Origin of the sequence: Arthrobacter sp. NPDC058288 (assembly GCF_042880995.1) — a bacterium.
In the GTDB taxonomy this organism is placed as follows: Bacteria; Actinomycetota; Actinomycetes; order Actinomycetales; family Micrococcaceae; genus Arthrobacter.
This window is the reverse complement of record NZ_JBHVYH010000001.1, coordinates 169,633-226,364: the sequence shown is the minus strand read 5'-3', so window position 1 is coordinate 226,364 and position 56,732 is coordinate 169,633. Positions and strand designations below refer to the sequence as shown.

The window sequence follows — 56,732 nt, the reverse complement described above, 5'->3', positions numbered from 1 at the left end:
GGAAATCCGCCGCCGCAACCAGGCCGAAGCGGAACGCCTGAAGAAGCTCAAGGAAGAGCTCCAGGCCAAGGAACTCAAGGCCAACGGCGGAGCCTCCGGTTCGGGCACTGCCGAGGGCAAGGGGAAGCCGAACGGCAACCACCGTGGCGGCAACCACCCCGAGGAATCACACCACCCCGAGACCGACGCGCACGGCACCGACGAGGTCAAGTAAGGCCTGGGAGCACGCCTCCGACGCCCACACTGCCGTAGCAACTCCCCGAGGCCTTCCGGCACCGGTCCTTCACACTGGAGCAGGCCCGGTCTGCAGGGCTCAGCAGGCGTCGTCTCCGAGCCCGCGACCTGCTGCAGCCGTGCAGCGGGGCACGGATTCCAGCGGCGGCTGAGGACACCCTGCTGCTCCGCACCTCAGCCCTGGGCGCGGTCACGGGGCCGTGGTGAGCCATCTTTCCGCGGCCGCCACCCGGGACCGCAAAGCGCTCTTGGATCGGGGCTGGGCACCGGAACCGGCCCGCCGTCGTCGTTGAACCAGTTCAGTTCACTGCCGTTTGCCGCTTTTGGCCGCTAACCCTGGGGCTTAGCGGCCAAAAGTGGCAAATGGTGCGTCAATCGCAGCGTACGCCAGCGCGTGACGTGGCCCGGAGCCGAGGGGGACCCCGGTCCCCGTGCCGCCTACAGGCCTGAGTAGGAGTGCAGGCCGTTGAAGAACTGGTTCACGATGGTGAAGTTGAAGATCACGCAGAGGTAGCCAACAATCGACAGCCATGCGGCGCGGGTGCCGGTCCAGCCGCGTGTGGCACGGGCGTGCAGGTAGCCTGCGTAAACCACCCAGATCACGAACGTCCAGACTTCCTTGGTGTCCCAGCCCCAGAAGCGGCCCCAGGCCTTTTCGGCCCAGATGGCGCCGAACATCAGGGTGAAGGTCCAGCCCACGAAGGCGATCGCGTTGATGCGGTAGGACAGGTTTTCCAGGCTCAGCGCGGACGGCACCAGGCGCATGAAGCCCAGCTTGTCCTCGCCGCCGGCCGCGATGGCCTTCTGCCGGTGCGCCTGCACCAGCTGCAAGGCGGACATCGCGAAGGTCAGCGTGAACAGTGCGGAGGACATCACGGCGATGGATACGTGGATGATCAGCCAGTAGCTCTGGAGAGCCGGCACCAGGTGGCCCACGGGCGTCCAGTAGGCCACGGAAGCCGCGACGAGCATGATAATGGCCAGGCCGATCACGAAGGTTCCCAGGAACCGCAGGTCGCGGCGGATCAGCACCAGCAGGAACACAGCCACGGCCACGAAGGCGCCGGTGGTGAGGAATTCGTACATGTTTCCCCACGGCACCCGGCCCGCACCGAGGGCACGCGTGACCACACCGGCAGCGTGGATCACGACCCCCAGTACCGTCAGGGCAACCGCGACGCGGGCGGGAACGCGGCGTTCGGCGGCGTAGCGCATGTCGCCGTCGGCCGTCTGCCCGGCGCCGGTACCGGAACCTTTGGACCCGCGGCCGGTAGCCGACGACGGCCGCTCGGCACGGCCGGCCGGACCGCTAACGTCCGAAGCGGCGCGGTCAACGTCGACGTCGACACGGTCGGCGTCGGCACGCTCAACGGAGCCTCCGGCCCCCACACCGGCGCCCACAGGAACCCTGGCTGTGGCGGACGCCGCCTGGGCCGCGGCCGCAGCTTTGAGGTCGACCGCGCGGAGCGCTTTGCTGCTCTTCGCCAGGTCCCAGGCGAAGGCGATAAAGGCAACCGTGTACGTGCCGGCAGCCAGCAGCATAAAGAGCTCGCTGTACTGGCCCATGGTTTCGTTGATTCCAAATGGCATTACTGGTCCTTCTTCGACTCGGCTGAGCCTGCTGTTGACTGGATGAAGTCTTCTGTACGCGATGCCGTGGAGGCTTCGCTGGTGACACCGTCTGCGGGGACGCTGCCGCCGGGGACACTGTCCGCGGGGCCATTATCCACCGGTCCGCTGGGAGATGCCTGTGAGTCAAGGCCCCATTCGTCCGTCAGAAGTCCCCGGATGGTCTCCGCTTCGGCCGCAAGGCGGTGGTCTTCGCCGCGGGCCAGGAGGCCGTACTCCACCATGGTGCGGCCGTCCGGGTGCGTTCCCGTGCGGACCCATACCCGGCGACGGTTCACATACAGGGAAGTCACCAGCCCTGCCACGGCAAGCAGCGCGAAAATCAGGGCGTACAGCTGGCCCGGGTTGTGGTGGATGTCCACGCCGATGTAGCGCTTCACGCCGTCGAAGCTGATGGAGCCCTTGCCGTTCGGGAGCGTGTAGGTGCTGCCGGGAGCCAGCGTGATGCCGCCGGCGTCGAGGTTCCGGGCGTTGAGCGGCGTGAGCTTCTTTACGTCGAGCTCGAACACGTTCTGCGGGGAGCCGGCGTCGAGGCCGAGGTCGCCGAAGTACGAGTTCAGCGTGAGCTGCGGGTTGATGAGCTCCGGATCCCCGCTGAAGGAGACCCCTTCCTCGGTGACGAATGCGGTGGGCAGGAAGAAGCCGGCGAAGCCCAGCTGGTCCGGCCTGGCATCCGGAACCTTGATCACCACGGATGAGTAGTAGTTGTCCCCCTGCAGCTTGGCCACCACCGGGCCCTGCATGGCGACGTTGCCGGCACCGTCGCGGATGGTGACCACGGGGGCGTAGCCGTTGCCGGTGAGGTAGATGCTCGTCCCGCCGAGGCTGACGGGATCGTTGACCTTCAGCACCTGCTTCTCCGCGGGCGCGTCCGGGGTTTCGCGGGTGGTCACGTCCGCCTTGAAGTCGATGGGCTGGCCGAACTTGCCCTTCGATTCACGGTCGAACGTGATCTGGAACTTGTCCAGCTGGATGGAGTAGGGCTGGAGCTGACTGCTTTGGAAGTTCGTTCCCGGGGTGAACTGGTCGTAGCCCACCAGGGTGTTCACGAAGGTGTCTCCCTCCACAAGGATCCGCTGTCCGCTGTAGCCGAACAGGCCTCCGGCGGCCACAGACACCAACACGCCGATCAACGAGGTGTGGAACACCAGGTTTCCCACTTCCTTCAGGAAGCCGCGCTCGGCCCCCAAAGAGGGCCGCGCGCCGTCGTCGTCCCTGACATCAACGCGGTAACCGCGTTTCTTCAGCTTCGCGGCAGCGTCCTTGATAGCGCGCGACGCCGGGATCCCGGCGTCCGCGGGGATCACCAGTGTGCCGTACTCAGGCAGGCGGGAGAGCCTGGCCGGAGTGCGCGGGGGCTGGGAGCGCATGGCCTTGTAGTGGGCAATCGCGCGGGGAACAACGCAGCCGATCAGCGAAATGAACAGCAGGATGTAGATGGCGGAGAACCAGGCAGAGGAGTAGACGTCGTAGAGCTGGAGGGAGTCCAGGATCTTGCCGTACTCGGGATGGTCCTTGATGTACTGCGTGACGATGGAGGGGTTCGCCGGACGTTGGGGAAACAGCGACCCCGGCACCGCGGCAACGGCCAGCAGCAGCAGCAGGAACAGCGCGGTACGCATGCTGGTCAGCTGGGTCCAGGCCCACCGGAGCATGCCTTTGAATCCCAGCGCCGGGAGGGCAGCTTCCGCTTTGGCCTTGGCCACGGGGGTCCCTGGCGCGTTGTCCGCGGCAGTCTTCTGCGGTGCAGGCTTCTTGTTGTCGTTCACTCGCTCGCTCATCAGATCGGCAATTTCACATCGGTTTGGAACCAGTACTGCAGCCCGGCAACCCAGGCACCCCACACCCCGCTGGCCATCAGAAGGCCCAGGACCACCAGGATTCCGCCGCCGATCCGCTGGATGGCGAGCCGGTGCTTGCGGAAGAAGGACATCACTCCGACCCCGCGGCGCACGGCCAGGGCAATCAGCAGGAAGGGGATGCCCAGCCCCAGGCTGTAGACGAAGGCAAGGAACGCGCCCTTGGCGGCGGAGGAGCCCCCCGACATGCTCAGCAGCTGGACGGCGGAGTACGTCGGCCCGATGCACGGCGCCCACCCCAGCCCAAAGGTGATGCCCAGCACCGGCGCGCCCCACAACCCGGCAGGAGGCTTGGCATGGATCTTCGCGTCCCGCTGCAGCCAGCCGAAGCCGCCCATGAACACCACGCCCATGATGATCACGAGAATGCCCAGCACCTGGGTGATCCACGCGTTCTGGCCGCCGCTGATCATGGATCCCAGCTGGCCAAACGCTCCGCCCAGCAGGACAAAAATCACCGAGAAACCGAGCACGAACAGGCCGATTCCGGCCAGCATCCGGCCGCGTTTCTGTTTCTCCAGGTCCACGCCCGTCAGTCCGGTGACATAGCCCAGGTAGCCCGGCACCAGCGGCAGGACGCACGGGGACAGGAAGGAAACGAGTCCGGCCAGCAGTGCCACGGGAATGGCAAGCAGCAGGGAACCGTTCAGGATGGCTTCGGCGAAGGGGCTGTTCACGGTGCGGGCGCCGCCGTTACTCTGCCACGGCGGCGGTTATGAGGGCCTTGAGCGTGCCCTTTTGGATTTCGCCGAGGACCCGGGAGGCCACGCGGCCCTGTTTATCCAGCACCAGCGTGGTGGGCACGGCGCCGGGAGGAACCAGCCCGGAGACGGCCAGGAGCACGCCGCCGTCCTTGTCGTTGAAGCTGGGGTAGGTCAGATTGAAGGTCTTGTCGAACGCCTCTGCGGCGGCCTTCTCATCGCGGAGGTTGACGCCGTAGAACTGCACGCCCTGCCCCTTGAATTCCTGGTGGAGGGCTTCGAGCGACGGCGCCTCGACGCGGCACGGCGCACAGGCAGCAAACCAGAAGTTGAGCACGGTGACCTTGCCGACGAAGTCCGCGGGCTCCACGGCGGTGCCGTCGAAAAGGGTCCCCTTGATGGTGACGGCGGATTTGCGGTCTGCAGCGGCGAATTCTGTCACGGAACCGTCTCCGGCCACGTAATTCTTGTTGTCCCCGGCTTTGGCCTGTTTGGCCAGTGCGTCCTCCTGGGCGCATGCGGAGAGCCCCAGCGTGAGGGCGGCCAGGCCCAGGCCGCCGGCGGCCAGGACACTCCGGCGCGAGGCGGAGCGCATGACGTCCTCACCTGCGGTGTTTGCCTTCTTGAAGGGGAATCCGGCCACGCTCAAGCCCCCGGAGTGTTCGAGGCGCCGGGCAGGAGCGCGGCAGCAGGCTCGCTGTAATCGACCCGGAGAAGGGTGCCGTCGTCGGCGAACACCAGTGAGGTGATGGACGTCAGGGTGCATTCGCGCTTGCGCGGATCATGCCAGAGGGGCTTGCCCTCGGCACTCAGGCGCGTGGACCAAATGGGGAGCTGATGGCTGACCAGGATAGCTTCGGCGTGGTCGCCGCCCAGCTCAATGGCACGGCGGCGGGCGTCCTGGACAGCGGCGATGACGCGGGCGGCCTGGTCCCTGTACGGCTCTCCCCAGGACGGAACAAAGGGATTCCGCAGGTACGGCCAGTGCCTGGGCTTGCGGAGCTCGGCCTTGTTGACCTTGAGGCCTTCGAAGTGGTTCTCAGCTTCGATGATGCGGGCCTCAGTGTGGATTTCGAGGTTCAGCGCTTCCGCAATGGGCAGGGCGGTTTCCTGCGCGCGGGTAAGGGGCGAGGCCACCAGGTGCACGATGTTAGCCCCGCCGGCGACGCGGTCGCTGAAGTGCACAGCGAGCGTCCTGGCCATCTGCTGCCCGAGTTCGGAGAGGTGGAATTCCGGCAGCCGTCCGTAGAGGATGCCGTCCGGATTATGGACCTCGCCGTGGCGAAGGAGATGAACAGTGGCGTGGGGCATGTGTACCAGTTTCTCAAAGATGTCGGGTGATCTGAAATCTTCTACAGGGAGTAGAACTGAGAAGTTTTGAAAAATGTTCCCCCGGGTTGGAATAAAAGATGCAAATGCATGTTTATACTTAGTGAAGCAGTTAGTTGAGACTTCAACCAAGAGGTATCAGCTGGCGATCAGATGTCCTTCCGCAAGAGACTTTCCACCACAGATCACAAGGAGCAACACCATGGCACTGCCCGCCAACGTCACCACCGGCACCTGGACCCTCGACAACTCGCACAGCGAAATCGGCTTCACCGTGCGCCACGCAGGCATCAGCAAGGTCCGCGGCCAGTTCAAGGACGCCGCAGCCACGCTGTCCGTCGCCGAGAACGTTGCCGACTCCAAGGTCAACGCCACCATCCAGACCGCCAGCTTTGATTCCGGCGACGCCAACCGCGACGGCCACGTCCGCGGCGAAGACTTCTTCGACGTCGAAAAGTTCCCGGAGATCTCCTTCGTCTCCAACGCGATCGTTCCCAAGGGCGACGCCTACGAGCTCCAGGGCGACCTGACCATCAAGGGCGTCACCCGCCCCGTGGCCCTCGAGACCGAACTCCACGGCGTGGCTGTCGATCCCTTCGGCAACACCCGCGCCGGCCTCACCGCCGAAACCACCATCAGCCGCAAGGACTTCGGCCTCACCTGGAACGCCGTCCTCGAAGCCGGCGGCGTGCTGGTCAGCGACAAGGTTGCCATCAACCTCGAGCTCGCCTTCATCGCTCCTGCCGCGTAGGTACTGCGCTTCGTAGTTACCTCAGCACCCCGCTCCGTCACCGCGACGGAGCGGGGTGCTGTGTTTAAAACGGGATGCTGTGTTTAAAGTGGCCGCTCAGGTCCGCCGGCCGGATGGCGGTCCAGAATACCTCCTTCGAATGATCCACCGTCAGGCCGGAGCGCGGTACGGTTGAACCAAACCATGCTGGGGGCAGGGAACCGTCACTGATCCCGGTACCCGTTTAGTCAGTAGTCGACCCGCAAAGGACCAACTATGAGCACGCCTCCAGCCAACCCGGCCAACCCGAACGAACCTGAGAACGGCAAGCCCGGCCCCGACGCGCCCCAGTACGGCCAGAACGCGCCGGAGTCCCCCGCAGCGCCGCAGTACGGCCAGAACGCGCCGCAGTCCCCCGCAGCGCCCCAGTACGGCCAGCAGCCCCCCGCGGCGCCCCAATACGGCCAGAACGCGCCGCAGTACGGCCAGCAGCAGTACGGCCAGAACGCGCCTCAGTACGGCCAGGCCCAGTACGGCCAGCAGCCCCCGACGGCACCCCAGTACGGCCAGAACGCGCCGCAGTACGGCCAGGCCCAGTTCGGCCAGCAGCCCTATGGCCAGGCCCCGCAGCAGTATGGCCAGTCACCATATGCCCAGTACCCGTCCGAACAGCCTCAGGGTGGCGCCGCCGGCGGCGTCCCGAAAATGGTCAATAACGCGTTCTGGATGATCATCGCAGCGGGCGTGCTCTACATCATTTCCATGCTGGTGGCCATCCCCGCCCTGGACGATCCCGCTATGCGGAGCCAGTTCGAGGATCAGATGAGGGCCAGCGGGGCGGACGTTGATTTCGAGTCCATCAAGGGCCTTGTGATCGGCATGATGGTGGTCTTCGGCCTCATTGGCGCCGGTCTCTACGCCCTGGTCGCCTTCAACGTGCGCAAGGGCAAGAACTGGGCCCGCATTCTCGGCACCGTCTTCGCAGCCCTGTCGATCTTCAGCCTGTTCCCGTTCAGCATCGGCACCATCTCGGCCTTGCTTGGCATCGCCGCCATCGTGATGCTCTACCTCCCGGCGTCCGCACCCTACTTCCGGAAGCAGCAGCCTTTTGGCAGCCCCTACTCGCAGCCGGGCAACCCTTACGGCCGCTAAACCTCCTGCACCACGGTTCCAGCCAGAGGGCGTGGACTTTGGACGGACCGGTCGACAACAGTCGCCGGTCCCCCGGAGTCTGCGCCCTCTGCGTTAGCCCGGCTGTTCCTTGAGCCGAAATTGAGCCACAAACTATGCACAGAAAGCCCCGGCACACGGTACCGTGTTAGCAAAATCACGCTGGGGGCAGGAAGACGTGGCTGATCCCGGTGGCTGATTGTCCAGTAGCCGACTCGCAAAGGATCAACCATGAGCACTCCGCCCGTCCCGCCGTCGTACCCCGGCGCTTCCTCATCCGGCGGGCAGTATGGCCAGCAACCGCTACATGGGCAGGGTCCGTCGCCCTTTGCGCAGTCACCCCAGTACGGACAGGCGCCGCAGTATGCGCAGGCGCCGCAGTACGGCCAGCCGGCTCAGTACCAACAGCCGCAGTACGCGCAGGCACCGCAGCCGCAGCAGTTCGGGAACCAGCAGTACACGGTCTACCCTTCGGAGCTGCCGCAGCGGGGAAACTCGGGGGCAAGCGCGGCTCCCCCGCTGGTGAACGTCTCCTTCTGGCTGCTGATCCTTGCATGCCTCCTGTGGGCCGGATCGGTGTTTCTCTCGCTGGGTTCAATCGATGATCCCGCCATGCGCCGGGCGTTCGAGGCCAGGCTGGCAACGAGCGGAGCTGACATGGACTTCGAGGCCCTCCAGGGCATCATCGTGGGAATGGTGGTGCTGATTGCGGCCGTCGGTGTGCTGGTGTATGCGCTGGTGGCGTTCAACATCCGGAAGGGCAGGAATTGGGCCCGGATTCTTGGCACCATCCTGGCTGCATTCTCACTGCTGGGCGTTCTTCAAATGGGGCTCGGAACACCTTCCATCCTGGCCGGGGTCGCCGCCATGGTGCTTCTCTATCTCCCTGCTGCCGCACCGTATTTCAGGAAGTACCACCCGTTCGCCAGCCCGTACGGGCAGCCGGGCTACCCGTACGGCCGCTGACGGCAGTATTCCTCGCCGTCGTTACTCGCCGTCGTCCGGGGCCTGGATGCGCTGGGCGTGGTAGGCCAGAATCTGCAGCTCGGTGGCCATGTCCACCTTGCGCAGGTTCACGCCCGGCGGCACCTGGAGCATGACCGGCGCAAAGCTGAGGATGCTCCGCACTCCGGCGGCTATGACGCGGTCGCACACTCCCTGCGCCACGGCGGCCGGCAGCGCCAGCACCACCATGTTGGCACCGGTCCGGTGGAGGACCGGTTCGAGGTCCGCAACGTCACTGACCCGGAGCCAGCCCACCTCGTTGCCCACCACCATCTGGTCAGCATCGAAAATGGCCACGACGTCGAATCCCCGCGATTCGAAGCCGCCGTACCGCGCGAGGGCCTTGCCGAGGTTGCCGGCGCCCACGATTGCCACTTTCCAGTCACGGGTGAGCCCCAGCGCGGCTGAAATGTTGCGGCTGAGGTACTGCACTTCATAGCCGACGCCGCGGGTGCCGTAGGACCCCACATGCGAGAGGTCTTTCCGGAGGGTGGACGAACTGACGCCGGAAGCTTCGGCCAGGGACTCGGAGGAGACGCGTTCGACGCCTTCGGCCAGCAAGGTGGTGAGGGCGCGCAAATAGATGGTCAGCCGTGCCACGGCCGCGGGCGGAATCTGCTTGGCCGCAGTTCCGCTGTCCCCGTGTACAGCCTCGGGGGATGAATCCAGCGAAGTCACTATCTGCTCCATTGCGTCGCGTTGTGAGTCCACTCTAGAGCCCCGTCCGCAATGCCAACAAAGCAGAAGCCGCCGCGCTTATTTGGCCACGGCCTGGCGAAGGATCCGCTCGAGGCGGGTTTCATCGATCTTCCAGAAGTCCCGCTGGATCCCGTCCACCAGGACCACGGGGATCTCTTCGGCGTATCGCTCGCGCAGCTCCGGCTGATTGTCCACCAGTTGTTCCGTCCATTCGAGTCCCAGGGCGGCAGTGACCCGCTCGACGGCGTCGCGCGCTGCTTCGCACAGGTGGCAGTCAACTTTGGTGATGAGGACGACGTCAGGTTTTGCCATGCCTCAACCGTAGCCCGGGCTGCCGTCCTGCCGCGACGGCACGGGTCGTGACGGCGTGGACCCGCCCATTGACTAGACTCAAGTCATGCCCGAGGAGAAGTACGTCGCCGTAGTCCGGCAGCCGGCCGGTGCGTTGCAGCACGGCGAGGCCGCCTTCTTCGACGTCGACAACACCCTCATGAAGGGCGCCAGCCTCTTCCACGTGGCCAGGAAAATGCATCAGCGCGGCGCGTTCACCCTGCCGCAGGCGGCCGGTATGGCCTGGAAACAGTTCAAGTTCGTCCTCCGGGGCGAGAACATGGACGACGTCCACGCCGTCCGGGACTCCGCACTGACGTTGGCCGCCGGAATCACGGTGGAGGACATCAAGGCCCTCGGCGAAGAAGTGTTCGACGAAATGATTGAGTCCAGGATCTGGCCCGGCGCCAAGGCACTCGCCCAGCAGCATCTCCGCGTGGGACGCATGGTGTGGCTGGTAACAGCTACCCCCATCGAGGTGGCAACGGTGATTTCCACCCGGCTGGGCCTGACCGGTGCCCTGGGAACAGTCGGCGAGATCGAAAACGGCGCCTACACCGGCCGGCTGGTGGGCGACATCCTGCACGGCCAGGCCAAGGCGGTGGCCGTCCAGGGCATCGCGGATGCCGAGGGGCTGGACCTCAAGCGCTGCTGGGCCTACAGCGATTCGCACAACGACATCCCCCTGCTGAGCATGGTGGGCCATCCTGTGGCCATCAACCCCGATTCCCGGCTCCGCCGCCACGCGCGCGAAAACAACTGGCCGGTGTACGACTTCCGCTCGGGACGCCGCGCCGCCACGCTTGGCCTGAAGGCCGCGACGGTTGGCGGGGCGGTGTACGGCCTCTGGAGGGGCTTGACGCGCTTCCGCGGCCCCACGGTCTAACCGTCTGCCCCGGGACGCGGAAACTGCGTCCGGGCGAAGCACCGCCGCCGGGCCCCCGACCCAAAGAAAAATGCCCGCTGCCAAAGGCAACGGGCATCTCACGCTGTAGGAAGTATCTCTACTTCTTGTTACGGCGCTGGTGGCGGGTCTTACGAAGCAACTTGCGGTGCTTCTTCTTGGCCATACGCTTGCGACGCTTCTTAATAACTGAACCCACGAAAGTTCCTTACAAACTAGATGGAGTACCTGTCTGATGGAAGAGGTCCGTGGACTAGGCAACAGACTAAACAACAAACAGATTCTTACAATAACGAAAAACGTTCCCTAACAGGGTACCGCTTATCCGGCGCACCCACTGACCGCACTCGTTTTGAGGCAGATCAGGCGGTGTCCGACTGGCCTTCCACGACAGCACCCTTGACGTACTGTTCGACGGCGGATTCCGGCACCCGGAAGGACCGGCCAAAGCGGACGGCCGGCATCTCGCCGGAATGGACAAGGCGGTACACGGTCATCTTGGAAACGCGCATGAGCTCGGCCACTTCGGCCACAGTCAAGAACTGAGCGTTCGAGAAGTTCGACTCTGCGGACATTTCCCTTATTCCTTTGTTAACAGCTGATAAAGGCAACCCCATTGAAACCCCATTGCGGTGTGCCGATGCTGAGCCATCAACCTACCCTGTGCTAGTTACTCTAGTGGCTGATGGTGCCATTGTGAAAGTCATTCCGCGGTACCAGTTTTCGGTGGATGCCGGGGGAAATCAGCCCTCCACGGCACCGCGCCGCTTGCGCGCCGATGCTGCCAGCTGGCCCAGGACCGACGCCGTGACATCCCATTCCATGCAGGCATCCGTCACGCTCTGGCCGTAGACCAGTTCGTCGGTGCCGGCCGCATGCTCGGCCACATCAAGGTTCTGGGCCCCGCCCACCAGGAAGCTCTCAAGCATGACGCCGGCAATCGCCGCGGCCGCTGCACCGCCGTCTTCGAGCTGCGCACCGATTTCCAGGGCCACCTCGGCCTGGCGGTGGTGGCTCTTTCCGCTGTTGGCATGGCTGGCGTCCACAATGAGCCTCGGGTTGAGCTGCTTGCCTGCCAGTTTGGCCGAGGCTGCTTCGACGTCGGCCGCGGAGTAGTTGGGGCCCTTGCGTCCGCCGCGGAGGATCACATGCGTGTCAGGGTTGCCGGCCGTGGCCACGAGTGCGGCGCGGCCCTCACCGTCGATTCCCAGGAATGCCTGGGGGGCCGCGGCGGCACTGCAGGCATCGACCGCAACCTGGAGGTCGCCGTCGGTCCCGTTCTTGAACCCGACGGGCATGGACAGCCCGGAAACCAGCTGGCGGTGGATCTGGCTTTCGGTGGTACGGGCGCCGATGGCGCCCCAGGAGACGAGGTCAGCCATGTACTGCGGGCTGATGGGTTCCAGGAATTCAGTGGCTGTGGGGAGGCCCAGCGACGTGACCTGCTTGAGGAACTGGCGGGCCGCGCGCAACCCGGTGGCGATGTCGTGGCTGCCGTCCAGGTGGGGATCGTTGATGAGGCCTTTCCAGCCCACCGTGGTGCGGGGCTTCTCGAAGTACGTCCGCATGACGATCAGCAGGTCTTCCTTGTGCTTCTCGGCCTGGCTCACCAGCCGGCGGGCGTATTCCAGGCCGGCCTTGGGGTCATGGATGGAGCAGGGTCCCACGATCACCAGCAGGCGGTCGTCCACTCCGTCCATGATGGCCCGGACTTCGTCCCTCCCGCGTTCGACGACGTCCGCCACCCGGGCGTCCAGCGGCAGTTCCGCGATCATGTCCTGGGGAGTCGGCAGCGCCTGGAATTCGCTGACGCGCAGGTTCGAGGTGGATTTCTGCGCAGATGCGGGGCCTTCCGGTGAACCGTTGTTTTCCGGTGAAGTGGAAGGCTGTGTTTCGGTGGCTGCTGCGGTGCTCATGTGTGCGGGTCCTGTTCCGGGTGGTGCGGAGCGGGCCCAGATCAGAACCCGCCGGAGAAATGGCGAAGGGCAGAGAATGATCTCTGCCCTGTTGGCTCTGAAGGAAAGTTGGATGCGTGTCAGTTAGACGCGGGCCCCTCCAGAGCCAACGAAAAATACGCATACCAACGGTTAGTCATAGCCAAGACCATAACCGCAGAAACCATCCGGCCGCAAACCCGGAGGCGTCACAAAACTCCACCGACGCCCTCCCCGGCTCACCGCCCTCCCCAACTGACTCGCAGTTAACGCTCCGAAATCGCGTTTTCGGAGCGTTAACTGCGAGTCAGTTGGGAGGCGTAGGCATTACCCCAGCAGCTTGCGCAGGTACTCCAACTGGCGGTTCCACTGGTGTTCCTGTCCGCCCTCATGGTTGTTGAAGCGGTACACCTCGATGTCTTTGGCCGGCGCCCCGCCACTGCCCGTTCCGTAGGCGTTGAAGCTGGCGAAGACCGTCGAAGGCGGGCAGATATCATCCGCCTGCGCGGCCGAGAACAGCGCCGGAGCCGTTGCAGCCCGGCCCAGGTTGACGCCGTCGAAGTAGTCCAGCACGGCCAGGATCGGCTCGTAGCGGTCGCGGTGGCGGGCCAGGAATGCGGCGATTTCGGGATAGGGTCCGCGCGGAGTGATGTCGATGGCGCGGGGGAAGTCCTGCAGGAACGGAACATCCGGCAGCGCGGCGATCACGCCGTCGAGCCTTCCGGCTGCGAGGCCGGCCACGGCAACCGTGATGCCGCCGCCCTGGCTGACGCCCGCCACCACAACCCTTGAGGGATCGACGGCGGGATGGGCCTGCGCCGCTTCCACCGCGCGCAAAGCGTCAACGTAGACCCGGCGGTAGTAGTAGTCCTCGCGGCTTCCGACACCGCGGGTCATCAGTCCCGCGTGCGCCACATCGCCCGCTGAAGGGTGCGGGTCCGCCGTATGGCCCAGGAGTCCGCCGTACCCCTGCCCGCGGGTATCCATGATGAAGTGCGCATAGCCAGCCTGCGCCCACTTGGTGTCCTGGTTCGACAGTCCGCGGCCGCCCGAATAGCCCACATACTGCACGACGACGGGAAGCGGCACGTCAGCCGGCCTGTTCGCCGGCAGGTGCAGCCACCCCTTCACGGGGGAACCGCCGAAGCCGGCGAACGTGACGTCGAAGGTGTCGATCACCGTCAGGTAGTTGTCCACGGGTTCGAAGACTGCGTCCAGCGGGTACTCCCGCGCTTCGCTGATAGTGCGGTCCCAGAAGGCGTCAAGGTCCGCGGGTGCGGTGACGCCGGACGTGTAGTTACGGAGCTGCTCAAGCGGTAGGTCGAAGAGGGGCATCGGGTTTCCGGTTCTTTGGAGCGGGCTGATAGGTGCGTTGTGGTGATCGTTTCAGGCAGGCGCTGCAGTATCCAGCCGCCACGACGGCAGGTTGAGGACTGTGTCCAAGTGCGGCCTCGGGTGAAGTTCCTGGACATGCGCTCAGACCAGTGCCGCCTGGTAGCTTTCCAATTGCTGCGAGCCGCGCACCAGCGCCCTCAGTTCGCCGAGCCCTCCGGACACCACGCCCGCCGCCCGCGCCTGGACCAGCACGTTGCCGAGGGCAGTGGCCTCGACCGGCCCGGCGATGACGCGCTTGCCGGTGGCGTCTGCCGTGAGCTGGCACAGGAGCCGGTTTTGCGAGCCGCCGCCTACGATGTGCACCACATCCACGGGCGCCTCCGCCAGGCGTTCGGCGTCCGCGATGGTCCGGGCGTAGCCGGCAGCCAGGCTGTCCAGGATGCAGCGGGTGATCGCGGCGGGGTTGTCGGGGAGGACAGCGCCGGTGTTGCGGACGGCAGCGCGGATGCGTTCGGGCATGTCCTCCGGGGCGATGAAGTAGGGGTCGTCGGCGTTGATCTGGGGTCCGCCGAACGGCAGCGCGGCGGCGGCTGCCAGCAGTTCGTCGAGGGTGGCGGTGTATCCCTGCTGCGCCCATGTCCGCTGGCATTCGCTGAGCAGCCAGAGCCCGCCGACATTGCGGAGGTAGCGGATGGTGCCGTCCACGCCGCGTTCGTTCGTGAAGTTGGCCTGCCGGCTCGCCTCGGTGAGCACCGGTTTCCGGAGTTCGACGCCCACCAGCGACCAGGTCCCTGACGAGATGTAGGCGAAATTCTCCGCTTGCGCTGATGCGGCCCCGGTTCCGGTTGCCGCGGCCGGGACGGCGGCGACGGCGGAGGCAGTGTCGTGCGAGCCGACGGCCACCACCTTCGTCGCCCTGTCCAGCCCGGTGCGGGCGGCGATGCCGGGCAGCAGCGTCCCCACGGTTTCGCCCGGTTGGATCAGCCGCGGGAAGAGGTCCTTCGGGAGCCCGAGGGCGGTGAGGAATTCGCCGGCCCACTCCCCCGCGACGGCGTCAAAAAGCCCCGTGGTGGAGGCATTCGTGGCCTCGGTGCGGCGCTGCCCGGTGAGCAGGAACGCGACCAGGTCCGGGATGAGCAGGGCCTGCAGCCCGGTCAGGTCCGGTTCGCTGGCCAGCTGGTAGAGGGTGTTGAACTGCAGGAACTGCAGCCCGGTGGTGCCGTAAAGCCGGGCGGGGTCCAGTTTCCGGTGCACCCGGGCGACGGCGGCGCGGCTGCGGTCATCCCGGTAGCTGAAGGGCTGCGCAACAAGCTCCCCGGCAGCGTTCACCAGCCCGTAGTCCACCGCCCAGGTGTCTATTCCGATGCTGCTGATGGTTTCGCCCCGCTCCGCGGCGACGCTGGCCGCGGCAGCGAGGCCGGTGAGCACCTCGGCGAACAGTGCGTCGAAATCCCAGCGCAGGCCGCCGTCGGACTCCACCACGCCGTTCGGAAAGCGGTGGACCGTTTCCAGCTTGGCGCTTTCCGAGCCGGCACGGCCGGAAACGCGTCCGAGGATGACCCTGCCGGAGGAGGCGCCGATGTCGACGGCGGCAAAGACACTGCCGGCGGACAGGCCGCCGTCAACACCCGGAACGTGCCCGCTCATCGCAGGAAGGCGGCGGCCACACCGGCGTCCACGGGGATGTGGAGGCCGGTGGTGTGGGACAGTTCGGCACTGGTGAGCACGGCGGCGGCGTTGGCCACGTTCTCCGGCAGGACCTCGCGCTTGAGCAGGGTGCGCTGGGCGTAGTACTTGCCCAGCTCCTGCTCGTCCACGCCGTAGACCGCGGCGCGCTTGGCACCCCAGCCGCCGGCGAAGATGCCGGAACCGCGGACCACGCCGTCGGGGTTGATGCCGTTGACGCGGATGCCGTATTCGCCAAGTTCGGCTGCGAGGAGCCGGACCTGGTGGGCCTGGTCCGCCTTGGTGGCCGAGTAAGCAATGTTGTTCGGGCCGGCGAACACGGAGTTCTTCGAGGAGATGTAGATGATGTCCCCGCCCATGTCCTGGTCAATCATGACCTTCGCCGCAGCCTTGGAGACGAGGAAAGAGCCCTTGGCCATGACGTTGTGCTGCAGGTCCCAGTCCTTCTCCGTGGTTTCCAGCAGCGGCTTGGAGATGGACAGCCCCGCGTTGTTGACCACCAGGTCCAGCCCGCCGAACGCCAGCACAGCTTCCCGGATGGCCGCGGCGACCTGGGCTTCGTCAGTGACGTCCGCTTGGACCCCGATGGCTGCGTCAGGCCCGCCGAGTTCCGCGGCCACCGCCTGCGCGTTCGCCAGGTTCAGGTCCGCGATCACCACGCAGGCGCCTTCCGCGGCGAGGCGGGTGGCAATGGCCTTGCCGATGCCCGACGCAGCACCCGTCACCAGCGCGATGCGCGTGGCATGGGATTTCGGCTTCGGCATCCGGGCCAGCTTGGCTTCCTCCAGGGACCAGTACTCGATCCGGAACTTCTCGGATTCCTCGATCGGGGCGTAGGTGGAGATCGCCTCGGCGCCGCGCATCACGTTGATGGCGTTGATATAGAACTCACCGGCCACGCGGGCGGTCTGCTTGTTCGCGCCAAAGGAGAACATGCCCACGCCCGGGACCAGCACGATGGCCGGGTCCGCGCCCCGCAGGGCCGGGCTCTCCGGAGAAGCGTGGCGGTCGTAGTACGCCTGGTAGTCCTCGCGGTAGTCCGCGTGGAGTTCCTGCAGCCGGGCGATCGAGTCCTCCACGGAGGCGTCCGCGGGCAGGTCCAGGATCAGCGGCTTGACCTTGGTGCGCAGGAAGTGGTCCGGGCAGGACGTGCCCAGGGCACCCAGGCGCGGGTGTTCGGCCGCTTCCAGGAAGTCCAGGACGACGGCGTCATCGCTGAAGTGCCCCAGCTGCGGTTTGTCCGTGGACGCCAGCCCGCGGATCACCGGCGCCAGTGCGGCAGCCTTGGCGCGGCGTTCGGCTTCGGGGAGCGCACCGTAGCCGGGCAGCTTGGCACCGAAGGGTTCCGGGCGCCCGTTTTCGGCGATGAATTTCTCGGCCTGGTCGATGATCCACAGCGAGTTTGCTTCGGCTTCTTCGCTGGTGGAGCCCCAGGCGGTGATGCCGTGGCCGCCCAGGATGGTGCCCACGGCCTGCGGGTTGGCGTCCTTGATCGCGGCGATGTCCAGGCCCAGCTGGAACCCGGGGCGGCGCCAGGGAACCCACACCACCTTGTCACCGAAGATCTTGGTGGTCAGCGCCTCCCCGTCCACGGCCGTGGCAATCGCGATGCCGGAATCCGGGTGCAGGTGGTCCACGTGCTCGGCGTCCACGAGCCCGTGCATGGCGGTGTCGATCGACGGTGCAGCGCCGCCCTTGCCGTGCAGGCAGTAATCAAAAGCAGCCACCATTTCGTCTTCGCGGTCCACCCCGGGGTAGACGTTCTTCAGTGCGTTCAGCCGATCCAGGCGGAGCACGGCAAGGTTTTCCTTCTTCAGCGTCCCCAGGTCCCCGCCGGAGCCCTTCACCCAGAGGAGCCGGACGTCCTCGCCCGTGACCGGGTCCTTCTCGGTGCCCTTGGCCGAGGTGTTGCCGCCGGCGAAGTTGGTGTTCCGCTTGTCCGCGCCCAGGCGGTTGGACCGGGCAATCAGTTCTTCAACAGTTTTGTTAGTCATGCCCTATGCGCCCCATCCGGCTTGCTGGCCGCCCACGCGGTCCTCGTTGATCTGTTTCTGGTAGCCGCTGGCCTTGAAGGCGGCCATCGGGTCCGCGGGCAGGCCGCGGGATTCACGCCAGTCGCCCAGGATGGGCCGGACGTCCGTGTAGAAGGCGTCGTTGAACACGGCGTTGGCGGCCAGGACGTCGCCGTTGCGCTGGGCCTCGGCCAGGGCCGCGGTGTCCACCATAAGGGCACGCGCCGTCATTTCCTGGACGTTGAGGACCGAGCGGATCTGGCCCGGGATCTTCTCCTCCAGGTTGTGGCACTGGTCCAGCATGAGGGCAACGCCGGACTCCTTGCCGAAGCCGCCGCCGCGGATCACCTCGTACATGATGCGGAACAGCTGGAACGGATCCGCGGCGCCGACGATCAGGTCGTCATCCGCGTAAAAGCGCGAGTTGAAGTCGAAGGAGCCGAGCTTGCCCAGGCGCAGCAGCTGCATCACGATGAATTCGATGTTGGTGCCCGGGGCGTGGTGGCCGGTGTCCAGGCAGACGAACGCCTTCTCCCCCAGCGCCAGGGTCTGGGCATAGGAAGTGCCCCAGTCCGGAATGTCCGTGTGGTAGAAAGCGGGCTCGAAGAACTTGTACTCGAGGACCAGCCGCTGGTCCGCTCCGAGGCCGGCGTAGATCTCCCGGAGGGACTCCGCCAGGCGGTCCTGCCGGCCGCGGAGGTCGTCCTGGCCTGGGTAGTTGGTGCCGTCAGCCAGCCAGATCTTAAGGTCCCGCGAGCCGGTTGCGTGCATGATGTCGATGCATTCAAGGTGGTGGTCGATCGCACGGCGGCGCACGGATTCGCTGGAGGATGTCAGGGAACCGAACTTGTACTCGTCATCCTGGAACGTGTTCGAGTTGATGGTGCCCAGGCCCACGCCCAGGCCCGCCGCGTACTCGCGCAGCGCGGCGTAGTCCTCCACCTTGTCCCACGGAATATGCAGGGCAACGGTGGGCGCCAGGCCGGTCAGTTCGTGCACCTTGGCGGCGTCCGCCAGCTTCTCCTGCACCGTCCGCGGCGTGCCCGGCGTGCCGAACACCTTGAAACGGGTGCCCGAGTTGCCGTAGGCCCAGGAGGGTACTTCAATGGCAAGCTCCTCGAGCCTGCCCAGCGCCGTTGCTACGTCATTCATGATGGTTCTTTCCAATGTCTTGTGCTGCTGCGGTATCTGGGGGTGCTGCTGCGGTATTTGGGGGTGGTGCTGCGGCCCCGCTGCCGGAGCCTGGATGATTCAGCTCGCGGTGGACTCCGCGGCCGCAAGCTGATCGTCAAGATTGAAGACTTCTTCGAGGACCTGGAATCCTTCATCGGGTGCCCGGTCCGGATTGTCCGGGTTGTCGAAAAGCGTTGCCATTTCGGCCTGCCAGCGGGCGTTGACTTCGGTGAGCGCCATCCGCGCCCTGACGGCGTCGAAGTCGTCGCATTCCACGTAGCCCACCAGCAGCCCGTCCGCGCCCAGGAAGAGCGAGTAGTTGTGCCAGCCTGCATCCTTCAGCGCACGGAGCATCTCCGGCCAGACAGCGGCGTGCCGGCGCCTGTACTCATCGATCAGTCCGGGCTGGACTGAGGAGCGAAAACACACCCTCATCTGCGACTCTCCTGAATTTCCGATTCTTTGAATCGTTTCATTGTTACGATTCAAAGTACTCTTGAAGTCGAGTAGGTGTCAAGCAATTGTCAGTGGATGAAAAGCCCTTTATCCGGCCGAATGCCGTTTCGCTGGTCAGGGAACGCCGGCCGGACAAGGACAATTGGGGCCGGGGGTGATCCAGGCGGTTGCACACGCCGCCCCGCGAGAGAGAGCTTGGAGAAACATGTCACGGTCAGCCAGCATCAAGGATGTTGCCAACCATGCCCGCGTGGCGGTGGGAACGGTGTCCAATGTCCTGAACTACCCGGACCGGGTTTCGCAACGGACCAAGGACCGCGTTCTGCAGGCCATCGACGAGCTTGGGTTCGTCCGCAACGATGCAGCACGGCAGCTCCGGGCCGGGCACAGCCGCACCATCGGCCTGATTGTGCTGGACGTGGGCAACCCCTTCTTCACCTCCGTGGTCCGGGCCGCCGAGGACGCCGCCGCACTCCAGGGGAGTGCGGTCCTGCTCGGGGACAGCGGACACGATGCGGGCCGCGAGTCGAACTACATCGACCTCTTCCAGGAACAGCGGGTCCAGGGCCTGCTGATTTCGCCGGTGGGCGACCTCACGGGACGCCTCGACCAGCTGCGCGAACGCGGCGTGCCCACCGTCCTGGTGGACCGGCTGGCCGATGAAACGAAGTACAGCTCTGTTTCCGTTGACGACGACGCCGGCGGTTACCTCGCGGCACGGCACCTGCTGGACATCGGCCGCCGTCGGCTGGCTTTCGTGGGAGGCCCGACGTCGATACGCCAGGTGGCAGACCGCCTCCAGGGGGCGCAACGCGCCGTCGCTGAAGTTCCGGACGCTTCACTGGAAATTCTGGATTCGGCCGGACAGACCGTCCTGGCCGGTCGGGGCGTAGGCGACCAGCTGGTCCGCCGCAGCCCCGGCGAGCTCCCGGACGGTGTGTTCTGCGCCAATGACCTGCTGGCCCTCGGCGTGATGCAGTCCCTCACCATGCTGCACACCATCCGGATACCGGAGGACATCGCACTGATCGGCTATGACGACATCGACTTCGCCGTGTCCGCCGTCGTGCCGCTGTCCTCCATCCGGCAGCCCACTGAAGCGCTCGGCCGGACGGCGATCGAGCTGCTGGCGGAAGAGCTGGAAACGGACAAGCCCAAGCACCGGGCCGTGATCTTCACCCCGGAGCTGGTGGTGCGCCAAAGCACTGCCGGGGCCGGGGGCTCTGCGGACCTGCCTGGCGGTCACTTCGTGGCGAGTTCGCCGTAGGAGCCTTTCACCCCGGGCGGGAGGCACTGCGAGTACCTGTATCGGTAGCCCCTTCCACCCGCGGATCATCTCCTGTTCCATGTAAAGGAATGCCGCTGATTGAAGATCCCACGAAAGGTACACCCTTATGGCTACATGGCTCATCACAGGATGCTCGACCGGACTCGGAAGGGCCCTCGCCCAGGCAGTTCTCGCGCACGGCCACAACGCCGTCGTCACGGCCCGAGACGCCTCCACGGTGGAGGACATCGCCGCTGATTACCCCGACACGGCTCTGGCCCTCCCCCTCGACGTCACCGATAAGGCACAGATCGGCGCGGCAGTGGAACAGGCGCGGACACGGTTCGGCGGCGTCGACGTGCTCGTCAACAATGCCGGCTACGGCTACCGCGCCGCCGTCGAGGAAGCGGACGACGCCGACATCCGGCAGTTGTTCGACACCAACGTTTTCGGCGCCGTCGACATGATCAAGGCAGTCCTCCCGGACATGCGCGCGAAAAAGACCGGGCACATCCTGAACATCTCGTCCATCGGAGCCCGGATCAAACCGGCAGGGTCCGGCTATTACTCGGCCACCAAGGCGGCCCTGGAGGGCCTGTCCGGGTCACTCCACAAGGAGCTGCAGCCGCTCGGCGTCAATGTGACCGTCATCGAGCCCGGAGCCTTCCGCACCGACTTCGCCGGCCGCTCACTCACGCAGTCCGCGACGGCGATCCGAGACTACGCAGAGACGGCGGGGAAACGGCGCAAGGAGAACGACACGGTCCACGGCACCCAGCCCGGCGACCCGGCCAAGGCCGCTGAAGCCATCGTGGCGATCGCCGAAAGTGGGAACCCGCCCTCCCTGGTGGTGCTGGGGACGGATGCGTTCAGCGCATTTGGTGCCGTGGCCGAGGCGGAGCGCGCGGAACTGGACCGATGGCGGGACCTGAGCCTCAGCACGGGGATCGAGGGCTGAGGAATGGAGTACACACGGCTGGGCCAGTCCGGCCTGAAAGTCAGCCGCATCGCCCTGGGCTGCATGAGTTTCGGCGACACGTCCAAAGGCTTCAATGAATGGGCACTGGGCGACGACCAGGCGGAGCCGATCTTCCGCCAGGCGGTGGAGCTGGGCATCACGTTCTGGGACACGGCCAACGTCTACGGATTCGGCAGCTCCGAAGAGATCGTCGGACGCGCCATCAGGAAATACACCCGGCGCGAAGACGTTGTGCTCGCCACCAAAGTCCATTTCAAGATGCACGACGGCCCGGGCGGAGCGGGCCTGTCCCGCAAAGCCATCATGGAACAGATCGATGCGTCGTTGTCCCGCCTGGATACGGACTACGTGGACCTGTACCAGATCCACCGCTTCGATCCGGACGTGCCGATCGAAGAAACGATGGAAGCCCTGCACGACGTCGTCAAGGCCGGGAAGGCGCGGTACATCGGGGCGTCGTCGATGTGGGCGTGGCAGTTCGCGAAGATGCAGCACACTGCAGAGCTGCACGGCTGGACCAGGTTCGTGTCGATGCAAAACCAGTACAGCCTGATGCAGCGGGAGGAGGAACGCGAGATGTTCCCACTCCTGGCGGACCAGGGCGTGGGCAGCATTCCGTGGAGCCCGCTCGCCAAGGGCCGACTCACCCGGCCCTGGGGTGAACACACCAAACGCGCGGACGCCGACCCCATGCAGCGCCGCTTCTTCAGCGACGACGACCAGCCCATCGCCGATGCAGTGCAGCAAGTCTCCCGGGACCTGGATGTGCCCATGGCCCAGGTGGCGCTGGCCTGGGTGCTGCGGAACCCCGCTGTGGCTGCCCCGATCGTTGGTGCCACCAAGACCCGCCACCTCACGGACGCGGCGGCAGCCTTGGACATCCAACTCACCGACGAGGACGTCCGCCGGCTCGAAGATCCCTATACGGTCCGGATGCCGACCGGTTACTGAGCGGCCGTCCGGTCTGTCGGCCATCCACCGACGGTCAGATCTTCTCGACGGTGAGGTTCCGGTAGGCGGCACGTAGCGGTGCCATCTGCCGGAAACCTAGATATCCTCCGCCCAGCACCGTGTTCGAGGTGTCCGTCCACTCAAAAAGGGGCAGCCCGTTGATGGAGAACGCCACGCGGGGGCCGTCCTTGAGAAGTTCCATGCGGTAGAAACCCCGGGCGTCCTCCGCGGGAGGCAACGGATCAGCGCCTTGGGCCACCAGTTCAAAGCCGGCACTTTTGCGCAGGTTGCAGGTCCGGAAGGCCCGCTCGGAGTCGTACTTGTGCCGGAAGTACGAGACATGGAGGGCGTCGATGTCCCCCGAGTGGTACTGGGGGTAATAACCGGTGCGCTGCGCGAGGCCTGCGGAAAACAGGTCCCGGCCGGCGTGGCCGGTTGCCGAAAAGAACAGCATGGCCAGTCCCGGCTCCGCGAGGGGCAGGAACTCCCAGCTGATCCGAATGCCGTCCGGGAACGCCACCGGGCACCAGAAGATCCAGTGTGCGTGGTCCCCGAACTCCTCATCGTCCGCCGAACCGAAGAGTTCGAGGGCGCCGTCGCGGTCGCCCAGGCCCAGGGGTCCTTCCGGCACCCAGTCGAACACGTCGGCCGGGCCGGACAGCGGATTGCTGTACAAGAGTTCCGTGCCGAGCCGTGCCTCGCCCACCTAGCCCCTTCCCGCCGTCGTAAGTCCCGCCGTCGTGCCCTCCCGGGAGTCCGGAAGGGCATCCCCGCCGAATCCCAACAGCGCAAGCCTGCCGGCAACTTCGTCGGCGACCAGCGACGCACCCCGCCGGGAAAAGTGTGTGTTGTCCGCCAGCCCGTCCGGCCAGTGCGCGTGCTCGCCGGCAGCGAAATGGCAGAACAGCGATTTCGAGTCCTCGACGCCCAGCTCCGTGTACAGCGCGCGGGTCCAGGCGTTGAGGTCGACGACGGCGACGTGCAGCTCGAGCGCGATCTCGCGGACCACTTCCGGATAGTCCTCCAGGCTCTCCTCGAGTACGCCGTCCAGGAAGTGCCGGCGCTCCACCGACGTGCAGAGCACCGGCACCGCACCAAGCCCCCGGACGTCCGCCGCCATGCGGCGCAGGTTCGCAGCGTACCCGGTCCTGGCCGCAAGGTGTGGGCGCTTCTGGTCGTTGTGGCCGAACTGGATGAGCACCAGGTCGCCCGCCCCGGCTGTTTCCAGGAGCCGGGCCCAGAGCCCTTCCTCGCGGAAGGACTCCGTGCTGGCCCCGCCTTTGGCGAAGTTGTGTACGGCGGCCCAGGTGTAGACATGCCGGGGCAGCCGGGCGCCCCAGCCGCTCATGGGGTACTCGTGGCTGGGACAGTTGGCAACTGTGGAATCTCCGGCGAGCAGGATTTTCATGCTGTGCTTTCTGTAGCTTGGGCGGGCATCTGAGGTTCCGGGCGCTTAGCCCTTGACGGACCCGATCAGCATGCCCTTGGCGAAGTGCTTCTGCAGGAACGGGTAGAAGATCAGGATGGGAAGAGTGGCCACCACGATCACGGCGAACTTGATGCCCTGTTCCGGCGGGATGTAGTTCGGGTCCACGTTGCCGGCACCCAGGAGGTCGGACGAGGCGGTGACCTGGCGCAGGTACATCTGCAGGGTCCATTTGGAGTTGTCGCTGAGGTACAGCAGGGGCGACATGAAGTCGTTCCAGATGCCTACGGCGTAGAACAGCGCGAAGGTGGCCAGCACGGGTTTGGACAGCGGCAGCAGGATCCGCCAGAGGATCCCGATTTCCGTGGCGCCGTCCATCTTGGCGGACTCTTCCAGCTCGGCGGGGAGTTCCTGGAAGAAGTTCTTGATGATGATCAGGCTGAAGGGGTTGATCGCGGCCGGCAGGATCAGCGCCCAGTAGCTGTTGAGCAGGCCGAGGTCCTTGACCAGCAGGAACGTGGGGATCATGCCGCCGGAGAACACCATGGCGAAGACCACCAGGGACAGGACCAACTGACGGCCGCGGAGGTTCCGTTTGGCCAGCGGGTAGGCCATGGTGACGGTCAGGATCAGCTGGACGATGGTGCCCACTGCGGTGACCAGCACGGTGGTGACCAGCGCCTTGATGAACGCCGGAGTGGAGAAGATGTATTCGTAGGACCCCAGGCTGAACTGCTCCGGCCAGACGAAGAAGGCCCGGCGGGTAATTTCCGCTTCGGTGGCGAAGGAGCCTGCGAATACGTAGATGAACGGCAGCAGCGTCAGGACACCGATCAGCACCAGGAAGACGTAGTTGGCGGCGTCAAAGATCCTGCCGCCGGTGGTGTTGTGAATCTTCATTAGAACAGTCCGCTCTGGTTGAACCGCTTGGCCAGGGCGTTAGTGCCGAAGATCAGCACGATGCCCACCAGGGATTTGAACAGGCCCACCGCGGTGGAGTAGGAGTAGGCGCCCTGGGTGATGCCGACGAAGTACACGTAGGTGTCGAAGACGTCCGCCACATCGCGGTTGAGCGCGTTGGTCATGAGGTAGATCTGTTCGAACCCGGTGTTCAGCATCTGCCCGATCGCCAGGATGAGCATCACGATGATGGTGGACCGGATGCCCGGAAGCGTAATGTGCCAGACCCGGCGGAACCTTCCCGCGCCGTCGATGATCGCCGCCTCGTACTGGTCCTGGTCCACCGTGGCCAGGGCGGCCAGGAAGATGATGGTTCCCCAGCCGGTGTTCTTCCAGATCTCCTGCAGCACGATGAGCGGCCGGAACCAGGCGGGATCGGACAGGAAGTCGATGTCGGTGCCCAGCACGGAATTGATGAACAGGAACAGCGGCCCGAAATCCAGGGCGAACAACAGGAAGCTCAGTGACGCCACGATGGTCCACGACAAAAAGTGCGGGATGTAGACCAGGGTCTGGACCGTCCGTTTCAGGATGGAGAGCCGGACCTCGTTCAGCAGCAGCGCCAGCACGATGGTCAGCGGGAACGCGATCCCCAGGTTCAGGAACGCCAGGATCAGGGTGTTGCCCAGCAGCCGGCCGAAATCAGGATTACTGAAGAAGTCCTGGAAATGCTGGAAACCCACCCACGGGCTGGCATTGACGCCAAGGAACGGGACGTAGTCCTTGAACGCGATGCTGACCCCGTACATCGGGGCATACCGGAAGACCGCAAAGTAGATGACGCCCGGCAGCAGCAAAAGATAGAGCCACTTGTAGTGCGCGAAGTGGACAGCGAAGCGGCGCCGCCGCCCCGGGGCAGGCGCTGCTGGGGGCGCCTGCTCCGGGGTTTTGACGTCAACGGTGGACGTTGTCACTTGCTGTCCTGCCAGAGCTTGTTGATCTCTTCCTGGACCTTGTCGCCGCCGCTGGTCTTCCAGAGGTTGATGGCGTCCTTCAGTCCCTGCTCATCGATCTGGCCGGCCAGGTACTTGATCCGGGCGTCGGCCACGATGTTGTCCAGCTGCGCGCCCTTGGCAACATAGGTGGGCGAGACGAAGGCCGCGGCCGGGTTGTAGACGGCGCTCTTCAGGTCCTGGGCCATGACCTCGACCCGCTTGTCGAAGACTTTCTGTTCGTAGTCCGAGGCCTGCTTGACCGGGTAGAAGTTATTGCCGGTGACGTTGGTGCCCAGCTGCGCGTAGCTCTTGATGTCAGTGGCCACGGCCTTGCCTTCAGGGGTTTCGGGCTTGATGGTGGCGGCCTTGCCGTCCTCCACGGTGAAGTTCACACCTTCAATGCCGTTGTTGAGGAGCGTGGCAACTTCCTTGCCGTTCATCGTGTTCAGGAATCCCAGGACGTTCTTCAGCTCAGCCTCGGTGCGGACGCTGGTCTTGGGAATGGCGAGGAACCCGGAGTAGCCGTCCGTCGGGTGGGCGTGCAGTTCGCCGTCCGGTCCCTTGAGGTTGCCGACGAAGCCCACCTTGTTCTGGAAATCGTTCGGGTTGGCCTGCTTGAACAGGTTGATCAGAACGCTGACACGGGAATCGACGTCGACAATGATGCCGCCTTTGCCGTTGAAGAACGGCTCGTTCCACTTGGTGCCGTCGAAAGTGGCGAAGTCCGGGTTGATGAGCTTTTCGTCGACCATCTTCTTGACGAACCGGTTGGCTTCGAGGAACTCTTCGGTCTCGAAGCTGGGGATCAGCTTGCCGCCCTTTTCGGTCCAGCGGTTACCGGCTCCGTACCATTCCTCGATGATGTCGTAGGGGCTGTTGGAGCCCAGGGCGCCCCATTTTGGAATGGTGATGCCCCAGGTGTCGTTCTGGCCGTTGCCGTCGGGGTCCTGTTCAGTAAAGGCCTTGGCCACGTTGTAGAGGTCCTCGGTGGTTTCGGGTGCCTTCAGTCCGAGCTTGTCCAGCCAGTCCTGGCGGAACATCACAGCCGCCCGGATGGGGTTTCGGGCCCGGAAGACACCGTAGACCTTGCCGTTGACGCTGGCGTTCTTCTCGACGTCCGGGAAGGTGGTCTTCAGGTTGGGGTACTCGTCAAGCTTGTCCGTGAGGTCCCAGAACGCCCCCGCCTCGGCGTTCTTGACGAAGCCCGGCGACTTGCTTTGCACCACCAGGACCTGGGGAATCTCGGAGGAGGCCAGGGTGATGTTCATCTTGTCTTCGTACGAGGCGTTGGGCGCCCACGTGATGTTCACGTCCTTGCCGGTGAGCTCCTCGAGCTTCTTCTGCACGGCGCCGTCAGCGGACGGCGGCTGCGCCTCCAGGAACGGCGCCATGATGCTGATCTTCGAGGAATCCGCAGCCGGCGCTTCACCCCCGCTGCAAGCCGTGAGGGTCAGGGCGGCGGCGGTCACGACGGCGGCCGCCAGGCTGAGTTTTCTACGGATCATAGTGTTTTCCTTTTCCACTTCTTCGGGGTTGGTTCCGGGTTTGGACGGTGCAGTTCAGGGGACAGTTCAGGGTGCAGTTCAGGTGGAGGTCCAGGTGGCGGTCCAGCTATTGATACGTTTCACTCATGGCTTCGCCACGTGCCCGGCGCCACAAGCGCGGCGCCTCAGGCAACAGGGGCTCCAAGCATTGCCACCGGGCGGGCGGTGTCCGTGGCATCCCCGGCAGCCCCGGTCACGGATTCGTCGTTCGCAGTGAAGAACCGGTCGCACAGCCAGCCCGTCACGTAGAGCCACGCTCCGACACTGAAGAACGGGATAAGCCCGGGCAGGGCCTGGCTGGCGAACAGGGCTGCGGCAGTCACGAAGAGCAGGATTGCAGTGCCCGCGAGGTGCCGGAGCGCGAACCGCGAGGACATCAGGAGGTACTGCGCGAGGGGAAGTTCATAGCGGGCAAACATCGGAAAGAGGTGGCAGGCCACGGCCACCAGGAAGATCGCGGCCACGAACGCGCCGGCGGCCATCAGCTGGGACAGGAGGTCACCGGAGCGGGAGAAGTAATTCCAGTTCAGGGCCAGGGCTGCCCCTGCGATCAGGACCGGCAGCGCCAAGGCATTCCCGCGGCCGAAGTTGCGGCCATATTCCCCGGCGAAAGAGCGGAGCAGCGGCGCAGCCTCCCCCCGGACCCTTCGGCGTACCAGGATCTGCGCCGCCGCCGTGGCGGGGCCCACGCCCAGTACACCCAGCCCGGCAAGTGAGAACACCATCCACAGCAGATTCAGGCATGCAATCCACAGCAGGGCGTCGAAGAATGAATAAGCTTTGGCGCTAAAACTTCCAGCCAGCACAGCTAGCCCCCTTCGGATCTCCATCGTTGCAGAAACGGGGGCCACAGTGGTCCACGTCACGTTAGTAAGCGGTTTCTCGAAAATCTAGACGCTTTCGAAGCGGCGGTCAAGGTGATTTTTGAATCGTTACATAATGAAGCCGCCGGGGTTAGACTGTTGGCGAGAGTAAAATGGAAAGCGCTTGCCACGAGTGTCGGCAGGCCGAGCCGGCCCACTCTGATATCGGCGGTAAGGGGCCACTGCCCCGGCGATTTCCAGCAAGGACACCGACGTCAAAACCCCGTCCCGGGGGACAGAAGAGGAGAGCCATGGGCACCCCGTCCGCACCCGTTCCGGAAGAACGCAAGATCACCGCAGTAGAACACCCGATCAGCTCCGCGGCAACGGGGGTGGCTGCGGCGAGGGTGGCGCTGGTGGGGGTCCACGGCTTCGGAACCCACCACCTCCGCAACCTGGAAAGGCTCCAAAAGGACGAGGCCGTCACGCTCGTGGCTGTTGCCGACCCGAATCCCCCGGCCAGCGGTGCACTCCCTCCCGAAACCGCAGTGTTCGCCACCCTCGACGACCTCCTGGCAGCAACACCGGGGCTCGACCTCGTCATTGTGGCCACACCCATCCAGACGCACGCACCCTTGGCACTCGCGGCCCTCCCCCATGCCGACCTCTACCTGGAAAAACCCCCGGTCGCTACCCTGGCCGACTTCAACCGGCTGCAGGACGAAGCCGCGGCTGCCGGGCGGAGTGTCCAGGTCGGCTTCCAGAGCCTCGGATCCCATGCCCTCACGGCCATCGAGGACCTGCTCAAGGCCGGCGAAATCGGCACCCTCCTGGGAATCTCCGCCACCGGCCGCTGGGTCCGGGACCGCGCGTACTACACGCGGTCGCGCTGGGCGGGGAAACGAAGCCTGGACGGCGTCGACGTCGTGGACGGCGTGGCCACGAATCCCTTGGCACACGCCATCGCCACCGCCTTGCGGATCGCCGGCGCACGGACCGTGGACGACCTCGCCTCCGTGGAAACGGACCTCTACCGCGCCAACGACATCGAATCCGACGACACCTCCGTCATCCGCGTCCGCACCTCCTCCGGCCTTCCTGTTACCTGCGCGCTGACCCTGTGCGCCACGGAATCCGTGGAACCGTACGTCACACTGCAGGGCAGCGAAGGAACCGCGGTGTTCCACTACACCGAGGACCGCCTTAGCGTCAGCACCGGGGCCGGCGAGCGCCACGAGGTGTATGGCCGTGACGACCTCACTGAGAACCTGCTGGACCACCTGCGGCACCGCCGCCAGGACCAGCACGGACGCACGCCGCTCATCAGCTCCCTCGCGGACAGCGGCGCGTTCATGCGGGTACTGGAAGCCATCCGCACGGCCGAAGCCCCGGCTCTCATCGCCGGGCAACACGTGGAGTGGGTGGGCGACGGCGACTCGGCCCACGCCGTGGTCTCCGGCATCGAAGATGCCCTGGAGCGCGCAACGGCGGCGCACGCCACCTTCAGCGAACTGGGCCTGCCCTGGGCCCGGCCGGCGGCGGATGATGCGGATACGTTGTCACTTTCCGTGCAGGACGCCGGGCTCGACGGCGGCACAGCAACCGGCGCGCGCAGCGGCGCCCCCGCGCTGGCCACCCTGCGGAACGGTTCCGGCGTCGCAGCCCGGCTCTCGCCCCGCCCCTACCTGCATCCGGTGCGTTCGATCGGCGGCGTCACGGTCACCGACCACCTTCCGGCGGACCACCCGTGGCACCTCGGCGCCGGCATCGCCCTGCAGGATGTGAACGGCACGAACTTCTGGGGCGGCAAAACCTACACCCGCGCCGCCGGCCGATATGAGGAACGCCGGGATCACGGCCGGATCGTGCAGCTGTCCGCAAGCCCGGAGCCAGGATCGCCGGGCGGCGATTCCCTCCACCAGGAACTCAGCTGGCAGGCCCCGGACGGGAGCGAACTGCTCCGCGAGCACCGCGCCAGCCGCGCCAGCCGGGTGGACGCCCGCACCTGGCGGCTGGACCTGGCCACGGAACTTACCGCCGTCGTCGACGCTTCGCTGGGCGGTCCCGGGTCCAACGGTGCCGCCGGAAGCGGCTACGGCGGGTTCTTCTGGCGGCTGCCCGCGTGTTCCGCGCCGAATGTCTTTACGGCCGACCGGCAGGGCGAGGCAGCCGTCCACGGCTCCGCCTCACCCTGGCTGGCTTGGACGGGAACCTTCCCTCAGGGCGCGGCCAGCCTCGTGTTCGCCGCCCCTGCCGAGGCGCCGGACCCCTGGTTCGTCCGCCTGTCCGGCTACCCCGGCGTGGGCTCCGCCCTGGCCTGGGACCGCCCTGTGGTCCTGGCCGCGGGAGAATCCGTCCGGCGCTCTTTCACGGTGTGGATCGCCGACGGCACGCTGTCACCGGCAGAAGCGGCGGCATTGGCTGATCACCGGTGACGGGCGCGCTCGCCGCCGTCGCCTTCCTCACAGACGGACTTGACACGTGCCTTACGGCATCACGGCGCCCGCACTTCGGCTGGGAATTGGTTGCCTCTGCGGGAAGCGACCCGGCGTCCTGCTATCAAAGCGCCTATGAGCTGCGGCTCAGCGATCCGGCAGGAGCGCTGCTGTGGGATTCGGGGGTTGTGGTTTCCGGAGGACAGCACTTCGTCCCCTGCGGAGGCCCCGACCTCGCGCCCGACGCCGACTACCGCTGGACCGTCCGCGTGCATGACGCGGCCGGTGCTCCCGGGCCGTGGTCCGCGCCGCAGGGCTTCAGCACAGGTCTAGGAGCCCAGGGCTGGGGGGCCGAATGGATCCGCAGGCAGCCCGGCGGCCGCGCTCCGCTGGAAATTCTTGATGGCGCGCTGCTGGTGGCCGGTTCGCCGTGCCTCCCGATCCCCTGCCCGCCGGTGCGGGCGGTCCGGATCGAAGCGCGGGTCCGCCCCGCGATGGGCTGCGCGGGCCTGCTCCTGCGCTCCACCGGCCCCGGCACCGGACTGTTGCTGGAGCTGGACACGGCCGGGACAGCGGTGCTCCGGCGTGCCGCCCGGTGGGAAATCCCCGCCGCCGCGGTGCCCGCAACCGAGGTACTGGCCAGCGCCCAACTGGAGCGCCAGGTGAAGCCCGGCCAGGAGCGGCTCCCCGGCAAGGACCCGGTCCCCGGCACGTGGAATGACCTGGCAGTCACCGACGACGGCCGCACCATCACGGTGACTTTGGACGGCGTGGAACTCTTCGCCGTGGACGAGCCCGCCCCCGCCGGGTTCCGCGGAATCCTCGCCCTTCACCAGGGGCCGCGCAGCCAGGCCGAGTACGGCTCGATCCTCGTCACCGGCCACGGCACCGGAACCCCGGGCGGCAGCGTACTTGTTGACCACCGGTTCGACGCCGGCGCTGACCACGCACGTGCATGCCTCGGCGAGTGGACCCGGACCACTACCCACCGCCATCCCGACGAGTGGACCCTGGCCCGCACCCGTGTGCCCCTCGCAGGCAGTGTGGTGCGCGCCAGGCTCTTTGCCGCCGCCAGCCACCAGGCCGTCTTCCGCATCAACGGCGAGGAATGCCTCGAGGTGTCGTCCTTCGGCTACCCCGGCGAAGGCTATTACGACGCCGCCGACGTCACCGCCCTGCTGCAGGACGGAGTCCAGGCGGAGCTTTCCGCCCGGGTCCACTGGTTCGGTCCAGGCCAGGGCAGGGCCGCCGGCGTTCCCGGACTCCTGGCCCAGCTCCAGGTCGACTACGACGACGGCCGCCGCGAGGTCTTCGGCACCGGGCCCGGCTGGGAGGTGGCAGAGGGGCCGTACCGGCAGTCCGGGTACCGGAACGACGAAGGCGATCCGGTGGAGCACCTGGATGCCGGCCTCCCGGCCACGTGGGGGCCGGCCGCATCACTGGGCAGGCACCCGGTGGGAGACTTTCCCGCCGTACTCCCCCGGCGCACTTTCCTGGCCAGGATACCTGTCACAGCGGCCCGGCTGCTGACCGCTCCGGACGGTACGGTGGTGGCCGACTTCGGGCGGGTTCTCCCTGCCCGGCCGGTGGTGGACTTCCTTGACGGCCAGGCAGGGCGCACTGTGATGATCCGCGCCGGCTACTCGCTGGATCCGGACGGCCGGGTTGGCCGCAGCAAGTCCGCCAGCCAGAACACGGACATGTCGTTCCCCTACACGCAGGCTGCCGGACCGCAGCGTTACGAAGCCGCCGTCCACCTGGGATTCCGGTACCTCGAAGTACCCGGGATTCCTGCGGAGGAGATCGCCGCGGTGAGCGGCGTCGTCGTACATTCCGAACATCCGGAAGGCCTTCAGCGGGAAGGCAGCTTCAGCAGTTCCGATCCGGCGCTTGACGCGGTGTTCACGCTGCTGCGGGACTCCGCCCTGTACGGCGCGCAGGAACAGTTCGTGGATACCCCCACCCGCGAAAAGGGCCAGTTCCTGGGCGACGCCGTCAATATCTCCTACGCCACCATGGCGCTGTTCGGCGAGCGCAACCTGACGGCCCAGGCCCTGCGCGAGTTTGCGTCCTCGGCCGTGAGGTACTGGACTGACGGCGACGACCACGGCCGCTACAACGCGGTATACCCCAACGGCGACGGCAAACGCGATATCCCGGACTTCTCCCTGATGATGCCCGAATGGGTGGCGGACTATCACCGGAACAGCGGCGACACCGCCCTCGTGGAGGAACTGCTGCCGGCACTGCGGGCAACCGCCGGTTACGTCTCACGGCACATCCCTGCTGATGGCCCGACGGCGGGACTCGTCACCCGCCTCGGCGGCGGCTCCGGCCCGTACCTCCACGGGATCGTGGACTGGCCGGCATCCGGACGGTTCGGTTACGACATGGAGTGCGCCGCCAAGACCACGGTGAACGCCCAGGCCGTCTCTGTCCTGGACTCGGTTGCCGGGTTGTGCGAGCTGACCGGCCGGACCCTGGAGGCAGCCCGGTACCGCGCGCAGTCGGCTGAACTGGCGGCCGCCATCAACGCCCGCCTGCGCGTGGACGGCGTGATGGTGGACGGGCTGCACCAGGACGGCTCGCCCAGCAGCCATGCCTCCCAGCACGCCACGTCCTTTCCGCTCTCGCTGGGAATTACTCCTGAGGAGTACGTCCGGCAGGATGGCCGGCGCCTGGTTAAGATGGGCATGCGCCAGGGTCCCATGACGGTGCACCGCCTGGTGCGGGCACTGCTCGCTGCGGGGATGGTGGACGGGGTGCTGGACCTCCTGACCGACCCCGGGCAGCCCGGCTGGGCCCGGCTGCTGGAATCCGGCGCCAGTTTCACGTGGGAAGCCTGGGAGCTGGACGAGGCCACGGACTACAGCCAGTCGCACGCGTGGTCCGCTTCCGTGATCCGGGAAATCCTTAGCCACGTGCTCGGCATCCGGGCGGGCGCTGGAGGCACCGATGTCCGCATCGTGCCGCCGGCCTGCCGGCTGGAGCATGCCCGCGGCAGCGTTCCGCTGCAACGCGGCAAGGTGTCGGCCGATTGGCGGCGCGGCCCCGGCGGGATGGAGCTCAGCTGCACCGTCCCCGCCGGAGTCCGCGCTGCGGTGGAGCTGCCCGCGGGCAGCTACACGGTGGAAGGCCCGACGCCGGCCGCTGCCGTCGCCGAAACCTTCACCGGTGCGGGGGCCGGCCCGGTCGTGTTCCGGATCCACCCGGGAACCTGGCGCTTCAGCCCGGCTTAGCGGAGTTTTTGTCCAGATAACGCGTCTTAAAGGACGTTTTCCCCGCGTTATCTGGACAAAAACTCGTGGCGCCAAGCTCAGTGCGCTCTTGAGTTCCTCGATCGACTTCTTCGCGGCTTCCTCCGGGCTCACCCGGCGCCCACCTCATCCGCAATGTCGTTGATAAAGCGTCCGCCGACCTCAGGCAGCCGCGGGCCGCCGTCGGGCGTTCAGCCACAGCAGCAGTCCGATGACGGCGGCGGACAGCATTCCGAGGGCTCCCGTCACCACGAGGCCGGAGCGCACACCGAACTCCTCCGTGAGCCAGCCGGCCAGCAGCCCGCCGAGGGCGTGGCCGCCCAGCAGCAGCGGCAGGTAGAGCGCCAGGACTCGCCCGCGGACGTCCGCGCCGGCCTCCAGCTGGACGGTAGTGGCCGCACTGGTCAGGAAGAGCAGCGTCATGATGCCCACCAGCACCAGCATGGCCACGAACAGTTCCTGACTGGGCATGAGCGCGGCCACGAGCTGGGTCAGCCCGAACAGCCCGGCACTCACCACGATCCCCCGCCGGCCCAGGGTCCGGAGCCGTGCCGCCAGCAGCGCGCCTGCAAGGGCTCCGGCGGCGCTGAACGTGTTGAAGATGCCGAAGCCCGCGGCACCGCTGTGCCAGACATCTTCGGCGAACGCCGCCAGTACCACCGGCCCGTTCATGCCGAACGCGCCAAGGAGCCCGGCCAGCAGCATCACCAGCAGGAGGGACGGCCTGCGGCGGACGTAATGGAAGCCCGCGAGGACCTGCCCGCGGCCCCGGAGAGGCGGCGGGCCGGGGTAGAGCCGGGACGTCCGGATCGCCACGATCAGGCCAATCACTGCCAGGCACACCACGGCGTTCGCGGCGAAGGCGGCAGCGGAACCCGCCTTGGCGATCAGCAGGCCGCCAAGGGCTGGCCCCGCCATCGCGCCGAGCTGGCCGATCGCGTTGTTCAGCCCGATCGCGGGACGCAGTGCTGCGTCGCCCACCACCTCGTTCACGAACACCTGGCGGGCCGGACCGTCGACCGCGGACGTGATGCCCAGGGCCACGCAGCACGCGTACACGGCCCAGACGGTGATGCCGCCGCCGGCGTCCAGGACCGCGAGGGCCAGGGCCAGCAGCGCGGTGATGGACTGACAGATCAGCAGGATGCGGCGCTTCGGGAACAGGTCCACCAGGATGCCGCTGAGCGGTCCCACCACCAGCATGGGCAGGAATTGGAGCGCCACGGCCACGCCCACCGCAGCGGGGCTGCCCGTCAGTTGCAGGACCAGCCAGTCCTGGGCGAGGCGCTGCATCCAGACCCCGGTGCTTCCCGCGAGCTGAATGGCAATGAAGAGCCGGTAGTTGCGCTGCGCCAGGGGGTGGTACCAGCGAAGCGGCCGTTCTGATGCTTGTTTTTGGAGGGACTCAGCGGACTGGGTGCGGTCGGAAGACACGTCTGGCTCAACTCGGTAGTGAAGTGGACCTGCTGGGACGGGGTGGGGGCGCTGGTGGTGCTACGCGCGCGCCGAGCGCATCTTGACGGCGGCCGAGGCCAGGATCAGGGTCCCGGGAACCACAACGAACAGGGCTGCCAGCATCCAGACGAACACCACTCCCGCGAAGAGGGCTGCGGCCAGCAGGAGGGAACCGGTCCAGTCGCGGAGCGAAACAGTCCTGGCGGCCTCAAGCGCTGCGGTCCAGGCGCTGCGTGGAGCCTGGCTGCCCGTAGCGTCAGACCACGCAGCAGCAGTGCGGAGGAGCAGGACGGCTGCGGCGGCAGCGAGGATGAGGGTTGCCGGCAGGACCAGTTCCCGGCCCGGAAGCTGCCCCACCCATGCGAGCAACAGGTTAAGGACAATCACGACGGCGGCTGCCGCCGTCGTGATTCCCAGCTTCCAACTGCCCGGCAGCGCCGAGCGGAACGTGCCCCACAGGGCGCGGAGGGAGTCATCCCTGCCGGAGAGATGGCGCTCAAGGTGCGCGATGCCGGCGGCATAGGCGGCGGGGATGGTGACCAGCGGAATGGACAGCACCAGTACCAGCACTCCGGCCAGGAGGGTCTCGGAAAACAAGGCAAAGCGGTTTACCGGGATGCGGTCGTCATGGCCTGACGCGGGTGTGGTGCTGTCCATGGTGCTCATATCCTGTCAGCCCTTGAGGCCCTGGGTGGAGACGCCTTCGACGATGTAGCGCTGGAAGACGAGGAAGAAGATCAGGACCGGGAGGAGGGCCAGGACGGACATGGCGATCATGGCTCCGTAGTCCGAGCTTTGGGTCTGGTCCACGAAGAGGCGCAGGGCCAGGGGCAGCGGGTACTTCTCCGGGGTGTTGAGGTAGAGCAGCGGGCCCAGGAAATCGTTCCAGCTCCAGATGAAGGAGAAGATCGAGGTGGAGATCAGGGCCGGTTTCATCAGGGGCAGCATGATGGAGGTGAAGATCCGGACGTGGCCGGCGCCGTCGATGCGGGCCGCTTCATCCAGTTCCGCGGGCAGGTTGCGCATGAACTGGACCATGAGGAACACGAAGAACGCGTCCGCCGCCAGGAACTTGCCGATGAGCAGCGGGATGTAGGTGTCCACGAGGCCCAACTGCTGGAAGATGATGTACTGCGGGATGATCACCACGTGGAAGGGCAGGAGCAGGGTGGCGATCATCATGCCGAAGAGCGCGCTGCGGCCGGGGAATTTGATCCGCGCGAAGGCATAGGCCGAAACGCTGGCGGAGAGGATGGTGCCCACCACGGCGCCGATGGCCAGGATCAGGGAGTTGGTGAAGAACTGCAGGGTGGACACCCCGCCGATCCCCTCCATGGCGGTGGCGAAGTTGTCGAAGCTGAAGTTGCTGGACCACAGGGAGGTGTTGGTGCCGCCGATTTCAGCGTTCGGCTTGAAGGACGAGGCCACCATCCAGAGGGCCGGGTAGAGGACGACGGCCGTGAGGGCAAGCGCCACGATGTGGAAAATGAGGCTCTTGGCCCGCTTGGCACCGACGGACTCGGACTTCGGGTTGTACTCGGGCGCCGGAGCGGGGGCGGTGCCGCCGGCTTTCGGCTGGGTGGGTGTTGCCATGGTTGTCATTTCGAATCACCGCTGTAGTGGACCCAGGACTTGGAGGTTTTGAAGAAGATGAGCGTGATGATGCCGACCACGATCACCAGGAGCCAGGCCATCGCCGAGGCGTAGCCCATCCGGAAGTCGGAGAAGCCGCGCAGGTAGAGGTAGAGGGTGTAGAAGAGGGTGGAGCCGGCCGGGCCGCCTTCACCGTTGGAGATGATGTACGCCGAGGCGAAGATCTGGAACGCGTGGATGGTTTCCATCAGCAGATTGAAGAAGATCACCGGGGAGAGCATGGGCCAGGTGATGTTGAAGAACTTCCGCACCGGGCCGGCGCCGTCCATCGAGGCGGCTTCGTAGAGGTCGGCCGGGATCTGCTTGAGGCCGGCGAGGAAGATCACCATCGGGGCGCCGAACTGCCAGACGGTCAAAAGAATCATCATGGGCATGGTCATGGACGGGTTGCCCACCCAGCCGCCGAGGTTGATGCCGAAGAAGGACAGTCCCTGGTCCACCGGGCCGGAGTCGCCGAACATCGCCTTCCAGACGATCGCGATGGAGACGGACGCACCGATCAGGGAGGGGGCGTAGAACGCGGAGCGGTAGAAGCCCTGCCCCTTGCGCTTGCTGTTCAGCAGCATGGCCACTGCCAGGGCGGCGGCGAGCTTGAGCGGGGTGCCGAAGACCACATAGGACAGGGTCACGCCCACCGACTGCAGGAACCGTTCGTCCTGGAACAAGGTGGTGTAGTTGTCCAGCCCGATCCACTTGGGCGGTTCGAAGAGGTTGTAGTTGGTGAAGGACAGGTAGAGCGAGGAGATCATCGGGCCCACGGTCAGGGCGATGAATCCCAGCAGCCACGGCAGCAGGAAGGTGTAGCCGGCGCGGGCATCCGCACCCCGCTGCCGCGATTTGCGCGGCAGCGGCGGCGTGGACGACGTCGAACGCCTGTTCAGGGTTGGGCTTTGAGTCATGTCTATTCCGTCAGTTGCGAATGCCTGGATCAGGAATTCTGCTTGATGAGGTCTTCGGCTTCCTTGAACCAGGCGTCGGCCGCCGAGTCAACCGTCAGCTTGCCGTAGTTCAGGTCCGAGCTGATCCGCTTGAACGATGCTTCGAGCGTGCCGAAGCCGACGATGGGCGGCTCGGGGGCGTCCTTGAGGTACTTCTCAATGGATTTCTCGTAGTCCACCACGATCTTGTCGGTGCCTTCGAACGTTGTGCCGTCGCGCTGCTTCTTCGAGGCAGGGACACCGCGGGAGGTCTTGAAGATCTGGCCGACCTCGGGGTCGTTGATCATGAAGTCGATGAAGCGGGCGGAGGCGTCCTTGAACTTGGTCTTGGCGCTGGCCACCATCAGCATGGATGGTTTGAGGAAGAGACCCAGGTTGTCGGGGTCGTCGGAGGGAACGGGGACGATCTTCAGTTCCTTGGCGCCGCTGTCCGCGAGGTAGCCGGCCATGAAGTTGTCCCAGGTGTTTTCCGCAACAGTCACGTTGGAGCCGAACGGGGATTTCGGCAGCAACTGGCTGACGCGCTCCTCGGGGATGATAGCGGGAGTGCCGCGCAGGTCCGAAGCCAGGTTCCACCAGGTCTTGAGGTCGTCCTTGCTGAAGCCGAGCTTGCCGTCCTCGGTGAAGGCTTCGATGTTCTTCTGGCGGAGCCAGATGTTGAACTGCCACCAGATACCGGTGAAGTCAGTGGATCCAAAGATGGTGCCGTTGCCCTTGGCACCGACCTCCTTGAGCCAGGATTTGTATTCGGCATAGGTCCAGCTGCCGTCCGGCTCGGAAACGCCGAGGGTCTTGAGCTTGGCAGGATCGTAGTAGACGGCGAAAGCGTTGGTGCTGGTGGGGATGCCGAAGGTCTTGCCCTTGATCTGGCCGGACGGCAGCAGCGACTTGTCGAAGCCCGAGGTGTCAATCTTCACGGTGCCCAGGTCCAGGAGCTGGTTCCGCTGCCCGTAGTCCCGCAGGTAGGAGAGGTCCCACTGCATCACGTCCGGCAGGCCGCCACCGGCAGCTTCAGTGGCGCGCTTCTGCCAGTAGCCGGCAAAGTCGGTGAAGTTGCCGTTGACCTTGATATCGGGGTTCTTGGACTCGAAGAGTGCGATGGCCTTGCGGGTGCGGGTGGCGCGGTCATCGTTGCCCCACCAGGTGTAGTTGATGGTGACCGGGTTCGCCGCCGAACCCGTCTGGGCGGGGGCCGGGGAGCCACAAGCCGCCAGCGCAGCGGCAGATGCGGTGCCCAGCGCCACGGTGGTGAGGAAATTCCTTCTGCTGATCATGAGAGCCTCCTTGCTCGGTTGTGTAAGCGCGATTCCCTGTGATTCTCTTCGACAGGGCGAGTGACCTGGCTTACACGTGCTTTCTGAAACGATACAATATCCCCATTCCCACATTTGGGCAAGCGTTTTCCAAACATCTGCTTTCATGCCATGATCGTGCACCAGCACCGACAAAGGAGTCCCATGTCATCCCAGGAAATCTCCCGTCCACCAGCAGTGTGGGACAGCCTCGAAGGCATCGGATACGGGGGCGACTACAACCCCGAGCAATGGCCTGTCAGCACGCGGCTGGAGGATCTGGAACTCATGCAGGAAGCCGGCGTTACGTTCCTCAGCGTGGGCATCTTTTCCTGGGGCCTGCTGGAGCCGTCAGAAGGCGACTACGACTTTGGCTGGCTGGACGACGTCCTGGACAATCTGGCGGCAGCAGGCATCAAGGTGGCCCTCGCGACAGCAACCGCCGCTCCCCCGGCATGGCTGGTGCGCAAGCATCCGGAAATCCTCCCGGTCACCGCTGACGGAACCGTGCTGGGACCGGGCTCCCGGCGGCACTACACGCCGTCGTCGGCCGCTTACCGGCGCTACGCGACCGGCATCACCCGGGTGCTGGCAGAGCGCTACAAGGACCACCCCGCACTGGCGCTGTGGCACGTGGACAACGAACTCGGCTGCCATGTTTCGGAGTTCTACGGCGACGAGGACGCGGCCGCCTTCCGCCGCTGGCTTGAGCGTCGGTACGGGAGCATCGAAGCCCTGAACGCGGCTTGGGGAACGGCATTCTGGTCCCAGCATTACGCCTCGTTCGAGGAGATCCTGCCGCCCGCGGTGGCGCCGTCCACGCTTAATCCGGGGCAGCAGCTGGACTTCCAGCGCTTCAGCTCCTGGGCTTTGATGGACTATTACCGCTCCCTGCTCGAAGTGCTGCGCGAAGTCACGCCAGGGGTGCCTGCCACCACCAACCTCATGGTTTCCAGCGCCACCAGGTCCATGGACTACTTCGACTGGGCGAAGGACCTGGACGTGATCGCCAACGACCACTACCTCGTGGCCGCCGATCCGGAGCGTCAGATCGAACTCGCGTTCAGCGCGGACCTCACGCGCGGCGTGGCGGGCGGCGAACCGTGGATCCTGATGGAACATTCGACGTCGGCAGTGAACTGGCAGCCCCGCAACCAGCCCAAGATGCCCGGCGAGATGCTGCGCAACTCCCTGGCGCACGTGGCCCGCGGCGCGGACGCCGTGATGTTCTTCCAGTGGCGGCAGAGCTTCGCCGGTTCGGAGAAATTCCACTCCGCCATGGTCCCCCACGGCGGACGGGACACCCGCGTGTTCCAGGAGGTGGTGGGGCTCGGCGCCGCACTTCAGAAGCTGGCGGCGGTGCGGGGAACGCGCGTTGAGTCCCGCGTGGCCATTGTGTTCGACTATGAGGCCTGGTGGGCCAGCGAACTCGATTCCCACCCCAGCCAGGACGTGAAGTACCTGGACCTGATGCGCGCCTTCCACCGCTCCCTGCTCCTGCGCGGGGTTTCGACGGATTTTGTGCACCCTTCCGCCTCCTTGGAGGGTTACGACCTTGTACTGGTGTGCACCCTGTACAACGTCACCGACGCCGCTGCCGCGAACATTGCCTCGGCTGCCCGAGCCGGCGCCACAGTCCTGGTCAGCTATTTCAGCGGGATTGTGGACGAACAGGACCACATCCGCCTCGGCGGGTACCCGGGCGCGTTCCGGGACCTGCTTGGCATCACGGTGGAGGAATTCCACCCCCTGCTGGCCGGTGCCACGGCCAGGCTCAGCGACGGCGGAGTGGGGTCGGTATGGAGCGAGCATGTGCACGTGGCCGGGGCCGCAGGGGCCCCCGGGGCCGAGCCGATGCAGACGTTCACGGAATACCCGCTGGAGGGGGTTCCGGCCCTGACGCGGCGCTCCGTCGGAGCGGGTTCGGCCTGGTACCTGGCAACCTTTCCGGACCGGGCCGGCATCGAAGCGCTGGTGGACCGGCTGCTCGCCGAGTCGGGAGTTTCCGCAGTGGCGGAGGCGGACCAGGGCGTCGAATTATCGCGCCGCCGCACCGGCGACGGCACCAGCTTCATCTTCGCCATCAACCACACACGCGCCGATGCCAGCGTCCGTGCGGCAGGGGCTGAGCTGCTGTCCGGCGAGCGGTTCACCGGCACGGTTCCGGCTGGCGGCGTGGCGGTGATCGCGGAGGACTGACCGGGAACGGGGCTGCTTGGGAGGCCCAAGCAGCCCCGCCGGACGCTCCACCGCACCATGACAGAGGCCTGTCCGCAGAGCCCGGCCCAAAAGGTCAGGATCTGCGGACAGGCCCAGGATTTTCCGGCTCTTCGGCCCTGCCTGCTAGCTGCTGATGGCTGACTTCATTTCATCGACTGCCTTCTTGCCTGCCTCCTCCGTGGACAGCCGGTTGAAGAGCACCTCCGAGGTGTAGCGCTTGACGATTTCCTGGATGGCACCCGCGCCCTTCGGCGGCGGTGCCGGGGCCTCGCCGAGTTCGCCCTTGATCTGGTCGATGAACTTGACCACCTTGATGTCGGCGGGGGTCAGCTTGGGTGCGATTGCTGCCCGGACATCTGAGTTGGGGTAAACGCCGCGATCGGCCAGGAGCGCTTCGCCGGCCTTGGTGTTGTTGGCCAGGAAGTTGATGAATTTGGCGGTCTCTTCCGGGTGCTTGGTGCGTGACGAAGCTGACCAGAACTGCGAGGCCTTGTACCAGAGCTTGGCGTCCGCTGAGCTGCCGGTCTTGGACGGGAACCGCAGGATCTGGAGCTCTCCGCCGGCGGCCTTCTCCAGCGCGGGAAGCTGGTTGGACCACCAGAACGCGAGCCCGTTCTTGCCTGTCGCCAGGCCGCTCTGGTCCAGCGCTGCGGCCTCGGCCTCAACCACTTCCGAGGCTGAAGGCACGGCCTTCTTCTCGCTGAGTTCCTTTAGGAACGCCCACCACTCTGCGATGTCGCCCGGCTCAAAACCCAGCTTCCCGTCGCTGGTGTACAGCGACTTGCCGTTCTGCCGAAGCCATACGCCGAGCGATGCCTCATCGGTGCCGTAGGCCGCAGCGCCATACGTACCCTTCGGCGACTTCGCGGTGACCTCGGCCGCGATGCGCTCGAAATCATCCCACGTCCAGGTCTTGTCGTCGGGCAGCGCAACGCCGGCGGCCTTGAAGACTGCGGGGTTGGCCAGGATGGTGGCAGCGTTGATGCCGGCGGCAATACCCGTCAGCCCATCCTCGCTCTTCCCGGCGTTGAGGGCGGCTTCGTCAAGCTTCGAGGTGTCAATCTGGTACTTGGAAAGGTCCAGCAGGGCGCCGCGGCTCGAGTACTCCGTGATGTACTTTTCGTCCATCTGGATGATGTCCGGGGCGTCGTTGGCAGCCACCTGCGTGGCGAGCTTGTCCCAGTATCCGCTCCAGTCGCCAAACTCCGGCTTGATCTTGATGTTCGGGTTCTCGGCCTCAAAGGCCGCGATCGCGGCCCGTGTCAGCTGCGCCCGCTTGTCCCCGCCCCACCAGGAGAAACGGAGTTCAACCTTGCCGTCGGCACTTTGCGGGGCGGCTCCCCCGCCGCAGGCACTGAGGGCAAGGACGACGGCGGCAGCTGCTGCAACCGCGCCGGTTCGGCGGAGCCTCCGCCCGGCCCGGGCGGATGTGGCCTCTGCTGCGCCATGACTGGCGGCTGAGGCAGGGCGGGAAAATAGCGGCACTGGGTTCTCCGATCTTCGTTGATCTTGAAAGCTGATTGAGTTCGAAATGAGTGGTCTGGAAAGTGATGAGAAAACGCTTTCTCATCACTGATGATATAAGCACTCTACTTGTATTACAAGACGCTCTGCCTGCTGATTTGAACGGGCGCCCAACAAGACGGAGTGGACAGGCGACGAACGCCCGTCCACCCCGCGCAGACGTCATCCAGGAGGCCCTATTTGATGCCCGTCGTCGCGATTCCCTTGATCAGGAAGCGCTGCCCGAACAGGAACACCAGGAACACGGGAAGCAGGGATACGATGGACATCGCGAAGAGCGAACCCCAGCTCGTGGCGGACTGCGAGTCCACGAAGGCGCGCAGGGCTACCGGAACCGTAAACATGTCCGGATCCGTCAGGTAGATGAGCGCCCCGAAGAAGTCGTTCCATGTCCAAATGAAGGTAAAGATGGTGGTGGTGGCAAGGGCCGGCACCATCAGCGGCAGGATGACCCGCAGGAAGATGCGGGGGTGCCCGGCGCCGTCGATCCTTGCGGCCTCATCCAGCTCCTTGGGAATACCCCGGATGAACTGCACCATCAGGAACACGAAGAACGCGTCCGTCGCCAGGAGCTTGGGCACGATCAGCGGCCAGAACGTGTTCACCCAGCCGATCTGCGAGAACAGGATGTACTGCGGAACGATGATCACGTGGAATGGCAGCATGATGGTCAAAAGCATGATGCCGAAGAACAGCTTCTTGCCGGTGAACTGCAGCCGCGCGAAGGCGTAGGCCGCCATGGAGCAGGAGATCAGGTTTCCCAGGATGGATCCCAGCACCACGATCGCCGAATTGAGCATGTAGTGGCCGAACGGATGGGTCAGTGCAGACCAGCCATCGGTATAGTTGCCCATTTCCAGGCTGTTCAGCCACAGTCCCGGCTCGCGGAAAATCAGTTCGTTGGGCCGCAGCGAGGACACAACCATCCACAGCAGCGGATAGATCATCAGGCCGCCGGCGACGATCAGGATGGCGTGCTTCATCAGCGCCTTGCTGCGCTGCGCACGGCTGAACGCCAGCGTCCCCCGGGACTCGCGCACCCTGGGCTTGCGGTTCGTAGGCTTGCCGGCAGCGGGCGTCTTCTTGTCCGGTGCGGGCAGCGTCTCAAGCTTAGTCGTCATAGAAAACCCAATACTTAGAAGCGATGAAGTTGATGGCGGTGAACACACCGATGATGACCAGCAGGAACCAGGCCATGGCCGAGGCGTAGCCCATGTCGAACTGGCCGAAGCCCTTTTGGTAGAGGTACAGCGTGAAGAACATGGTCGAGTCCGAAGGTCCGCCATTGCCGCCGGAGACGATGAACGCCTGGGTGAATGACTGGAACGAGCCGATGATCTGGAGCACGAGGTTGAAGAAGATGATGGGGCTGAGCATCGGCATGGTGATCCGCCGGAACTGCTGCAGGGTACTCGCTCCGTCGACCTTGGCTGCTTCGTAGTACATGACCGGGATCTGGCGCAGGCCGGCCAGGAAGATGATCATGGGAGCGCCGAACGTCCAGACGTGCAGCAGGATGATCGAGCCCAGGGCCGTGCTGGGATCCGAGATCCAGCCGGGCCCCTGGATGCCAAACATGGCCAGGACCTGGTTCACCAGGCCTGTGGTGCCGAAGATCTGCTTCCACAGGATGGCAACAGCGACTGAGCCGCCCAGCAGGGAGGGCAGGTAGAACACCGAACGATAGAACGGCAGCCCGCGCAGGCCTTTATCAAGAACCAGGGCGATCAACAGCGCGACCGCCAGCTGGAGCGGTACGCCAACGAAGACGTAGGTGAACGTCACCCGCAGCGAATTGTGCAGCCGGGCGTCGCTGAGCATGCGGGTGAAGTTGTCCAGGCCGGTCCATTCCGGCGGCTGGAGCAGGTTGTAGTCCGTGAAGGACAGGTACAGGGACATCAGCATGGGGCCGATGGTGATGGCGACGAGCCCCACCAGCCATGGCAGCAGGAAGATATATGCGGCCTTGTTGTCGCGGCCGTTGGCCTTCTTCTCCTCAGCGGTGGCTTTGCCCTTGCGGCGGGAGATCGAGCTGAGTTCGCTAATGGCGCTCACTGCGTCAACTCCGTCCGGCACAGCGGGCCCGCTGCCGGCATGCCTGCCGGGCGCGTCGCCCTGGGGATGTGTTTAGCGGCCATGTGGTCTCCTTTGGTCATCGTGGCCCTCCACGTCTTGGTGATCGTCTGCGCGATCAGTGTATGCACCGCCTTCGTGGCCGATCCGGCCGTCCTGCAGGATCTCCCGCAACGGCCTCTTCCGGCGCCTTTCGACGGTGCTGAACAACAGCGGCTTTGTACCAAAGTAAACGTTTTCTTGACTCCTGTATAGCCCTTTGTTAGTTTTTAAGAAAACGCTTTCTGTTACGCGGGTCAGCCATCCCGCGCAGCACTTCGAGGCTGCCAACCCCACCTCATCGCCTGTCCTCCGGGACAGCACCTCCCCTGAACAGTAGGCAGGTCCGTGAACGAAACCATCCAGCCGGTCCGGCCCAGTGCCATCCCCGGTTATGAGGACTGGCCCGATTGGGTCCGGCAGCGTCCTCGTTACCAGGCTTCCGGCCCCGCGGCGCAGGAACTCTCGGACGCCCTCGGCGTGCCGGTTCCATCCGCGCCGGAGGACCTGCAGGTCCACGGGGAGGACACGCACGACGGCGTCACCACCTCCCGGCTGAGCTGGCAGTTGGGCTTCGGCCCCCGGACTACCGGCTGGCTGGTGCGCCCGGCCGGAAGCGTCGAGCCCCTGCCGGGCGTTCTTGCCCTGCATTGCCACGGCGGAAACAAGTTCGGCGGGGCGGACCGGCTCGTGGAACTTCCCCACACCCATCCGTCCGCCGCGGCGGCCCGAGTGGGCCACTATGACGGTCACGCGCTGGCGACGGACGTGGCGCGGCGGGGCTTCGCGGTCCTGGCACATGACGGGTTCGCCTGGGGCAGCCGCCGCTTCGACCTGGCGGATCCGCCGTGGCGGACAGCCTCCGCTGTGGACGCACGCAAAGCCCAATGGCGGGAGGACGGCGTCGAGCCTTCCGAAGCGGACCTCTACAATGCCGCCGCCGGCTTCCACGAGGATACGGTGGCCAAGGCATCCGGACTGCTTGGCACCAGCCTGGCCGGAATGGTGGCGCACGACGACCTCGCCGCCCTGGAAGTGCTCGCCGGCCTGCCTGGCATCGACCGGGACCGGCTGGGCTGCCTCGGATTCTCCGGCGGCGGCGGCCGGTCGCTGATATTGGCCGCCCTGAGCCCCCGGATCCGGACCTACGTGGTGACCTGCATGATGACCACCTTCCAATCCCTTCTGCCCGCCTACCTGGACGCGCATTCCTGGCTTTTGCAGACCCCTGGGCTGTGGAAGCTCGGTGACTGGCCGGAACTCACCACCCGGTCCGGCGCCGGTAGCTTCCTGGTCCAGTACGCCCTCGCGGACCCGCTCTTCCCCGAGGCCGGCATGCGGGACGCCCACAACAAGCTGAAGTCACTTCATTCCACGGGCGCCTACACCGGCAGTTTCTGGCCCGGCGGCCACGTCTTCACTGCCCGGATGCAGCAGGAAGCGATCAGTTTCCTGTCGGCAGGCCTGGGCACCGGGGGCCAGCGGCCACAGAACCGTCCCACCTTTCAACCCCTTAGCCTTTGAGGACCACTTCATGACTCAGCAATCCGTCGCCGCGGATTTTGTCAGCCGCACCGCTGCTGACTCCGCAGATCCGCCCGCCCGCCCGCGCATCGCCCTGGTGGGCGTGCACGGATTCGGTGAGCGGCACCTGGCCAACATTGTCCGGCTTGAGGAAGCCGGAGCCCTGGAACTGGTGGCCGTCGCGGACCCCGCTCCCCCTGCGCCCGGGAGGCTCGCGGACTCCGTGGCCGTATTCCCGGACCTGGAACAGCTGCTGGGCTCCGGTCCGGCTCCTGACGTGGTCATCCTGGCCACCCCCATCCAGACGCACGCGCCGCTTGCCCTTGCGGCAATCGCCGCCGGGGCCGATGTCTACGTGGAGAAACCGCCCATGGCGTCCCTGGCCCAGTTCGACGCCGTGCTTGCCGCGGCGCAGCAGGCCGGCCGGCTGGTCCAGGTGGGCTTCCAGAGCCTGGGCTCCCACGCCCTTCCGGCTCTGGACCGGGTCGTAGCATCCGGTGAAATCGGCGAGGTCCGCGGAGTCAGCGCCATCGGCACGTGGGTGCGCACCAAGGGCTATTTCAAGCGATCACGCTGGGCAGGCAAACGCAGCCTGAACGGCACCGATGTGGTGGACGGCGTAGCCACCAATGCGCTGGCGCACGCGGTGGCCACCGGACTGAAGATCGCCGGCGCGGAATTGGCCCGCGACGTCCTGTCAGTGGAGACAGACCTGTACCGTGCCCACGCGACCGAAAGCGACGACACCTCGGTGATCCGGGTCCGCACGGCCGGCGGCGGGGTCCTCCACTGCGCCCTGACCCTGTGTGCCGACGAACAGACCGCGCCGGCCGTCACTGTCCACGGCGCCCTGGGCCGGGCAGACTTCTTCTACACGGAGGACCGGTTGACCGTGACAACACCCGACGGCGAGCGCACCGAAAAGTTCGGCCGCACCGATCTGCTGGAAGACCTCCTCGCCGCCCGCCGCTCATCGGGCAGCGCGATCCAGCTACTCAGCCCGCTGGCCGGGAACGGCGCCTTCATGACGGTGCTGGAAGCAATCCGGACGGCGGAGCAGCCCCGCGCGATCGGCGCAGCGCATGTGGCTTGGGAAGGTGAAGGCGACGACGCCCACCCGGTGGTCCGCGGAATCCGCCCGATGGTGCGCCGGGCCGCCGCGGCGCAGGCCACCTTCGCGGAGCTAGGCGCGCCGTGGGCCCGCGGGCTGCCGGAAGCCGGGCCGCAACCTGCATTCACGGTGAACGGGACGGTGGTGGCGAAGAGGGCAGACGGCAGCCGGATAACGAGCACCTCGTCGCCCCGGCCCTACCTCCATCCGGTCAGCACCCTTGCCGGCACCGTGGTGACCGACCATCTCCCCGAGGACCACGTGTGGCACCTCGGTGCGGGGGTTGCCATCCAGGACGTGGACGGCGTCAACTTCTGGGGCGGCCGCACCTACACCCGCGACGCCGGGGCCTACGTCTGGCGGAAGGACCATGGCCGGATTGTCACCCTCGCGGTGGAAGACCACCCCCAACGAGACTCCCGGACCGAAACCTTGAGCTGGCTGGCACCGGAGGGCTCTGCCGGGCCCGGGACTCCCCTCCTCAGCGAACGCCGGACGTGGAGCTGGGCAGCCGTCGACTCCTCCACGTGGCAGCTCACGCTGGACTTCACCCTGACGCCGGCCGGTCCGGACCCGGTCACGCTGGGCAGCCCGGGCTCGAACGGCCGGCCGCAGGGCGGATACGGGGGTTTCTTCTGGCGCCTTCCCGCCGTCGACGGAGCCAGGGTGTGGACAGCGTCCGCGGAAGGGGAAGACGCCGTCCACGGCGCCGTACCCTCCGCTGCGGCGCCGTGGCTGGCGTGGTCGGGCAATTTCCGGAACGGAGAGCCCGACGGCGGCCCTGCCACCCTCGTCTTCCTGCCCCGGCGGGAACCGGAGCAGCCCGGCGATCCCTGGTTTGTCCGTGTAGCGGGGTATCCCGGCGTCGGACTGTCCCTGGCGTGGGAGCGGGCGGCGAGAGCCAGCCACGCCTGCCCGCTGCACCGCACCGTCACCGTCCTCGTGGCCGACGGCCTCCTGTCCACCAGCGATATCGAACAACTCGTCTCTACTTTGGGGGAATCCATATGAACACCGCCACCCAACAGGCACAGCAGGACGCCGCAGCAGCAGGGCGGGTCGCACCGGCAAGCCCGGCCGACCGGGCCGTGAAGCGGCGGCGTGTACTGGACATCCTGGATGCCGCGGGCCGGGACTCGCTGCTCCTGACCACGAATACGGCGCTGACCTGGTACCTGGACGGAAGCCGCGTCCATATCAGCCTCGCCGGCGACCCCATCGCGGCCATGCTGGTTGACCGTGACGGGGACCATCTGGTCACCTTCAACAACGAGGCCGCCCGGATCGCCGCAGAGGAACTGCCCGACGGCGTCGCCCTCCACACGGTGCCCTGGCACGGCCAGCTGCATGCCGCCGCAGCCACGCTCGCCCCCGGCGGGACACCGCTCGCCGAGGCCGATGTCGCCGTCGAGCTGAGAACCGCCCGCCAGCCGTTCCTGCCTGGCGAAAGCGCCCGGTACGCCCGGCTGTGCGCCGACGCTGCCGCCGCGATGACCGACGTCCTCGCCGCTGCCACCCCGGAAACCACCGAGTTCGCCGTCGCCTCCGCCCTGGCCGCACGGATCGTGGCGATGGGGGCCGAGCCGCTGGTACTCCTGTGCAACGGCGCCGGACGCAGCGGCTTCCGGCACCCGCTGCCCACCCACGCGCCGATCGGCCGTCGGGCCATGGCGGTGGTGTGTGCGCGTCGCAACGGGCTGGTGGCCAACGTGACCCGCTGGGTGAGGTTCGACGCCGGCACCCCGGCCGAACTCGATGCCGAAGCCCGGATTGCCGCGGTGGAAGCGGACATCTTTGACGCCACCGTTCCCGGGGCACGCCTTGACGGCATCTTCGCGGAAATCCGGGAATCCTACGTCCGGCACGGCTTCGGCGCAGACCAGTGGACCCTTCACCATCAGGGCGGTCCGGCCGGTTACGCGGGCCGCGATCCCCGGGCGACCCCTGGCACCGATGATGCCGTGGTCCTCAACCAGACCTTCACGTGGAATCCTTCCGGTCCGGGGGTGAAAATCGAAGACACGGTCCAGCTCACCGAGTCGGGGGTCACTGTCCTGAGCGTGGACCCGCGCTGGCCGGCCGCCGTCGTGAACGGCATCCGGCGCCCGCTGACCCTGGAGTTGTGAGCCCGCGCTTTCCGGTACCGGCACACGGTGTAACGGGCGCCAAACTGCTGCCGCAACACGGCGTCACTGGTATAGACCGGCAGGCGCTTTCGGGAGCACACCTTCGGGATTTTTCCGCCCCGGGCGCCCATTGGATGCCCCGCCGGGTGGATTTGACTTGAAAACCGAGTCTTGTTCGGTGGGGTCACGCCACCACCGGGCTACGGGCAATCGGGTGGTGCCGCAAGCGGCGACCGAGGGAATGTTGAGCGTCCGTTACGGGGCCCGGAGCGGTTTCCGGGCGTGTTCTTTCTCACGATCGGTTCCCTTGCGGGCCGAACTGGAGCGTCAATAGCGTGGCACGGGACCGCGACGTACCAGCGAAGGACTGCAATGATTCCAGCACCCGCCAAGACGGACCCGCCCGCACCACACCGGACCGCACCAGGAGGCCACGATCCCGCTGGGAAGGAACCCTCGGGCATCCGGGCATTCCTGGCCACCGGGCTCCGCTGGGATCTGCCGGCCTCGCTCGTGGTGTTCCTGGTGGCGGTGCCGCTCTCCCTGGGCATCGCTGCCGCCTCTGGCGCCCCCGTCATGGCCGGCCTGATTGCCGCCGCCGTGGGCGGGATCGTCGCCGGCAGCCTGGGTGGTTCCCCGCTGCAGGTCAGCGGCCCCGCCGCCGGGCTGACTGTCATCGTTGCCGGCCTGATCGAACAGTTCGGCTGGCCCGTCACGTGTGCCATCACCGCGGCAGCCGGCGTGCTCCAGGCGCTGCTGGGCCTGGCACGGGTGGGCCGCGTTGCGCTGGCCATCGCACCGGTGGTGGTGCATGCCATGCTCGCCGGCATCGGTATCACCATCGTGCTGCAGCAGCTGCACGTGATGCTCGGCGCCGAGTCGGCCAGTGAGGCCTGGGAGAACATCATGGCCATGCCGGGCAGCCTCTTCGCCGCCGACATCGCCGCCGCAGTCCTTGGCGCGGTGGTTATCGCCATGCTGCTCGGCTGGAGGCACCTTCCTCCCGCCGTCCGCCGGGTTCCCGGGCCGCTAGTCGCCGTCATCGCGGCCACCGCCCTCTCCCTGCCCTTCAACGTGGACCGGATCACCTTCGACGGCTCGCTGCTGAGCGCGCTCGCCTTTCCCGAACTGCCCGACGGGAACTGGACCGCGGTAGTCATTGGTGTGGTGACCGTCGCGCTGATCGGGAGTGTGGAATCCCTGCTGTCCGCCGTGGCCGTGGACAAGATGCACCACGGCCGACGGACGGACTTCAACCGGGAGCTCCTGGGTCAGGGCGCTGCCAACGTGACCTCCGGGATACTGGGGGGCCTGCCCGTCACCGGCGTGATCGTACGGAGCGCCACGAATCTCGAAGCCGGCGCCCGGACGCGGAAGTCCGCAATCCTCCACGGGGTGTGGGTGCTGGTCTTCTCGCTGCTGCTGGCGGGCCTGATCCAGCTGATTCCGCAGGCTGTCCTTGCAGGGCTTCTCATCGTGATCGGCTCCCGACTGGTCCGGGCGGCCGACATCAGGACGGCACGGCGGACCGGTGACCTGACCGTCTACGGTGTGACCCTGTTCTGCGTGGTGTTCGTCAACCTGCTCGCGGGAGTTTTGACCGGCCTGGTCCTGGCCGTGGCCCTGGTTCTCTGGCGGGTGGCCCGGGCCAGCATCCACGCTGAACCGGCAGGCGCCAGTGACGGGAACCACTGGAGAGTGGTGATCGACGGCTCATGCAGCTTCCTCTCGCTCCCGCGCCTGAGCGCCGTGCTGGCCTCGGTTCCGGCCGGCGCGCACGTCACGGTGGAGCTGGAGGTGGACTTCCTGGACCATCCCGTCCACGACACCCTTGAGGCCTGGCGCAACCGCCACGCGGGCAACGGCGGCACGGTGGTCATTGAGGAAACCGGCACGGCAACACTCCACGCCGCACAGGCCGGGCCGCCGAGCCGCGGCAGTTTACGCTCCGCCCTTCGTGCCCGGCTGCGGAGCGACGACCGCACCGTGGGCTGATCCGGACTGTGGGCTGATCCGGGCGGGGCGGCAGCTTCTCCTCGGCCTGACGCAGCGTTCTTGCGACGCCTCAGGCCGAGGAGAACCACACGACGTGCGGTTCCCGCCGGGACACCCGAGGGGCAATGGCACGTTCCCCCCGGACCGCCCGGTCAACGTGGACAGCGTCGGGCCGGGCCACTTCAACCGCGACGCGCTTTTCGACCCTGACTATTTCCAAGGCTTCCACGTCCAGCAGCTTGCGCGCCCCCGTCCGCGAGTCCACGATCCAGAACAAGTCCGTGGATGGAATCGTTTCGGCCACGTGCCCCCGGTGGAACAACCGCCCCTTGTGCCAGGCTTCGATTTCTTCCCCGGCCGATAACTCCGAGCATGTGCGGACGATGGTATTGCCGCCTGTATCCACGATGAGCCCCTCCCCTGGTGCTACTCCTGGGACCAGCATCCCCCGGCAAGATTGCAGCAACGTTTCCGGAGGGTGATTTTCCTGTGTCACTCGTGCCCCGGCCCGTCAGCACAGCCGGGCAGCACCGCTGGGACAGCACGGCTACGGCAGCACCAGGACTCCGTCCACCCGCCGCGGGATTCCCAGCGGGTTGGCTTCCCGCAGCGCGGGATGCAGCACGGCTTCCGGAGCATCCTGGTAGGCCACGGGACGCTGGAAGCGGCGCACCGCCGTCGCCCCCACCGACGTGAACAGCGAGGTGGTGGCCGGGTAAGGGCCGCCATGCTGCTGGGCCCAGTTCACCGCAACACCGGTGGGCCAGCCGTCGAACAGCACGCGGCCGGCGAGGCCGGACAACTGCTCCACCAGCCCCGAAACATCCTCGCCCGGCTGCGCGTGGACGGTGGCGGTCAGGCTGCCGGGCACCAGCGCGAGCGCTTCGGCCAGCTCATAGCGGCCGGAGTATTCGATCAGCAGCGTGGTGGGGCCGAAGCACTCCTCCAGCAGTTCCGCCGGGCGCTCCAGCACGGTGGCCGCGGCGGTCCTGAAGATCACCGGGGCCGCGCCGTTCGCTGCGGTATCCTGGTCGACCGAACCGCTGACCACCTGCACGGCGGGCCGGCCCGATGCATCCGTCAGTGCAGCCACCGCCCGGAGGCCGTCCGGGTAGGCGTCGGCGATCCGCTCGGTCAGCATGGGCGCCGCCCCCTTGTCGTTTGCGGCTTCCGCCAGCAGCGCCGGGAAGTCGGTGCCGGCGGGGATGAACACGAGCCCCGGCTTGGTGCAGAACTGCCCGGCGCCGAGGGTGAATGACCCTGCGAGGCCTGCGGCCAGTTCACCGGCACGTTCCTGCAGCGCGGCCGCAGTGATGACCACCGGGTTCAGGCTGCCCAGTTCTCCGTAGAACGGAATGGGTTCGGGACGGGAGACCGCAAGGTCGAACAACGCCCGGCCGCCGGGAATGGACCCGGTGAAACCCACGGCCTTGATCGCGGGATCCTGCACCAGTGCGGTGCCGGCGTCCCGTCCGCTGACCAGCGCGAACAGTCCGTCGGGAGCACCGGCTGCGGCCAGCGCCTCCGTGACGATTTCCGCCGTCCGCTCGGACAGCCTGAGGTGGCCGGAGTGCGCCTTCACAATAACGGAACAGCCGACGGCGAGCGCCGACGCCGTGTCGCCGCCGGCCACCGAGAACGCGAACGGGAAATTCGACGCCGAAAAGACAGCCACCGGACCCACCGGCTTCAGCAGCCGCCGCAGGTCAGGTTTGGGCGGAGTGGACGAAGGTTCGGCGTGGTCGATGACGGCCTCAAGGTAGGAGCCTTCCGTGATGACCCTCGCGAAAAGCCGCAGTTGCCCGGTGGTGCGGGCCACCTCGCCGGTAAGCCTCACGGCGCCCAGCCGGGTCTCCTCGTCGGCAATGGCCACCAGTTCCGTCACGTTGGCATCCAGCGCATCGGCGACGGCGTTCAGCCAGCCGGCCCGTTCGACGTCGGACGCTGCCGCGGCGGTTTTGGCCGCCCAGGTGGCGGCGGCCGTCAGGGCGGTGAGTTCAAGGGTTGCTGTTGTCACAGTGCGTTCCTGTTCTGGTGATCGGCGGATGAGCCGGAGAAGGCGAACCCCAGTCCGGGCCTGCCCGTGAGGGTGAGCAGGCTGTCACGGACCTGCACGGGTGAGGGCGCGTCCAGCACGCCAAGTTGTTCGAAGGAGGCGTCCTCGATGTCCTCCACGAGGGTGGGCTCGGCCATGGTCAGCGCAAGCTGGCCGGAGAGTTCCGGCAGCAGGTGCGGCATGACCCTGATGCTGTGCGTTCGGGCAAGTTCCACGATGCGGCGGAACGGGGTGATGCCCCCGACGCGGATGATGTTGGGCTGGATGATGTCCACTGCACCCGCCTCGATGAAGTCACGGAAGCGGTAGATGTTGTGCAGGTTCTCGCCCAGCGCGATGGGTACCGGCGAGTGCTGGCGCAGCCTGCGGTAGGCCCAGAGGTCGTCGGCCCGGAGGGGTTCTTCCAGCCATTCGAGGCCGAACTCGCCCAGCACGTCCAGGGCACGGAACGTGGCGGGCAGGTCCCAGCGCTGGTTGGCGTCGATCATCAGCTTCCGGTGCGGGCCCAGGACCTTCCGGACAGCGGCCACGCGTTCCATGTCTTCCCGGAGGTCCGGTTTGCCCACCTTGATCTTGACGGCGTTGTGCCCGGCAGCCACCCAGCGTTCCACCTGCGCCACGAGCTCCCCGAGGGAATAGTGCAGGTTCACGCCCGAACCGTACACCTCCACCGAATCCTGGCGCTGGCCCAGCAGCCCGGTGACCGAGGTTCCGGCGCGGCGGGCCTGCAGATCCCACAGGGCAAGGTCCGCACCGGCCATGGCGATGGTGGTCAGTCCTCCGCCGCCCGCTTCGTGCAGCCGCTTCCACAGCTCGTCCCACACTCCCTCGGGGTTCGCTTCGAGCCCGGTGATGAAAGGCGCAACGTCGAAATCCAGGAGGGCTTTGACCGCCTGCGGGCCGATAGTGGGGGTCCAGGAAAACCCGTGCCCGGCGCCGCCGTCGTCCGTTTGTATTTCGGTGACGATCACATGGTTTTCCGGTGCCTCCGCACCCCAGCTCCGCAGGAGCGGAACAGTCAGCAGGCGGCTTGAGAGCCCGGTGATCCGGGGCAGCGTCCGCACCTCTGCGGCGACCGCCACCTCGGCAACTGGCGAGCCCATCAGCGGCCGGCCAGCTCGTAGCCTTTGGCCAGGATGGACTTGAGCTGGACCAGCTGTTCCTCGGTGGGGTCAACCAGCGGGGCCCGCACCGGCCCGACCGGCAGGCCGCCCAGGCGCAGCCCGGCCTTGATCAGGGAAACGCCGAAACCCGGGGTCTGGTCGCGGAGCCTCACCAGCGGCGCGTAGAAGCCCTCCAGCAGTGCGTGCCGGCGGTCCTCGTCGCCGGAGATGTAGGCGTCGTAGTAGGCCTTGGCGATTTCCGGTGCCATGGCAAACGCGGCCGAGGAGTACAGCGGGATGCCCAGTCCGCGGTAGGCGCCCTGGGTCAGTTCCGCGGTGAGCAGGCCGTTGAAGAGCAGGAAGTCCTCGCGGCCGGTGGCGTTGATGGCGCTGACGATTTCCTGGGCCAGGCCGACGTCGCCGAGGCCGTCCTTGAAGCCGATCACCTTGGGGTTGGCGGCCAGCCGGGTCATGGAGGCTGCCGTGTACTTGGCGTTTCCGCGGTGGTAGACGATCACCGGCAGGCTGCTGGCCGCGGCCACGGCCTCGATGTAGGCCACCAGGCCGTCGGTGGGGCCGGTGACGAGGTACGGCGGCAGGACCAGCAGGGCGTCCGCCCCCGCTTCCTCGGCGATGCGGGCGGCTTCAAGCGCGTGGCCCAGCGGCCCGCCGGCACCGGCAACCACCGGGACTTGGCCCGCCACGGCTTCGACGGCGGCGGTCACCACGGTGCGCACCTCGTCGATGCTCAGTGCGTGGAACTCTCCGGTGCCGCAGGCCGGGAACACGCCGCCCGGGCCGTGCGGGAGGCGGGAGGTGATGTGTTCCTTGAGGATGTCCACATCAACAGTCCCTTCCGGTGTGAAGGGCGTGACGGGGAAGAACAGTACGCCGTCGAATTTCATGGGGTCTCCTTTGATCCTGTGCCGGCCGCGACCAGCACGGCGGGGGTCTCGTCATTGAGGGTGGTTTCAGTCTTCAGTTCGGTCCGCCAGCTGCGCTTGGGTTCCCAGCCGAGCAATTCACGGGCCTTGGTGATCGAGAATGCCGGGCTGGTGCCCGTGAGCCCGGCGGCAAGCTCCGAGCTGCCGGGCAGGAAACGCGGCATCAGCTCCGCAAGCGGTGCGGTGGCCAGTGCGTCGGCTGCTCCCACGAAGAAGGTCTGTCCGTTGGGGATGCTATCCATCCTGGCCAGCAGCAGGTCCAGGAAGTCCGCCACGTCCCGCGCGTCCACGTAGTTGAAGAGTGCGGGCGCGGACAGCGCGGGATTATCCAGCCGTTCACGGACGGTGTGGCCCTGCTGGGTGGGCGCGCCCGCCCATTCCTCCGGCGAGATCACGTAGCAGGGCCGGAAGGCCGCATAGCGGATGGCCTCCCCCTGCGCCGCGGCGAACATCTGCACGGTCTGTTCGGCGATGAGTTTGGACAGTGCATAAGCGTTCCATGGTTTTGGTGCGGTGCGCTCGTCCACCGGGAAGCTCTCCGGCAGCCAGCCCGCGGGCGAGCCGTAGCCCAGCACTGTGGGGCTGCTTGCCGTGACGATCCTGCCGATGCGCAGTTCCGTCGCCGCGCTGATGACGGCGTATGCCAGTCTCGTGTTGGTGCTGAAGATGACGTCTTCCGGCGCACTGAACGGCACGGCGATCGCCGCAAGGTGGACGACGGCGTCGGGCGCTGTTTCGCGCAGGAGGCGTTCCGCCTCCCCCGGCGCCAGAAGGTCGGCAGTGAGCTGCTCGACGCCGTCGGGCAGCTGGGCGGCGGCAACAGCGTCTCGGTCCACGGAGATGACGTGGTGGCCTGCCCCGGCGAGGCCGGCAACAACACTGCGTCCCAGCCGGCCGGAGCCGCCGGTGACAAAAATCCTGCTCATGGTGATTCCT

At 66.4% G+C, this 56,732-nt stretch carries 48 protein-coding genes and 1 pseudogene (1 of these 49 running past the window's edge); 15 read left to right on the top strand and 34 right to left on the bottom strand.

Annotated features, from left to right (window positions below):
* Window positions 1–214, top strand: partial view of a PLDc N-terminal domain-containing protein gene (locus ACFVWT_RS01025; protein WP_390244438.1) — the final stretch only. The gene continues 251 nt to the left of window position 1, outside the view; the window shows 214 of its 465 coding nt (coding positions 252–465); the start codon falls outside the window, past its left edge; its stop codon occupies window positions 212–214.
* Window positions 215–672: 458 nt separating this feature from the next.
* On the opposite strand, the gene ccsB is transcribed toward ACFVWT_RS01025, so the two are convergent.
* Genes ccsB through ACFVWT_RS01000 form a run of 5 tightly spaced genes read right to left on the bottom strand, consistent with a single transcriptional unit; the run spans window position 673 to window position 5,734 of the window.
* Window positions 673–1,824 carry a c-type cytochrome biogenesis protein CcsB gene (ccsB, locus tag ACFVWT_RS01020; protein ID WP_390244436.1) on the bottom strand — a complete coding sequence of 384 codons (1,152 nt, stop codon included), beginning with the start codon at window positions 1,822–1,824 and terminating at the stop codon, window positions 673–675.
* The gene (locus ACFVWT_RS01015; protein ID WP_390244434.1) at window positions 1,824–3,644 is read right to left on the bottom strand and encodes a cytochrome c biogenesis protein ResB; all 1,821 of its coding nucleotides are present in this window, start codon (window positions 3,642–3,644) and stop codon (window positions 1,824–1,826) included. Before ACFVWT_RS01015 ends, ccsB begins: the two co-directional genes overlap by 1 nt.
* A complete protein-coding gene (locus ACFVWT_RS01010; protein ID WP_390244432.1) occupies window positions 3,644–4,399 on the bottom strand; it encodes a cytochrome c biogenesis CcdA family protein in 756 nt (251 codons plus the stop codon). Before ACFVWT_RS01010 ends, ACFVWT_RS01015 begins: the two co-directional genes overlap by 1 nt.
* 16 nt (window positions 4,400–4,415) lie before the next feature.
* Window positions 4,416–5,018 (bottom strand): TlpA family protein disulfide reductase, encoded by a 603-nt coding sequence (locus tag ACFVWT_RS01005; protein WP_390247020.1) that lies wholly within the window; start codon window positions 5,016–5,018, stop codon window positions 4,416–4,418.
* A 50-nt stretch (window positions 5,019–5,068) separates the two neighbouring features.
* Complete coding sequence (locus ACFVWT_RS01000) at window positions 5,069–5,734, bottom strand: histidine phosphatase family protein (RefSeq protein WP_390244430.1); 666 nt, start codon at window positions 5,732–5,734, stop codon at window positions 5,069–5,071.
* Between the two features lie 220 nt (window positions 5,735–5,954).
* On the opposite strand from ACFVWT_RS01000, the gene ACFVWT_RS00995 reads away from it, so the two are divergent.
* The 3 genes from ACFVWT_RS00995 (at window position 5,955) to ACFVWT_RS00985 (ending at window position 8,618) form a co-directional block, all read left to right on the top strand.
* Window positions 5,955–6,503 carry a YceI family protein gene (locus ACFVWT_RS00995; RefSeq protein ID WP_390244428.1) on the top strand — a complete coding sequence of 183 codons (549 nt, stop codon included), beginning with the start codon at window positions 5,955–5,957 and terminating at the stop codon, window positions 6,501–6,503.
* Between the two features lie 255 nt (window positions 6,504–6,758).
* On the top strand, window positions 6,759–7,634 hold the full coding sequence (locus ACFVWT_RS00990) for a hypothetical protein (RefSeq protein ID WP_390244426.1): 876 nt from the start codon (window positions 6,759–6,761) through the stop codon (window positions 7,632–7,634).
* 249 nt (window positions 7,635–7,883) lie between these two features.
* Window positions 7,884–8,618 carry a hypothetical protein gene (locus tag ACFVWT_RS00985; RefSeq protein WP_390244424.1) on the top strand — a complete coding sequence of 245 codons (735 nt, stop codon included), beginning with the start codon at window positions 7,884–7,886 and terminating at the stop codon, window positions 8,616–8,618.
* A gap of 21 nt (window positions 8,619–8,639) precedes the next feature.
* Here the strand turns inward: ACFVWT_RS00985 and ACFVWT_RS00980 are convergent, their stop codons facing one another.
* Together ACFVWT_RS00980 and ACFVWT_RS00975 are read right to left on the bottom strand one after the other, a co-directional pair.
* Window positions 8,640–9,335 carry a redox-sensing transcriptional repressor Rex gene (locus ACFVWT_RS00980; RefSeq protein WP_390244422.1) on the bottom strand — a complete coding sequence of 232 codons (696 nt, stop codon included), beginning with the start codon at window positions 9,333–9,335 and terminating at the stop codon, window positions 8,640–8,642.
* 78 nt (window positions 9,336–9,413) lie between these two features.
* On the bottom strand, window positions 9,414–9,668 hold the full coding sequence (locus tag ACFVWT_RS00975) for a glutaredoxin family protein (protein WP_390244420.1): 255 nt from the start codon (window positions 9,666–9,668) through the stop codon (window positions 9,414–9,416).
* Between the two features lie 85 nt (window positions 9,669–9,753).
* On the opposite strand from ACFVWT_RS00975, the gene ACFVWT_RS00970 reads away from it, so the two are divergent.
* Window positions 9,754–10,572 carry an HAD family hydrolase gene (locus ACFVWT_RS00970; protein ID WP_390244418.1) on the top strand — a complete coding sequence of 273 codons (819 nt, stop codon included), beginning with the start codon at window positions 9,754–9,756 and terminating at the stop codon, window positions 10,570–10,572.
* A 118-nt stretch (window positions 10,573–10,690) separates the two neighbouring features.
* Here ACFVWT_RS00970 and ACFVWT_RS00965 read toward each other — a convergent pair whose 3' ends face one another.
* The 8 genes from ACFVWT_RS00965 to ACFVWT_RS00930 form a co-directional block, all read right to left on the bottom strand.
* Window positions 10,691–10,789 (bottom strand): 30S ribosomal protein bS22, encoded by a 99-nt coding sequence (locus ACFVWT_RS00965; RefSeq protein WP_003792170.1) that lies wholly within the window; start codon window positions 10,787–10,789, stop codon window positions 10,691–10,693.
* Between the two features lie 163 nt (window positions 10,790–10,952).
* The gene (locus ACFVWT_RS00960) at window positions 10,953–11,165 is read right to left on the bottom strand and encodes a helix-turn-helix domain-containing protein (protein WP_043429999.1); all 213 of its coding nucleotides are present in this window, start codon (window positions 11,163–11,165) and stop codon (window positions 10,953–10,955) included.
* Between the two features lie 168 nt (window positions 11,166–11,333).
* Entirely contained in the window at window positions 11,334–12,506 is a 1,173-nt protein-coding gene (locus ACFVWT_RS00955) for a 3-deoxy-7-phosphoheptulonate synthase (protein ID WP_390244416.1), read from the bottom strand.
* A 345-nt stretch (window positions 12,507–12,851) separates the two neighbouring features.
* Window positions 12,852–13,859: an acetylxylan esterase gene (locus tag ACFVWT_RS00950; RefSeq protein WP_390244414.1), complete on the bottom strand. Its 1,008-nt coding sequence runs from the start codon at window positions 13,857–13,859 to the stop codon at window positions 12,852–12,854.
* Window positions 13,860–14,000: 141 nt separating this feature from the next.
* Window positions 14,001–15,506, bottom strand: coding sequence for a rhamnulokinase family protein (locus ACFVWT_RS00945; protein WP_390244412.1), 1,506 nt, complete (start codon window positions 15,504–15,506; stop codon window positions 14,001–14,003).
* Complete coding sequence (locus ACFVWT_RS00940; RefSeq protein ID WP_390244410.1) at window positions 15,503–17,539, bottom strand: bifunctional aldolase/short-chain dehydrogenase; 2,037 nt, start codon at window positions 17,537–17,539, stop codon at window positions 15,503–15,505. The genes ACFVWT_RS00945 and ACFVWT_RS00940 overlap by 4 nt, the downstream gene beginning before the upstream one ends.
* Window positions 17,540–17,542: 3 nt before the next feature.
* The gene (gene rhaI / locus ACFVWT_RS00935; RefSeq protein ID WP_390244408.1) at window positions 17,543–18,709 is read right to left on the bottom strand and encodes an L-rhamnose isomerase; all 1,167 of its coding nucleotides are present in this window, start codon (window positions 18,707–18,709) and stop codon (window positions 17,543–17,545) included.
* Between the two features lie 99 nt (window positions 18,710–18,808).
* Entirely contained in the window at window positions 18,809–19,165 is a 357-nt protein-coding gene (locus tag ACFVWT_RS00930; protein ID WP_390244406.1) for an L-rhamnose mutarotase, read from the bottom strand.
* 226 nt (window positions 19,166–19,391) lie between these two features.
* Here ACFVWT_RS00930 and ACFVWT_RS00925 point away from each other — a divergent pair, with 226 nt between their 5' ends.
* The 3 genes from ACFVWT_RS00925 to ACFVWT_RS00915 all read left to right on the top strand — a co-directional run bounded on the left by ACFVWT_RS00925 (window position 19,392) and on the right by ACFVWT_RS00915 (window position 22,383).
* Window positions 19,392–20,453, top strand: coding sequence for a LacI family DNA-binding transcriptional regulator (locus tag ACFVWT_RS00925; RefSeq protein ID WP_390244404.1), 1,062 nt, complete (start codon window positions 19,392–19,394; stop codon window positions 20,451–20,453).
* A 127-nt stretch (window positions 20,454–20,580) separates the two neighbouring features.
* Entirely contained in the window at window positions 20,581–21,411 is an 831-nt protein-coding gene (locus ACFVWT_RS00920; RefSeq protein WP_390244402.1) for an oxidoreductase, read from the top strand.
* A 3-nt stretch (window positions 21,412–21,414) separates the two neighbouring features.
* Window positions 21,415–22,383 carry an aldo/keto reductase gene (locus ACFVWT_RS00915; protein ID WP_390244400.1) on the top strand — a complete coding sequence of 323 codons (969 nt, stop codon included), beginning with the start codon at window positions 21,415–21,417 and terminating at the stop codon, window positions 22,381–22,383.
* A 34-nt stretch (window positions 22,384–22,417) separates the two neighbouring features.
* Here ACFVWT_RS00915 and ACFVWT_RS00910 read toward each other — a convergent pair whose 3' ends face one another.
* The 6 genes from ACFVWT_RS00910 to ACFVWT_RS00885 form a co-directional block, all read right to left on the bottom strand.
* Window positions 22,418–23,089, bottom strand: a complete 672-nt coding sequence (locus tag ACFVWT_RS00910; RefSeq protein WP_390244398.1) for a DUF1961 family protein — start codon at window positions 23,087–23,089, stop codon at window positions 22,418–22,420.
* Entirely contained in the window at window positions 23,090–23,791 is a 702-nt protein-coding gene (locus ACFVWT_RS00905) for a rhamnogalacturonan acetylesterase (RefSeq protein WP_390244396.1), read from the bottom strand.
* 45 nt (window positions 23,792–23,836) lie between these two features.
* Window positions 23,837–24,709, bottom strand: a complete 873-nt coding sequence (locus ACFVWT_RS00900) for a carbohydrate ABC transporter permease (RefSeq protein WP_390244394.1) — start codon at window positions 24,707–24,709, stop codon at window positions 23,837–23,839.
* The gene (locus ACFVWT_RS00895; RefSeq protein ID WP_390244392.1) at window positions 24,709–25,683 is read right to left on the bottom strand and encodes an ABC transporter permease; all 975 of its coding nucleotides are present in this window, start codon (window positions 25,681–25,683) and stop codon (window positions 24,709–24,711) included. The genes ACFVWT_RS00900 and ACFVWT_RS00895 overlap by 1 nt, the downstream gene beginning before the upstream one ends.
* Window positions 25,680–27,209: an extracellular solute-binding protein gene (locus ACFVWT_RS00890; protein WP_390244390.1), complete on the bottom strand. Its 1,530-nt coding sequence runs from the start codon at window positions 27,207–27,209 to the stop codon at window positions 25,680–25,682. The genes ACFVWT_RS00895 and ACFVWT_RS00890 overlap by 4 nt, the downstream gene beginning before the upstream one ends.
* 164 nt (window positions 27,210–27,373) lie before the next feature.
* Window positions 27,374–28,054, bottom strand: a complete 681-nt coding sequence (locus ACFVWT_RS00885; protein WP_390244389.1) for a YesL family protein — start codon at window positions 28,052–28,054, stop codon at window positions 27,374–27,376.
* A 308-nt stretch (window positions 28,055–28,362) separates the two neighbouring features.
* Here ACFVWT_RS00885 and ACFVWT_RS00880 point away from each other — a divergent pair, with 308 nt between their 5' ends.
* Window positions 28,363–30,486 (top strand): DUF6807 family protein, encoded by a 2,124-nt coding sequence (locus tag ACFVWT_RS00880; protein WP_390244387.1) that lies wholly within the window; start codon window positions 28,363–28,365, stop codon window positions 30,484–30,486.
* A complete protein-coding gene (locus ACFVWT_RS00875; protein WP_390244385.1) occupies window positions 30,483–33,725 on the top strand; it encodes a family 78 glycoside hydrolase catalytic domain in 3,243 nt (1,080 codons plus the stop codon). The genes ACFVWT_RS00880 and ACFVWT_RS00875 overlap by 4 nt, the downstream gene beginning before the upstream one ends.
* 180 nt (window positions 33,726–33,905) lie before the next feature.
* Here the strand turns inward: ACFVWT_RS00875 and ACFVWT_RS00870 are convergent, their stop codons facing one another.
* The 5 genes from ACFVWT_RS00870 to ACFVWT_RS00850 are packed head-to-tail and all read right to left on the bottom strand — an operon-like array spanning window position 33,906 to window position 39,063.
* A complete protein-coding gene (locus ACFVWT_RS00870; protein WP_390244383.1) occupies window positions 33,906–35,177 on the bottom strand; it encodes an MFS transporter in 1,272 nt (423 codons plus the stop codon).
* Between the two features lie 60 nt (window positions 35,178–35,237).
* Entirely contained in the window at window positions 35,238–35,864 is a 627-nt protein-coding gene (locus tag ACFVWT_RS00865) for a Poxvirus protein I5 (protein WP_390244381.1), read from the bottom strand.
* Between the two features lie 6 nt (window positions 35,865–35,870).
* Window positions 35,871–36,800, bottom strand: coding sequence for a carbohydrate ABC transporter permease (locus tag ACFVWT_RS00860; RefSeq protein WP_390244379.1), 930 nt, complete (start codon window positions 36,798–36,800; stop codon window positions 35,871–35,873).
* Window positions 36,797–37,750, bottom strand: coding sequence for a carbohydrate ABC transporter permease (locus ACFVWT_RS00855; protein WP_390244377.1), 954 nt, complete (start codon window positions 37,748–37,750; stop codon window positions 36,797–36,799). Before ACFVWT_RS00855 ends, ACFVWT_RS00860 begins: the two co-directional genes overlap by 4 nt.
* A gap of 29 nt (window positions 37,751–37,779) precedes the next feature.
* Window positions 37,780–39,063 (bottom strand): ABC transporter substrate-binding protein, encoded by a 1,284-nt coding sequence (locus tag ACFVWT_RS00850; RefSeq protein ID WP_390244375.1) that lies wholly within the window; start codon window positions 39,061–39,063, stop codon window positions 37,780–37,782.
* A 183-nt stretch (window positions 39,064–39,246) separates the two neighbouring features.
* Between ACFVWT_RS00850 and ACFVWT_RS00845 the strand changes: the two genes are divergently transcribed.
* Window positions 39,247–41,280 carry a beta-galactosidase gene (locus ACFVWT_RS00845; protein WP_390244373.1) on the top strand — a complete coding sequence of 678 codons (2,034 nt, stop codon included), beginning with the start codon at window positions 39,247–39,249 and terminating at the stop codon, window positions 41,278–41,280.
* 144 nt (window positions 41,281–41,424) lie between these two features.
* Here ACFVWT_RS00845 and ACFVWT_RS00840 read toward each other — a convergent pair whose 3' ends face one another.
* The 3 genes from ACFVWT_RS00840 to ACFVWT_RS00830 form a co-directional block, all read right to left on the bottom strand.
* Window positions 41,425–42,786 carry an ABC transporter substrate-binding protein gene (locus tag ACFVWT_RS00840; RefSeq protein WP_390244371.1) on the bottom strand — a complete coding sequence of 454 codons (1,362 nt, stop codon included), beginning with the start codon at window positions 42,784–42,786 and terminating at the stop codon, window positions 41,425–41,427.
* 215 nt (window positions 42,787–43,001) lie between these two features.
* A complete protein-coding gene (locus ACFVWT_RS00835; RefSeq protein WP_390244369.1) occupies window positions 43,002–43,946 on the bottom strand; it encodes a carbohydrate ABC transporter permease in 945 nt (314 codons plus the stop codon).
* Window positions 43,936–44,880, bottom strand: coding sequence for a carbohydrate ABC transporter permease (locus ACFVWT_RS00830; protein ID WP_043483689.1), 945 nt, complete (start codon window positions 44,878–44,880; stop codon window positions 43,936–43,938). Before ACFVWT_RS00830 ends, ACFVWT_RS00835 begins: the two co-directional genes overlap by 11 nt.
* 405 nt (window positions 44,881–45,285) lie before the next feature.
* Between ACFVWT_RS00830 and ACFVWT_RS00825 the strand changes: the two genes are divergently transcribed.
* The 4 genes and pseudogenes from ACFVWT_RS00825 to ACFVWT_RS00810 form a co-directional block, all read left to right on the top strand.
* The gene (locus ACFVWT_RS00825; protein WP_390244367.1) at window positions 45,286–46,461 is read left to right on the top strand and encodes an acetylesterase; all 1,176 of its coding nucleotides are present in this window, start codon (window positions 45,286–45,288) and stop codon (window positions 46,459–46,461) included.
* Window positions 46,462–46,471: 10 nt separating this feature from the next.
* Window positions 46,472–48,583, top strand: coding sequence for a DUF6807 family protein (locus tag ACFVWT_RS00820; RefSeq protein ID WP_390244365.1), 2,112 nt, complete (start codon window positions 46,472–46,474; stop codon window positions 48,581–48,583).
* Entirely contained in the window at window positions 48,580–49,698 is a 1,119-nt protein-coding gene (locus tag ACFVWT_RS00815) for a M24 family metallopeptidase (RefSeq protein ID WP_390244363.1), read from the top strand. The genes ACFVWT_RS00820 and ACFVWT_RS00815 overlap by 4 nt, the downstream gene beginning before the upstream one ends.
* 372 nt (window positions 49,699–50,070) lie before the next feature.
* Window positions 50,071–51,636 (top strand): annotated as a pseudogene (locus ACFVWT_RS00810) (SulP family inorganic anion transporter); the annotation flags it as partial.
* Window positions 51,637–51,763: 127 nt separating this feature from the next.
* Here the strand turns inward: ACFVWT_RS00810 and ACFVWT_RS00805 are convergent.
* From ACFVWT_RS00805 to ACFVWT_RS00785, 5 genes are all read right to left on the bottom strand, one after another.
* Window positions 51,764–52,099, bottom strand: a complete 336-nt coding sequence (locus ACFVWT_RS00805) for a hypothetical protein (RefSeq protein ID WP_390244361.1) — start codon at window positions 52,097–52,099, stop codon at window positions 51,764–51,766.
* Window positions 52,100–52,240: 141 nt separating this feature from the next.
* A complete protein-coding gene (locus ACFVWT_RS00800; protein WP_390244359.1) occupies window positions 52,241–53,710 on the bottom strand; it encodes an aldehyde dehydrogenase (NADP(+)) in 1,470 nt (489 codons plus the stop codon).
* Window positions 53,707–54,852 carry a mandelate racemase/muconate lactonizing enzyme family protein gene (locus ACFVWT_RS00795; protein ID WP_390244357.1) on the bottom strand — a complete coding sequence of 382 codons (1,146 nt, stop codon included), beginning with the start codon at window positions 54,850–54,852 and terminating at the stop codon, window positions 53,707–53,709. Before ACFVWT_RS00795 ends, ACFVWT_RS00800 begins: the two co-directional genes overlap by 4 nt.
* Window positions 54,852–55,757 carry a 5-dehydro-4-deoxyglucarate dehydratase gene (locus ACFVWT_RS00790; protein ID WP_390244355.1) on the bottom strand — a complete coding sequence of 302 codons (906 nt, stop codon included), beginning with the start codon at window positions 55,755–55,757 and terminating at the stop codon, window positions 54,852–54,854. Before ACFVWT_RS00790 ends, ACFVWT_RS00795 begins: the two co-directional genes overlap by 1 nt.
* Entirely contained in the window at window positions 55,754–56,722 is a 969-nt protein-coding gene (locus ACFVWT_RS00785) for an NAD-dependent epimerase/dehydratase family protein (protein WP_390244353.1), read from the bottom strand. The genes ACFVWT_RS00790 and ACFVWT_RS00785 overlap by 4 nt, the downstream gene beginning before the upstream one ends.
* Between the last annotated feature and the right edge of the window lie 10 nt (window positions 56,723–56,732).

Excerpts from the sequence above, each read along its gene's own strand:
- ccsB (WP_390244436.1), bottom strand. The coding sequence starts at position 1,824 with ATGCCATTTGGAATCAACGAAACCATGGGCCAGTACAGCGAGCTCTTT.
- ACFVWT_RS01015 (WP_390244434.1), bottom strand. The coding sequence starts at position 3,644 with ATGAGCGAGCGAGTGAACGACAACAAGAAGCCTGCACCGCAGAAGACT.
- ACFVWT_RS01005 (WP_390247020.1), bottom strand. The coding sequence starts at position 5,018 with ATGCGCTCCGCCTCGCGCCGGAGTGTCCTGGCCGCCGGCGGCCTGGGC.
- ACFVWT_RS01000 (WP_390244430.1), bottom strand. The coding sequence starts at position 5,734 with ATGCCCCACGCCACTGTTCATCTCCTTCGCCACGGCGAGGTCCATAAT.
- ACFVWT_RS00995 (WP_390244428.1), top strand. The coding sequence starts at position 5,955 with ATGGCACTGCCCGCCAACGTCACCACCGGCACCTGGACCCTCGACAAC.
- ACFVWT_RS00990 (WP_390244426.1), top strand. The coding sequence starts at position 6,759 with ATGAGCACGCCTCCAGCCAACCCGGCCAACCCGAACGAACCTGAGAAC.
- ACFVWT_RS00985 (WP_390244424.1), top strand. The coding sequence starts at position 7,884 with ATGAGCACTCCGCCCGTCCCGCCGTCGTACCCCGGCGCTTCCTCATCC.
- ACFVWT_RS00975 (WP_390244420.1), bottom strand. The coding sequence starts at position 9,668 with ATGGCAAAACCTGACGTCGTCCTCATCACCAAAGTTGACTGCCACCTG.
- ACFVWT_RS00970 (WP_390244418.1), top strand. The coding sequence starts at position 9,754 with ATGCCCGAGGAGAAGTACGTCGCCGTAGTCCGGCAGCCGGCCGGTGCG.
- ACFVWT_RS00960 (WP_043429999.1), bottom strand. The coding sequence starts at position 11,165 with ATGTCCGCAGAGTCGAACTTCTCGAACGCTCAGTTCTTGACTGTGGCC.
- ACFVWT_RS00955 (WP_390244416.1), bottom strand. The coding sequence starts at position 12,506 with ATGAGCACCGCAGCAGCCACCGAAACACAGCCTTCCACTTCACCGGAA.
- ACFVWT_RS00950 (WP_390244414.1), bottom strand. The coding sequence starts at position 13,859 with ATGCCCCTCTTCGACCTACCGCTTGAGCAGCTCCGTAACTACACGTCC.
- ACFVWT_RS00945 (WP_390244412.1), bottom strand. The coding sequence starts at position 15,506 with ATGAGCGGGCACGTTCCGGGTGTTGACGGCGGCCTGTCCGCCGGCAGT.
- ACFVWT_RS00940 (WP_390244410.1), bottom strand. The coding sequence starts at position 17,539 with ATGACTAACAAAACTGTTGAAGAACTGATTGCCCGGTCCAACCGCCTG.
- rhaI (WP_390244408.1), bottom strand. The coding sequence starts at position 18,709 with ATGAATGACGTAGCAACGGCGCTGGGCAGGCTCGAGGAGCTTGCCATT.
- ACFVWT_RS00930 (WP_390244406.1), bottom strand. The coding sequence starts at position 19,165 with ATGAGGGTGTGTTTTCGCTCCTCAGTCCAGCCCGGACTGATCGATGAG.
- ACFVWT_RS00925 (WP_390244404.1), top strand. The coding sequence starts at position 19,392 with ATGTCACGGTCAGCCAGCATCAAGGATGTTGCCAACCATGCCCGCGTG.
- ACFVWT_RS00920 (WP_390244402.1), top strand. The coding sequence starts at position 20,581 with ATGGCTACATGGCTCATCACAGGATGCTCGACCGGACTCGGAAGGGCC.
- ACFVWT_RS00915 (WP_390244400.1), top strand. The coding sequence starts at position 21,415 with ATGGAGTACACACGGCTGGGCCAGTCCGGCCTGAAAGTCAGCCGCATC.
- ACFVWT_RS00905 (WP_390244396.1), bottom strand. The coding sequence starts at position 23,791 with ATGAAAATCCTGCTCGCCGGAGATTCCACAGTTGCCAACTGTCCCAGC.
- ACFVWT_RS00900 (WP_390244394.1), bottom strand. The coding sequence starts at position 24,709 with ATGAAGATTCACAACACCACCGGCGGCAGGATCTTTGACGCCGCCAAC.
- ACFVWT_RS00890 (WP_390244390.1), bottom strand. The coding sequence starts at position 27,209 with ATGATCCGTAGAAAACTCAGCCTGGCGGCCGCCGTCGTGACCGCCGCC.
- ACFVWT_RS00880 (WP_390244387.1), top strand. The coding sequence starts at position 28,363 with ATGGGCACCCCGTCCGCACCCGTTCCGGAAGAACGCAAGATCACCGCA.
- ACFVWT_RS00865 (WP_390244381.1), bottom strand. The coding sequence starts at position 35,864 with ATGAGCACCATGGACAGCACCACACCCGCGTCAGGCCATGACGACCGC.
- ACFVWT_RS00860 (WP_390244379.1), bottom strand. The coding sequence starts at position 36,800 with ATGACAACCATGGCAACACCCACCCAGCCGAAAGCCGGCGGCACCGCC.
- ACFVWT_RS00855 (WP_390244377.1), bottom strand. The coding sequence starts at position 37,750 with ATGACTCAAAGCCCAACCCTGAACAGGCGTTCGACGTCGTCCACGCCG.
- ACFVWT_RS00850 (WP_390244375.1), bottom strand. The coding sequence starts at position 39,063 with ATGATCAGCAGAAGGAATTTCCTCACCACCGTGGCGCTGGGCACCGCA.
- ACFVWT_RS00845 (WP_390244373.1), top strand. The coding sequence starts at position 39,247 with ATGTCATCCCAGGAAATCTCCCGTCCACCAGCAGTGTGGGACAGCCTC.
- ACFVWT_RS00835 (WP_390244369.1), bottom strand. The coding sequence starts at position 43,946 with ATGACGACTAAGCTTGAGACGCTGCCCGCACCGGACAAGAAGACGCCC.
- ACFVWT_RS00820 (WP_390244365.1), top strand. The coding sequence starts at position 46,472 with ATGACTCAGCAATCCGTCGCCGCGGATTTTGTCAGCCGCACCGCTGCT.
- ACFVWT_RS00815 (WP_390244363.1), top strand. The coding sequence starts at position 48,580 with ATGAACACCGCCACCCAACAGGCACAGCAGGACGCCGCAGCAGCAGGG.
- ACFVWT_RS00795 (WP_390244357.1), bottom strand. The coding sequence starts at position 54,852 with ATGGGCTCGCCAGTTGCCGAGGTGGCGGTCGCCGCAGAGGTGCGGACG.
- ACFVWT_RS00790 (WP_390244355.1), bottom strand. The coding sequence starts at position 55,757 with ATGAAATTCGACGGCGTACTGTTCTTCCCCGTCACGCCCTTCACACCG.
- ACFVWT_RS00785 (WP_390244353.1), bottom strand. The coding sequence starts at position 56,722 with ATGAGCAGGATTTTTGTCACCGGCGGCTCCGGCCGGCTGGGACGCAGT.